Origin of the sequence: Bradyrhizobium neotropicale (assembly GCF_001641695.1) — a bacterium.
In the GTDB taxonomy this organism is placed as follows: Bacteria; Pseudomonadota; Alphaproteobacteria; order Rhizobiales; family Xanthobacteraceae; genus Bradyrhizobium; species Bradyrhizobium neotropicale.
Window position 1 is genome coordinate 1 of record NZ_LSEF01000123.1, and the last position, 57671, is coordinate 57671.

Here is a 57671-nt window from a genome sequence, read left to right on the forward strand (position 1 = left end):
CGAGCTCGAGGACGCGATCGACGTCGAGGACGACCATGAGCTGTCCGTCGAGGCGGTGGACGCCGCCGGCGAGCTTGGCCATGCGGGGATCGAGGTTGACGGGATTTTCCTCTTTGCCGTCCTCGGGCAGGCGCAGCACCTCGCCGATCTGGTCGATCAGCAGGCCATAGGATTCCCCGCGGAGGTCGACGCCGACCGCCATCGGCACCTTGCCGTCCTCGGCCTTGGGCAGGCCGAGCCGGGCGCGCATGTCGACCACGGTGACGATGCGGCCGCGCAGATTGAGCACGCCGGCGATCTCGCGGGAGGCCAGCGGCACGCGGGTGACGCGTTCGGGCATGAACACGTCCTGGACGCGGGAGATCGGCAGGCCGAACAGCTGGCCGCCGATCATCGCGGTGACGTATTCGACCATGGCGCCTTCGGTGGTCTGGGTCTTGGTGCTCATTGACGTATCTCCTTCCCGCCCGCGTTTTGTTTGAGCATGATCTCGTCGGAAAACCGCTTCACACTTTGCCGGATCATGCTCTAGGCCGCCGCCCGGCTCAGCTCGGAGGCGCCGGCGGCGCCCGCGGTCTGTTCCTTCAGCGCCGCGATCAGGCCGGGACGGTCGAACTTGGCAACATAGTCGTGGAAGCCGGCCTGCCGGCCGCGCTCGATCGCCGCCGGCGAGACCAGCGCCGACAGGCCGATGATCGGGATCGCACCGAGATTGTTGTCCGAGCGCAGCGCCTCGGCGAACTCGAACCCGTTCATGTCGGGCATCTCGATGTCGGTCAGCACCACGTCGAAGTTCTGGCCCGCGCGGAGCGTGGCGAGCGCCTCCTGCGCGCCTCCCGCGGTGCGGACCCGGTAGCCGGCCGCCTTGAGGACGGGGGCCAGCATGTTGCGGAAGAAGGCGGAGTCGTCGACCAGGAGCACCGACTGCGCGTGCATCGACGGCTTCATCTCCTTGCGGGTGAACCAGTCGGCGAACGCCATCGGCAGGAAGTGGCCGACGTCGATCACCTCGGTGGCCTGGCCCTTGATCACGGCCGAGCCCAGGATGCCGGCCGAGGAGCCGCCGACCTCGATGTTGAGCCGTTCCTCGACGATGTCGATGATCTCGTCGACGACGAGGCCCATGGAGCGGCCGTCGTCGGCAAACACCAGGATCGGCTGCGCGCCCTGGCTCGCGATGGTGACGCTCTCCATGGCGACCAGCGGCATCAGCTGCTCGCGGTACTGCACCATGTAGCGGCCGTTACTGAACTCGATCTTGTCGGCGGGCAGCTCTTCCAGGCGGGTGACGAGGCCGAGCGGGACCGCCTTGGGCTGGCTGGAGCCGGCGCGGAACACCAGGAGCGAGGTGGTCTGCTCGCCGCTTCCGATGTGATGGCCGGAGGCTTCATCGGCCATGTCATGGGCCGAGGAGCCGGAGGCGCCGAGCGCTTTCGCAATGCCGTTGGGGTCGATGATCATGATGACCGCGCCATCGCCCAGGATCGTGTTGCCCGAGAACATGTCGATGTGGCGCAGCTTGGTCGACATCGGCTTGACCACGATCTCTTCGGTGTGGAACACGCCGTCGACGACGATGCCGAAGGTCTGGCTGCCGACCTGCGTCACCACGATGAAGCCGTTCTCGGGATCGCTGGCGGCGCCGTCGTCGATCTTCAAGAGCTTCTTCAGATGGATCAGCGGCAGCAGCTTGTTGCGCAGGCGCAGCACCGCGGTGTCCTTGATGCGCTCGATGCGGTGCTCGGAGTTGGCGCGGGCCCGCACCAGCTCGACGACCGAGAGCTGGGGAATGGCAAAGCGGTCGCCGGCGGCCTCCACGATCAGCGCCGAGACGATCGCCAAGGTCAGCGGGATCTTGATGGTGACGGACGAGCCTTCGCCGGCGACCGACTTGATGTCGATGGTGCCGCCGATCTGGTCGATATTGGTGCGCACCACGTCCATGCCGACGCCGCGCCCCGACACCGAGGTGATGGCGGCCGCGGTCGAGAAGCCCGGCGCGAAGATGAACTTGTGGATCTGGGCTTCGCTCATCTTCTCGAGCTCGGCCTCGGTGACGAGACCGCTGGAGAGCGCCTTGGCCTTGATCTTCTCGGTGTTGAGGCCTCTTCCGTTGTCGGCGATGCAGATGATGATGTGGCCGCCCTCGTGATAGGCGGACAGGCGAATGGTGCCCTGCTCGCCCTTGCCGCTGGCGAGGCGCTCGGCCGGGGTCTCCAGGCCATGATCGGCGGAGTTGCGCACCATGTGGGTGAGCGGGTCCTTGATCAGGTCGAGCACCTGGCGGTCGAGCTCGGTGTCGGCGCCGTGCATCTCCAGCTCGATCTGCTTGCCGAGTTCGCTCGACAGGTCGCGCACGATGCGGGGCAGCTTCTGCCAGGCGTTGCCGATCGGCTGCATGCGCGTCTTCATGACGCCCTCCTGCAGCTCGGCGGTGACGTTGGAGAGGCGCTGCAACGGCACCTTGAACTCGGTGTCCTCGTTGCGGCGGGAGATCTCCAACAGCTGGTTGCGGGTCAAGACCAGCTCGGAGACCATGGTCATCAGATGCTCCAGCGTATCCACGTTGACGCGGATCGACTGGTTGGCGACGCGGTCGCCCTCGGCGGCGGTCTCGTCGGCCATCGACTTCTTGGGCGCGGCCTTGGCGGCGGGCTTTGCGCTCTCCTTGGCCGTTTCCTTGGCGGCAGGCGCCGGAGCGGCCGGCGCCGGCTCGGCCTTGATCTCGGCCTTGGCCACCGGCGCCGGCACTTCGATCGCGGTCTCGCGGAAGGCGCGCTCGAGCTCGTCGAGCGACACCTCGCCCGGGCGCAAGGGGCGCTCCAGCGTCTGGTCGACCAGCGAGCCCGTGGCCATCTCCTTTGCCGGCGCGGCGGCGGGGGCGTCCGGCGCGAGCGGCGGCGCTTCAGTGACGGGCGCGGCACCTGCGGCCGGCATCGGCTGCGCCGAGCCGGACATCGCCGCCATGCCCTGCTCGACCATCGCTTCCAGCTTGTCGATCAGGTCACGGTCGGTCCCTTCGGGCTCGGCTTCGGTGGCCTCGAGCCCGGCCAGAATCTCCTTGATGCGGTCGATCGAGGACAGGATCACCGTCACCGCCTGCCCCGTCACCGGCATGCCGTCGCGGAATTTGCCCATCAAGGTCTCGCCGGCATGCGCCAGCGCTTCCAGACGCGGCAATCCCAAAAAGCCGCACGTGCCCTTGATGGTGTGGACCAGGCGGAAGATGTTATCCAGGATCTTGGCGTTGTTCGGCTCCTGCTCGAACTTCACCAATTGATTGTCGACGGTGTCCAGGCTCTCGCTGGTCTCCGTCAAAAACTCCCGCAACAGATCATCCATGAAAACAGGCCTTCATACAGGGAGGGCACGCACGACGCGTATGCGCCTTCAGAATGGGGCCAGCTTCACCGCAAAGCGTTTAATATTGGTTGAGTAAGTGCAAAAGAACGGAACCAACAAATAGATAAGGCGCTCCGGACAAGCCGAAGCGCCTCGTAAAGATTCCATTAACCGCCTGCGACGCCGCGTTTACGAAGCGGTAACGATGATGGCTTCGCCCTCCGGCGCGAGCGTCACGGTGAGACCGCAGGCCTGCGCCAGAAGCCGCGTATAATAAGGCTGGATCGCGTGCGCATCCGCAGCCGGGCCACGCTCGCCGCTCAGGAGCTCGGCGATGTTCTGCGGCAGGCGCGCATTGTGGCCGGTGGACGTGACGCGAAAGCTCATGGTCTCGCCCTCGCCGATCGGATCGACCGTCAGCGTGCCGCCGCGCGGGATCGTGTGCTGCGCGATCACGAGCATGTTGAGCAGCAGCTTGACGCGATTCTTCGGCAACAACAGCCGCGGCAGATTCCAGGTGATCGTGCACTTGCCATCCTCGATGTGGCCGCGCGCCATGTTCTGCGCGTCACCGAGGTCGATCTGCGCGCCGGAGGAGCCGGCGGCACCGAAGGCAAGGCGGCAGAACTGCAAGCGGGCCGACGCTGTCTTGGCGCTCTTGCGGATCAGCTCGAGCGCGAAGTCGCGGTCCTCGGGCTTGGGATCGTCGTCGAGCACCTCGAGCCCGTTGACGATGGCGCCGACAGGGCTGATGAGATCATGGCAGACGCGCGAGCACAGCAGTGCTGCGAGTTCGAGCATATCGGGAGCAGTAGCGGTACCGGGTGACGAGGTGCCAGACATTAAAGGGGTCCTGGAGGGTTCCTGGTATTGCACGGCGCGGACGCGGCGAATCACGCATGCGTGACGGGTGGCGGGTTCTAACATTCGCAAGCCCATCGCAGCTAGCTTGCGATAGGTTCGAAGCGGCCGTAATGCCGGGCCGAATCAACCGAACAGAGGGTGTAATTTGCCGATGAATGAGGCACCGCGGTGAAGCGGATCATCGACGCCGAGGCCGCCGCCGGCCTGATGGAGTCCCTGACGGTACTGGTGGTGCAGGCGGGCGAAGCCATCCTCGCAGTCAACCGCGCGGCGATGCGCGTCGACGGCAAGCAGGATGGCTCGCCGGTGACCGAAGCTGATCTCGCCGCCGACCGGATCATCGCGGACGGCCTCGCGGAGCTCGCAGGCGACGTGCCGACGCTGTCGGAAGAGCGAACCCAGCTCGCCTCGCCGCCGTTTCGCGACAGCTTCTTCCTGATCGATCCGCTCGACGGAACCAAGGAGTTCGTCGCCGGCCGCGACGAGTTCACCGTCAATCTCGCCCTCGTCACGCGTGGCGTGCCGCTGCTTGGCATCGTCAGCGCGCCCGCGCTCGGGCTGCTCTGGCGCGGCATCGTCGGGCGTGGCGCCGAGCGCGTGACATTTGACGGCGCTGTCATCGGTGCGGCCGAGCCGATCCATACCCGCAAGCTGCCTGGACAGGGCGAGCCCTGGGTCGCGGCGGTGAGCCGCTCGCATGGGGACAAGAAGAGTGAGGCGTTCATCGACGCCCGGCCCAACGCCGTGAGAAGGACGGTCGGCTCTGCCGTGAAGTTCGGCCGAATCGCAGAGGGCACCGCCGACATCTACCCGCGCTTCGGGCCGACCTCGGAATGGGACGTCGGAGCCGGCTGTGCGGTCGTGACCGCGGCCGGCGGCAGGGTGACGGACGGCAAAGGCCGCGAGCTCCGATTCGGCGAGCGCGGCGACACCGGCTTCATCATCTCGGAGTTCATCGCCTGGGGTGACGCGCAGGCGGTACGGCTCTACTGACTGAGCTGTTCCTGGAGTGCCGGCCAGCGCTTACCCACCTCGTACAGGAAGCGCTCCGGGTCCGCGGCAAAGGCGTTGCGATTGTCTTCCCGGCTGAACAGATAAAGCCGCTGCGCCGAGATGACGAAGAAGCGGGGATTGCCGGCAACGGTCACGCCGCGGGCGATATCGGCCGGATCATAGCCGCCGAACTGCGGCCCGTAGACTTCGGGGTGGGCCAGAAACGAGGCCCGGTTGCCCTCGTTGCGGAAGCGCCAGACCGCGCCCCAGAGGTTCGCTTCAAACTCCGCCGTCCCCTGGACCGGCTGGCCGTCGACGAAATAGGCCACGGGGTCGAAGCCTTCGATCGCCACCCCGCTGAAGCGGTTGACGACAATCCGTTCGGTGGTGGCGGCCTCCGCCGGCCCCCCGGAGCAGACGGTCCCCATGCCCACCAGGAGGCAGACCAGGAGGCCGATCAAGGCAATTCCGGGGCGCAAAGGGCTAGCGTCCTGCCGTTGTGCCGTCATAGTTGCTGCGGATAACATCCGAGTCGAGGGGACATTCGGCGCAAACCTAGAGCCGTGCCTGTTGGCGTCAGGTTAAGGGAAGCGACCGAATTCGGTACCAGGGGTTTTTTATGACTTTCGCATCACGCCTTGCCGCAGTCGCGCTTGCCGCGCTGGTCGGTTGGATCGTGCCGGCCTCCGCCCAGCAGCCGCCGCCGCCCAACCTGCCGCCGCCGCAGCGGACCCCGACGCCCAACACCTATGGGCCGGACGAGCTGGTGGGGGCCGGCCACCGCTTCTTCGGTAACGTCTCGCGCGGGCTCGCCTCTATCATCGAGAAGGCCGTCAGCCAGTGGGGCCTGCCCAACGGCTATATCCTGGGCGAGGAGGGTTCCGGCGCCTTCGTCGCCGGCCTGCGCTATGGCGAAGGCACGCTCTACACCAAAAATGCGGGTGATCTGCGGGTCTACTGGCAGGGTCCGTCGCTCGGTTTCGACTGGGGCGGCGACGGCGCCCGCACCATGACGCTGGTCTACAACCTGCCCGCCACCAATGCGATCTACCAGCGCTTCGGCGGCATCGATGGCTCGGCCTACATCATCGGCGGCTTTGGCATGACGGCGCTCACCGCCAACAATATCGTGCTGGTGCCGATCCGCTCCGGCCTCGGCCTGCGGCTGGGAGCCAATATCGGCTACCTCAAATACACCCCGCGGGCGACCTGGAACCCATTCTAAAGGGTCCCCTCCTCCCGTCCGCTGACAGATCAACGTTAACGACAGGCCGGGGCTGGCTTTTTGCCGGCCGCCCATGGCATTGTCGTTGGTAAATTTTTCCTTGATTTGCGGAGTCCTGCCCCATGGTCGAACCGATCATGTACCTGGCGATCGGTTTCCTGCTCTCGATGCTGTGCGGGCTCGCGGTTGTGCCGCTGGTGCACAACCGGGCGGTTCGGCTGACCACACGCCGGCTCGAGGCCGCAACGCCCCTGTCGATGGCGGAGATCCAGGCGGATAAAGACCAGCTCCGCGCCGAATTCGCCATGTCGGCGCGACGGCTCGAGATGAGCGTCGAGCAGCTCAAGAACAAGACCACGAGCCAGCTCGCCGAGCTTGGCAAGAAGAGCGATGCCATCAACCGCATGAAGATCGAGCTCGGCGAGAAGAACGCCACGATCTTCGCGCTGGAGGCGCGCGAGAAGGCGGTGAAGGAGCAGCTCCGCGCCACCGAAGAGGAATTCAACGCCAAGACCGAGGCCCTGCGCGGCGCCGAGCAGGCGCTGACCGACAAGCAGGGCGAGCTTGCCAAGATCAATTCGGAGCTCTCCGACCGTTCGATGATGGCGGAGAGCCGCCAGGTCGAACTCGTCGCAGTGCGCGCGCAGATCGAGAAATTGAAGAACCGCGTTGGCGATGCCGAGAAGGAGTTCACGGCGACCCAGGCGCGTTTGACACAGGAACGCACGGAATCGGAGACCGCCTCGCGCGAACTTTCCGACGCGCGCGGCCGCGTCGAAAATCTGAGCCAGCGCGTCACCGATCTCGACCGCCAGCTCATCGTGCAGGTCAAAGAGGCCGAGATGCTCTCGGGCCGCGTCGCCGACCTCGAAGGGCGGCTGGCGACCCAGGGCAAGCTTCTGGCCGAGCGCGACTACGAGAATAATCAGCTGCGCCAGGTCAATGAGGCCACCGATCGCACCGTCAAGGAGCTGCGCGTCGAGCTCGCCGCGCTGAGCGGCGGCAAATCATCGGCCGCAGTCGAGGCACTGCGCGCGGAGAAGTCGGCGCTTGAAGAGCAGCTGCGGACGGCGCGCGACGAGCGCGGAAAACTCCAGCGCGACATCAACGCGATCCAGCAGCAGGCGGAGAGCTCCTGGGCGACCGAGCGCATGGAGAATGCGCTACTGCGCGAGCGCATCAACGACATCGCCGCGGAAGTCGCCAAGCTCGCGATGCAGCTCGAAGGTCCGAACTCGCCGATCGAGGCGCTGCTCGCGACTGAGGCGGGCCAGGCCCCGAAGCCCGCCCCGCGTCCGGCCAACGACGCCGCGACGAACGGCGTGGCCGCGGCCACTTTGCCCGAGGGCGGCGGAACGCTCGCCGAGCGCATCCGCGCGCTCCAGGCCCACGCCTCCCGCGCCCGCCAGCAGGGGGCATAAAGCGGGCCGAAAGCGCGGTTTGATTTGCGAATTTCGCGATCTACGGAAGGTTTTCAGGCTCGAGACCACCTGGAAACTTGACACCTTGGGCCCGCACTTCTAAATCGCGGGCTCCACCGAATGTGCCGGCCGGCCGAAAGGTCCGGCCGCCTGCATGATGGTCCCGGGCGCATAGCTCAGCGGGAGAGCGTTCCCTTCACACGGGAGAGGTCCAAGGTTCGATCCCTTGTGCGCCCACCATTCGCCCTTTATTTTCAACGACTTACTGAATTGATTCCCTAGAGGTGTGCCCCAGAAAAGCTGGGGCACAATAGGGGCACTTCGCGGCAAGAGAAAATCGCTCCGCGCCCGCCGAGACCTCAACGCCGCTTATCCGTTACGACGACATCGACCAGGACGAATGGAGTCGGAGAGTTCGCTTCTTTTTCGGCGCGCATAGCGGTTGCCTGGCAGGATCGCCACTTCATTCAATGCCGGCTGCGCTGTGTTCGAAACGCTCGGCCACTACAGCGAGACCCAAAGGTGATCCAGCAGTTGGTGAAGTTACAGGCCTGAAAAGAAACCCAGTTCGCTATGAGGCATTTGCTCGTGCTCGTTGCCGGGCGGCGCGCCGTCGCTCACGGCGTTCGCGACCGTGCCGGCGCTTCTCGACCCGAAATTGCAAGGGCGCCGTTGACGAATGGGACTGGCTGAGCTTGATCTTTGCGCTTGCCTCGTCTGCAGCGGCAGGGCGTGCTTCCATGAGTGCCAATACAGCGCGCCCTTTATCGGTGATCCGCCATCCACCGTTTAGGCGCTCAACTAGACCCTGAGAAAAGATATCTAGATCCGGCACTCGCGAACCTAGGCGTTTGGTACGCTTGGCCCAGTCGCTGCCGCTGGTAGCTAGAATCGCCATGTCGCGCTTGAGATCGGCCATCGCAGCGAAGCCGCCGGGATAGCTCTCCAAAATCTTCAGGACCGTGACCTGAAAATTCACCTCGGCCTCGCGCGACTACCGCCACATGGTCGGAGCGTCGGACAAAGCTGCTCGGCCAGCCCGCTTGAGACCGTCTGGCGACGTCTCGCCTCTGGTGGCGGCTTCCAGAATTTTGGAGGCGACATGGGTCCGGGCGCCGGTCTCATGACGGGCGACGTTCTCACAGACCTCGTCGAGGACCGCGCGCAATAGCGCGGTGGTAGCGGCATCGAACATGGTACACTCCAAAAGGAAAAGCTTATCTTAGGACAATCAGTTCGAAGTCGGATTCAAGAGTGTTAAAGGTCGTCGGAAAATACTGACAACTTTACATTCCAAGCGACGCTTTGCAACGGCTGGGCGCATGCGTGGCAGGAGACTATGTAGCTGCCATTGGGGCGACTAGGTGCGGACCCGCCGCTAGATGCATCCTCACGAACCGCTTCTGCGAGGGTGCTGAAGCCTTCCCAAAGTTATTTACCACTCATCGATAGGCTAATAGGTGTGATGATATCGTCCCAGTCGCGCTCTTCCGTAGCCAGCGCGCAGTGAAATCAATCCATTCGAAGCATACTATGCGCCCGCCAATACATGCCTGAAGATCGAGCTAACAAGATCGCGCTATGCCTGGGCGTCGTTGCTCCTAGCCGTCAGGAGAGCCGCGACGAGCAAGCTGCAGGTCGATCTGTCAGTTGCTCGCGATGCGAGTGAATTGCTATTAGTCGTGCGACGATCCATTCCGTCGGCCCTCTCACCCGAGCGCGGCGCTCTGACAGATCCCGAGGCATAGCTTACTCGCATACTTGAACAGCCACCTGTGCCAAACCCATCCCATGCACCGGGGCTTCAGATTAGAGATCGAGGAATTTCCAGTCCCAAGCGGCGCAGCTCACTCAGACGGTGGTGGGACTGCACAGGGCAATTGGCCTTCTACGTGAAGCGAAGGCTTGGTCGGCATTGCCGTCGCGCTACCAGCGCGTATTCGAGGTGGCGGCCGCAGGGCCTCCTCGGACATGCTGTCGCATTACGACGCCAGCAACATGGCTCCGCTGCGCCGGCTGATCGCAACGGCACCGAGCTCAAGCCATTCTCGCGCGAGATCATGGAGGGCGGTTACCGCGCGGCATTTTCGCTCTCCGCAGAAGACGCGGAAAAGAAGCTGGATTTCCGCAAGATTTACTGCAAATAGCTCAAGTTTCGCGAGGACATCGTGACCTGGTTCAGGGTCGCGGAGGCAAGCTTCGAGTCCAGCCTGTACAATCTCTACAAGACGTGAGCCGGACTGCCAGTCTCGATCGACCAGGTCATCAATCTGGTTTCCAGATAACCGCTATCGCTAAGTTCTACTGGTGCGGTCCGGCTGCCTCCGACAAAAATCTTGCAGGCTGGCACACGATCAGCCGGCCAAGACTCGTCTGCGATGACGAGGGCGGACCAGCCCCGGAGGAACCATGGAGCGGCATTTCTCGGCGCGGATAGCACCCTGCGGGAGCGTGGCATGATTACGCGACGCTCCTTCCTGGCCACTCAGGCCGGCATGCTGGCAACGACAGCGATCGCCACGCGAACGGCAGCAGCCCAGTCGCTTCCCCAAATCTCGCGAGTTGTGGTCGGCTTCCCGGCCGGCGGAGCCGCCGACACGATGGCACGCCTGTTGACCGACAGGATGAGAGAGCAGGCGCCAAAAGTCATCGTCGACAACAAACCTGGCGCCGGCGGTCGCATCGCGCTCGATGCGATCAAGAGCAGCCCTGCCGACGGCTCGGTTGTCATCCTCACGCCGGCATCGATGATCGTGCTTTATCCGCACGTCTACAAGAAGCTCAGCTATGATCCGCTGCGGGACTTCACGCCGATCAGCACGGTGTGCACCGCACCCCTGGTGATCGTCGCCGGTCCGAAGGTCGGGCCGGACGTCAAGTCGATTTCCGATTTCGTCGCCTGGTGCAAAGCCAACCCAAATCAAGCCTCCTTCGGCACTCCCGGCGCAGGCTCGATGCTGCACTTCATCGGCGACATGCTCTGGCGCGCCGCCGGCGTCCAGCCGACTCACGTTCCCTACAGGGGCGGCTCTCCCATGATGCAGGACGTGATTGCCGGACAAATTCCGGCAGCGCTGACCGTCCTCTCCTCCGCATTGCCGCTGGTCGCATCCGGAACGCTGCGTGTGCTGGCCATCACGGGAGCCCAGCGCTCACGCTTCCTGCCCGACGTGCCAACTTTGCACGAACTCGGCTTCAAGGATGTGATCGCCGAGGAATGGTACGGCATTCTCGGTCCGGCCGGGCTGCCTTCGCCGATCGTCGCCAAGCTGAACGACGCCATCCGTGGCGCATTGAAGAACGAGAAGGTGCTCGAAAGTTTCAACACGTTCGGATTCACCGCGACGGGCGAAAGCCCGGAGGAGTTTCTGGCGCTGATCAAGGCAGACACCGAACGGTGGGGCCAGATCGTCAAGGCGTCCAGCTACGTCCCCGAAGATTGAACAAAGGAAATCAAGGGGAACTTTGTGACGACAACGCCGCGAACCCTGTTCGAGAAAATCTGGGGACCTCACACCGCCACCTCACGCAGCGGCAGAGACCTGCTGACGCTAGACCGCGTCTTTCTCCACGACATGACGTCGCTGCCCGCATTCGAGCAATTGCGCCAACGCAACCTGCCCGTGGCGGATACTGCGAGGACCCTCGCGGTCATCGACCACACGGTCGCGACGGCTTCGGGCAGGACCGAAGAGACCTATCCCGTCATGGCCCCGACCGTCCGCTCGTTCCGCCGCGAGGTCACAGATCGAGGCATTCAATTGTTCGGGCTGGGGGATCCGGCCCAGGGAATCGTGCACGTCGTCGCCGCCGAACAAGGCGCCATCCTACCGGGAATGACGGCGGTCTGCGGGGACAGCCACACCTGCACCAACGGCGCACTCGGCGCCATCGCATTCGGTATCGGCAGTACCGAAATCGCACACGCGCTGGCGTATCAGGCACTCTGGCTCCCGCGGCCAAAAGCCCTGCGCGTGACGGTAGACGGTTCGCTCAACCCGCTGGTCAGCGGCAAGGACGTCGCGCTTGCGATCATCTCCCGCTTCTCGACCGACGGCGGGGTCGGCTGCGCCGTCGAATACGCCGGCAGCGCAATTCGCCGCTTGACGGTCGAGGAGCGGATGACGCTCTGCAATCTCTCGATCGAATTCGGGTCGCGTATCGGGCTGGTCGCGCCCGACGATGCAGTCTTCTCCTATCTCGAGGGACGACCGAGAACACCGAAGGGAGCGGCGTTCGAAACCGCGGTGGCGGCCTGGCGCAACCTCGCCAGTGATGAGAACGCCGCCTACGACAAGGAATATTCGCTCGATGCGGGCTCGATCGCGCCGATGGTGACGTGGGGCACCAGTCCGGAGGATGCGATTGCGGTCGACGGATCCATTCCACAATTGAACCAGGCGCGAAATCCAGCGCAGCGCGCGCGCTGGGAGCGCGCACTGTCCTACGTCGACCTGAAGCCCGGCGCACCCATCGCAGGCACACCGATCGACGTCGCCTTCATCGGCTCCTGCACAAACGCGCGGCTGTCCGATCTGCGCGCGGCGGCGCGCGTCGTTCGAGGCGGCAAGGTTGCCAGCACGGTACGCGCGCTGGTGGTCCCGGGCTCGTCCAGCGTGAAGCGCCAGGCCGAGGCTGAGGGGCTCGACAGGATCTTCCGCGAGGCCGGCTTCGAGTGGCACGAGTCCGCCTGTTCCCTCTGTGCCTCGCTCGGCCCCGATATCGTCGGTCGCGGAAAGCGATGCGCCTCGACGTCGAACCGCAACTTCGAGAACCGCCAGGGCCCCGGCTCGATCACCCATCTGATGAGCCCGCCCATGGTCGCCGCCGCCGCGCTAAATGGCGGGATTGCCGATGTCAGGACGCTCGCATGACTGAAAAGCTCACCCGCATCCAGGGCATGGCCGTCCCGCTTCTGTGGGACAATGTCGACACGGATGCGCTCGTCCCCGCCGCCCCGCACAAGCGGATCAGCGGAGGCGGGCTGGAGCGTCTTGGCGAAATCCTCTTCTACGAATTCAGATTCAATGCCGACGGAACCCCCAAACCGGACTTCGTGCTTAGCGATCCCCGATTTGCGCAAGCACCCATTCTGATCGCGGGCGAAAATTTCGGCTGCGGCTCGTCGCGCGAGGTTGCCGTGTGGGCATTGCAGGACTACGGCTTCCGCGCCGTCATCGCCCGAAACTTTGCCGACATCTTCGAGCAGAACTCGTACAAGAACCAGTTTCTGCCAGCGGCCGTCGACACGGCGACCCACGCGCGGCTCGTCGCGCAACTGCGTCGATCGCCGGGCCCGATATCGATCGACCTCGTCGAAAAGTGCATACGAATCGGCGATGAAAGCGTTGGGGTGTTCAGTGCCGATGAAATGGGGCTGGACATGCTTATCAACGGCGTGGACGAATTCGCCCTGACGGCACGCTATGCCGCGGACATCAAGGCGTGCCAGGACCGGCTGGTCGAAGCGTATCCGTGGTTCGCGGTATGAACAAGTGCCCGAAATCTGATTGGCGCGCCGCTACTTTGCCAGGCGGAACTTGCCGCCTTCAACCTTGATCAGAAAGGCCGACCGTTCGTCGTAGCCATTGTGGTCGGCCTTGCTCATGTTCGACAGCCCGTTGTTGAGATAGACGTTCTGCCCGCGCTCAAGCTCATCCCGCAGAGACATGCGAAACTCGGGCGTGCCCGGCTTCGCGGCCTTCAGCGCATTCGGTGCAGCTTTTCCGATCAGCGCGACGACATCCCAGAGGTGAGCGGCGAACATGTTCGGCTTCTGCCCGTTCGCCGCTTCATACGCGGTCACGAACTCCTCCGTTGCGCGACGGAACGGATCTCCAGCCGGAAGATCGGCGGCAATGGTAAAGGCCTCGCCGGCGAATACGGCGCCTTCGACGTTCTCGCCTCCAAGCTTGATGAACTCCTCGCTGGCCACGCCATGCGTTTGAAAGATCTGTCCGGTGTATCCGCGCTCGCGGAGCGCCTGTTGCGGCAGGACCGCTGGCGTTCCCGCAGAGGCAATGAAGACCGCGTCGGGATTCGTCGACATCACCTTCAGCGCCTGGCCGGTGACGCTCGTGTCGGATCGCGCGTAGACCTCATGCGTCGTGATGGTCAGCCCCAGACCTGGCGCGAGGCGGCTCACCTCCTTGTAGTAGCCCTCGCCGTACCCATCCGAAACGCCGACATAACCCAGCGTCTTCACGCCGGATTTCGCGATATGCTTGAGGATGGCGCTTGCCATGAGATCATCATTGGGAACGACCTTGAAGGCCCAGGCGCGCTTCTCGTCCATCGGTTGAACGATGGCTGTGGCGGCCGCGAGCGACAGCAGCGGCGTCTTCGATTCGAGCGCGACGTCCAGCATCGGCATGGTTACCGGCGTCACAGATGAGCCGACCAATACGTCGACCTTGTCCTGGATCACAAGCCGGCGTGCGTTCTGTATCCCCTTGGTCGAATCCGACTCGTCGTCCAGGGTAATGTAGGTCACCTTCTCTCCGCCGATCTCCTTCGGAAGAGCTGCGACCGTCTTGAGCTGCGGCTGCCCGAGTGCAGATCCCGGGCCAGTTGCCGAGATCACAATTCCGATCTTGATCTCCGCGTTCGCCGGGTATCCATAGAGAACGCATGCCACGAGAAGACAAGCTCGCGCGAAACCGATCTTCATCCGCAGTTCCTCCGCCTTGATGCCTTCACCGGTTGCCCCGGGTGAGCGATCCTAGACGGCGTCGGAGGTCCGTGTCTGTCCCTATCCCTAGGGACAAGACATTGGCGCCCGAAGGCCGGGCGCAGGAACCCGCCTCCAAAATCTTCGGTTTGCTTTCCGAAGCGCTATGATCGATCGAACTTGCGCGCGAGGCCGTCCCAGCAATCGGGATAGGCGCCATCGAGCAATTCGAGCTGCGACGCATAGGCGGTCGCGCTCAGGGGATAGCGGGTCTCGAACATGAAGGCCATTGTGCCCGACAGGCGTTCCGGGACGAGATCCTTGCGCGATGCCTTCTCGAAAACTTCGGCATCAGGTCCATGCGCGATCAGGGCGTTGTGGAGGCTCATGCCGCCCGGCACGAAGCCGCCGGGCTTGGCGTCATAGACGCCGTAGATCAGCCCCATGAATTCGCTCATCACGTTCATGTGGTACCACGGTGGACGGAACGAGCTTTCCATTACCACCCATCTCTCGGGGAAGATCACGAAATCGACGTTCGCTGTGCCTGCCATGTCGGAAGCCGAGGTCAGCACGGTGTAGATCGAGGGGTCCGGATGGTCGAACAGCACCGAACCGACCGGCGAGAAGCGGCGCAGATCGTACTTCACGGGCGCGAAGTTGCCGTGCCAGGCGACGACATCGAGCGGCGACTGCGGCAGGTCCGTCACATAGAGCCTGCCGAGCGATTTGACGTAGAGTTCGCAAGGCGTCTCCTTGTCTTCATAGCCGGCGACAGGCGCGAGAAAATCGCGGGGGTTGGCAAGGCAGTTCGCGCCGATCGGTCCGCGCTCGGGCAGTGTGAGATAGCTGCCGTAGTTTTCGCAAACATAGCCGCGTGCAGGTCCGTTGGGCAGATCGACCTTGAACTTCATGCCTTTCGGAATGATCACGATCTCTCCAGGACCTGCGTCGATCACGCCGCATTCCGTGAAGACCCGGATCAAATTGTGCTGTGGCACGAGCAGCAGCTCGCCATCGACATTGTAGAACTAGCGGTCTGCCATCGAGCGGTTGGCCACATAGACATGCGCGGCCATACCAAGTTGCAGATGCGCATCGCCCCCCGTCGCGATCGTCCGAAGGCCGGAAAGGAAATCGCACGGCTCGTCAGGGATGACGATCGGCGGCCATCGGAGCTGCGCGATCGGAAGCCGCGATTCGTCGCGGCAAGGCGCCGTCCGGATCAGTCGGGCATGGACCTCGCGAAAACCTCGGCCGTGCAAGACCGAGGGGCGCACCCGATAGAACCATGTACGCTTGTTGCTGTGGCGAGGCGCGGTGAAGGCGGTGCCGGACAGTTGCTCGGCGTAGAGGCCCAGCGGCGCCTTTTGCGGTGAATTGCGCATCACCGGAAGCGCGCCAGCAACGGCTTCGGTTGCAAACGAATTCTCGAAGCCGGTCATGTAGGCCGGCGAGCCGTCACGGGGCGACAGCACCGCCTCGCTGAAAGCATTGGTATGAACGGTCATGGGCGAACGAGCCTCGCGGCAAATCATGTGGAGCTGACCGCAATCCTGCCACCCCGCTCGATCTGGTCAGTCACATGCGCGGGGGACAACGCGGGGGGCTCGCCGGATTCAGCCGGCGAGCGCGGGAAGGATCCGTCCGGCGCAACGACCGAAGCCGATCGGCACGAAGCCGTCGCGGATGCATCGGCCGGTCATGGTGACTTCGTCGCCGTCTTCCAGGAATGTCCGCTGCTCGCCGCTCGGCAGCTTCAGCGAACGTGCACCAGCTCTCGATATCTCAAGCAGGCTGCCGAGACCACTCTCGTGGTCGTCGGAGACGGTGCCGCTGCCGTAGAGATCGCCCGCCTCGATGCTGCATCCGTTGCTGGTGTGATGAGCGACCATCTGGCCGACCGACCAGTACAATTCGCGCGTCGAGGCTCGTCCGAGACGGACCGCCTCGCTTCCCTGTTGCCGCATCCTTGCGGTTGCCAGCCGGGTCTCCAGCACGATGTCCACGGCGCCGATAGCCTGGTCCTCGCCGTCGGCAAGATAAGGCAGCGGTGCTGGGTCGCCATCCGGGCGCGCCCGCACGGGCACGCGAAACGGACGCGCGCATCCACGGTGACCACCCAGGGCGAGATGGTGGTCGCAAAACTCTTACCAAGGAACGGGCCGAGCGGCTGATACTCCCAGGCCTGAATGTCGCGTGCCGACCAGTCGTTGAGGAGGCAAAAGCCGAACACATGTTGCCAGGCTCGTGCCAGCGGCACCGGCTCGCCCTGCACCGAATGTCCGCCGAGGAAGACGCCAAGCTCCGCCTCGAAGTCGAGGCGCCGGCTCGGACCGAATGACGGCGCATCCTCGCCAGCAGAACGCGTCTGGCCGCGAGGCCTGCGCACCTCGCCTCCCACGCCGATGGTCGAGGTCCGGCCATTATAGCCGATCGGCACGTATTTGTAGTTCGGCAGCAGCGGATTGTCCGGCCGGAAGGTGCGACCGGCATTGGTCGCGTGCTGGATCGAGGCGAAGAAATCGACGAAGCCGCCAGGCTTGGCGGGGAGAAACATCTCGACAGAGGACATCGCATGGAGATGGCGCTCGGCCCGACGATGCTCGCCGTGGCCGGCAGACAAGAGATTCGAAAGGGCAAGGCGCAAGGCGGTCCACGCGCCCGGCGACAGCGACATCAGTGGCTGCAGGGTTGGAGCGGCCAGGAGCGCCCCCAGAGACTGCGCCTCTCCGAGCAACGGCGCGACCGCAGAGACATCGAGAATGTGATCGCCGATCGCGACCCCGCCGCGGGGCGTGCCGTCATCAGCCGCAAGGCGAAAGATGCCGTACGGCAGATTCTGGATGGGAAAATCTGTGGAGGCCTGGTTGGCACTCGGCAGGTTCGGCGTGACGCGTCGTGGCTCGCGTCGAGGGCAATGTTCGGCATACCGGGGATCTCCGCGCGTCAGCAGCCGACCTAGCATGCACGCCGCATCTCTTCTGTCACATGCGCGGGGGACCAACGGCGAACGCGATCATTCCTGCCGGACGTCTAACGGCTCCGCAAGACCAGTGACCCGCCAAAACAAGGCGAAGGTTCGTTGAATATGCGCCCGCATCGCCTTTTCGGCGGCCGGACCATCTCGCTTCTTGATGGCGGCAACGATCAAGGCGTGATCCGCATTGCCGAGCGCCAGCTCCTCGCCCGTGGTCACGCGAGCGATCGGCGCGTTGAAGTAGAATTGCCCCGAATGATAGATCGCATCGGTGAGCCGTGGATTGCCTGAAGCCCGCATGATGGCATCGTGGAAATCGCGGTTGGTCTTCACCCGCATGGCCTCGTCCGAGCTGCGCAAATTCAGCCGCCGTTCGTGGATGGCCACGATCGCGGCGATGTCCGAAGGCGAGCCGCGCAATGCGGCAAGGCTTGCGGCGTAGCCCTCGAGCGCCATGCGCACCTCTGCGTTCTGCCTGATCTCATCCGGCGTGAATTCGCGCACCGCCCAGCCGCGCTTGCGCGGCACGACGAGGCCCGCGTGGGCGAGGCGCTGAAGGCTTTCCCGCACCGGCGTGCGGCTGACCTGCAACCGTTCGGCGATATCCAGCTCGATGAGGGGTTGGTTCGGGCGCAGCTCGCCAGTCACGATCTGGCGACGCAGCACAGCATAGACGTCGCTCGACAGACGGGATGGCAGCGGATCGTCGGGAGGCATGGATGGCTACCGCTTTGCACGCAAGTTTGCATACAAATTTCATTTCGTCTATAGAAAGCTCAAAGTCAACGTGAGGGGGAACACGAGGAGCGTGCATGCGGACACACCGCCTCATTGGACCGCCATCGACGTCAGCGGACATGCCCGGGCTTACCGATCTGATCGAGCATCTCGGCACGCCGGCTTTTCCCGCGACACTGTTCCGTTCGACGTTTGACTGGGCGAAGGCCAGCCACCTCACCGCATTCGCTTTCGAGCCCCGTCAAAAGCCTCGCCTGATCTTCGCTGAAAACACCGGCACGGCACCGATCGCTCGCGGGGTCGCCGATCAGTATTGCCGCGACTACTGGCGGCACGACCTCGCCAATCGCGTCCCGCTGGACACCGGGACAGCCGACCGCAGCGAGAGCTGGATTCTGCATACGCAGGCCTCGGAGATCGTTCACTCCGACTATCGCCGCGCCTGCTACGCCTCCGTATGTCTCGACCATCGCGTCAGCCTGATCGACATGAAGGGCAATCACACATTGCGCATCAACATCTATCGAAGCAAGGGCGACGCCTTTTCCGATGACGATGTTCAGCGTATCGCCGATCGTGCAGGCCTGTTGCTGGCACTGACACGCCGCCACGCCGACTACGGCCTGGCCGACCGGCAAAACTCCTTCACGCGTTATCGGGTCCGCCTTGCCGGCGTCGCCCCCGGGCTGACACGTCGCGAGAGGGAGGTCTGCGCCGCCATCATTCTCGGCCTCACCTCCGAGGGTATTGCCCTGGAGCTGGGTGTAGGGCTGAACACAGTTCTCACCTACAAGAAGCGGGCCTACGCGCGTCTCGGCATTTCCTCGCAGAATGAGCTGATGCGCCTTGTGCTGAATTGACGAGGTTCGTTGCAAGTCTACCTCGCCGCAGGGTGCCGCCGCTGTCCCTCGATCAGGTGACAGACTTCCCTGCGCGACCGGCTCAAAATCGCAATCCGAACGGGGATCCTCAATGAGCGCTATCGATAATTTGGCCGGCCGCCTCGCCGTCGTGACCGGCGGCAGCAACGGCATCGGCGCGGCCACGGTCAAACGCCTTGCGGCCGCGGGAGCAGATGTGATCATCGGCTATCACAGCAGCGAGGTGCGTGCGCAGGAGCTGCTGCGCAGCCTGCCTGCCGGTCGGCACGCAGTCGCGCACCTTGCGCTGGAGGATCCCGCCAGCTTCCAGGCGCTTGCCGCACAGATCGACGGGCGGGGCGGAAAGCTCGATATCCTCGTGAACTCGGCCGGATTCACCCGCGCAATTCCACATCACGATCTCGAGGCTCTGACCGACGACCTGTTCGAGCAGATCCTGATCGCCAACATCCGCGGCCCCTATTCGGCTATCCGCGCGCTGCGTACGCAATTGCGGGCGTCCGGCGACGCCGTGATCGTCAACGTCTCGTCGATTTCCGGCTTTACCGCCTCGGGCAGCAATGTGGCCTATTGCGCCTCGAAGGCCGCGCTCGACAATATCGGCATGTCGCTCGGCCGCGCACTCGGACCGGAAATTCGCGTGATCAGCGTATCGCCCGGGGCCGTCGCCACCGACTTCGTTCCGGGCCGCGACCGGGAGGCGTTGGAAGCCGGCGCGAAGTCGACGCCGCTCCGTCGCGTGGTCGAGGCAGACGACGTCGCAGCGGCGATCCTGGCATGTGCCACGCATCTGAAGGTCAGCACCGGGACCACCATCGTGGTCGATGGCGGCCGCCATCTGTAGGTGCAGCGCAGACGATTGAAGGGACGGGTTCCATGCTTCGCAAGCTTGCGGCAATGACCGGCGCGTGGCTGTTGACAGTCATGATCGCCTCGCCCGCCACTTCTGCCGACCAGTGGCCGCGAAAGCCGATCACGCTGATGCACGGGTTCGGTGCCGGCGGCAACGCGGATACGATCTCGCGCCTCGTCGCGGCGGGGCTTGCCGAAAAGCTCGGAGCTACGGTGACTGTCGACGCGAAGCCCGGCGCCGGTGGAAACCTTGCATCTGAGTTGGTGTCCAGAGCGGCGCCGGACGGACACACGCTGATCCTTCTGACCGGCGGCCATGCCGTCTCGGGCGCGCTTTACAAGGGCCTCAGATTCGACCCGGTGCAGGCCTTCAGCTTTGTCTCGCTCATCGGCACGTTCCCCTTCGTCGTCGCGACACGCGCGGACAGTCCCATCACGGATCTGTCCAGCCTGATCGCGGCGGCCAAGGCCGCGCCCGGGAAGCTGACCTTCAGCTCGGTCGGATTTGGATCGACCCAACATCTGGTCGGCGAGCTTCTATCGCTGTCCGCCGGCATCAAGCTGACGCATGTGCCGTATCGCGGCGGCATGCAACCGCTGACCGATCTGCTCGGCGGCAACATCGACCTGATCGTCGACACCATCACCGTGACGCGTCAGGGCATCAACGGCGGCACGTTGCGCGGTCTCGGCGTCACGAGTGCTGAACCGTGGCCCGCCCTGCCGACCGTTCCCTCGATCGGCACCCGCATTCCCGGCTTCGAGGTGATCTCCTGGATCGGCATCGCCGCGCCAGCCGGCACGCCAGCGCCCGTGATCGCGCGGCTGAATGAAACATTGCGCGCGCTGGTCGAAGACGCGGCGTTCCAGCAAAAGCTCGACGATCTCGGCGTGCGCGCCAAGGCGAGCTCGCCGGCCGAAATGCGCGACTTCGTAGCCGGCGAGATCACGCGATGGAATGGCGTGATCGATCGCGCCGGCCTATCGAGGATCGATTAACGACGCGCGGTCAGACCTGACTGCCGAACAGAATTCGAATCGAACTCTACGAGATAAAATGATCGCTGCTTCGTGCCGGCAACAGGCTTCGCGCTACCGACTCATCTCGCAAGCAAGGATGCCCAACTACGCTTGGCCTTCTGATTCCTAGATGGATGCTATCGCCAAGTTCTGCTGGTGGCGAACGCTTCCGCATGCTCTTTCCTGAAACTGCGCATCGCGACTGCTCGACGCGATCGCATTGGCGAGATATTTTCTCCTCCCATACTGCCCGCCCCTCGGGGCGGGCTTCTTTTTGGTTGCGATGGATCGGAACACGGCGGGAAGGCGTTTGCCGTCCGGACGGCAGGCTGTCAGATCAGGCCCATGGTCAGGTCACTGAATAGCTCTTCGACGCGAAACGACCGCGACACCAGATTCTGCTGCACCGCGTAGTCGATCAGCATTTGCAAGGCGGGACGCATGGCCTCCATGCCAAAAGGCGTCGAATCCCGAGACAGGCTAAGATCGTTCGATTGCTTCAACAAACGGACCACTTCCTGCACCGAACCGGGGTCATCGTCGTGCATCGCCCGGGTGACCACGACCGAATGATTGATCGGGGTGACACCATATTTTCGAAACCAGGCCTCGCCCGCAGCGCGCGGATCCGGAAACAGAGGTTTCAGCCGCGGATCGGCCGACGTCTCACCAAGGACGACGTCCACCTCTCCATCGAGCAACATCTGTAAGATGGTTCGTCCCGCAGGCGCGCGCGTGCCATCCTCACGGCATTCGGCGACATGAGGGTCCTCGAATGTAACCCATTCGATGCGATCGAGGTCAACGCCGTAGTCGTTGGCGAGTATGCCGCGCAGCCAAACGCCGGTCGTCGTCGTCAGCGACCGCACCGCGACGCGCTTGCCGGCCAGATCCGACGGCCAGAGCCGGCCCCGCTCCGCGTTGTAGAGCGCGCGCGCATGCGGCAGCCGTCCGGTCGTCGTCACCGGCAAGAGCACCAGCGGCTTGCCGAAATCACGGGCGACCAGATAGCTGACGATTGCGAGTTCGGACACGTCGAACGCCCGGTCCCGGATCATCGGCTTGAAGCCATCGACCACCGAGGGATAGTCGGCGAAATCGAACCTCACACGGTCGGAGGTTAGCGCGCCGCTCCTGAGCGCAGCGGTCCCCGGATAGTCGCCCAGCAGGGTTCGCAACCGTCTTGGTCCGGCCATCGTCTCGGGCATCAGCTCTGACATCGTGGCATCGACCTATGCGGACACCGTCTCCAGCTTGAGCCCGTTCGTGCGCGGGCCGAAGATGCCGATCGTCGCAACGACGATCGCCATCGATCCAGCGATCAGCGCAAAGACGCCCGTCACACCGAAATCGCGAAGGCAGAATGCGATCAGGAAGCCCGAAAACATCGCGCTGATGCGGCTGATCGAATAAACGGCCCCGATCGCCCGGCTGCGCATGCGGGTCGGAAAGAGCTCCGCCTGGTAGGCGCGATAGGAGAATGTCAGGCAATTGCTCGCCAGCGCCATGGCGACTCCCAGGGCGACGATAAGCGCGGCATCCTCCTGCCGCGAGAAGATCAATCCAATGATTGCCATCGACGTCGCCGAGCCTACCACGATCCACTTTCGCTCGATCCGTTCGGCAAATGTCATCGAAAGCAAGGGGCCGATGGGATTGGCGATCGCGATCACGAACGAATAGAGCAGGCTATGCGTGACGTTGATGCCCTTGGCGATCAGGAGCGTCGGGACCCAGCTCGCGAAGCCATAATAGCCGATCGACTGAAAGAAATTGAACACCAGCATCATGATGGTGCGCCCGCGGTATCGCGATCGCCACAACTCGGCAAAACTCACCTCCGCTTCCTGCACCACGGGGGGTTGAGGCTCGGGTTCGGGCAATAGCGACCCGGTCCGCGCAACGATCTCACGCTCGAGCCGTGAAACGATGGCATCGGCTTCGGCGATGCGGCCCCTCTGCGCCAGCCAGCGCGGACTTTCCGGCAAGCCCAGCCGAATGAACCAGACGGCCACGGCGCCAGCACAGCCGATCCAGACCACCCAGCGCCAGCCATCGATACCGAGCGGCGCCGTCGGCACGAAGTACCAGGCGACCAGCGCGACGGTGGGAACGGCGGAGAACTGTATTGCTTGCAGGAAGGCAAACGATCGTCCGCGCGAATTGGCCGGGACAAGTTCGGTCGTGTAGGAGTCGATCGTCACGATCTCCGCACCCGCGCCGATGCCCGTCAGGAACCGGAAGAAGATGATCCACTCCGCGGTGTGCTGACAAGCGAGCAGGACGGCCGCCGCGGTGTACCAGAGCAACGCGCCCGTAAAGACAGCGCGTCGACCGAAGCGGTCGGCCAACTGACCGAATACCAGCGTCCCAACGAACAAGCCGGCGAACATCGCGGCGACGAAGGCACCCAGTCCAGTGAAGCCGAAGAAGTTCACGGTCGAGGTCGTGAAAATTCCGCTCCTGAGGCCCGGCCCGATATAGGCGGTGAAGAAGACGTCGTAGATCTCGAACCAGGCGCCGAGGGCGACCATCAAGACCAGTCTCCAGATTGGCCAACCCATCGGCAGGCGATCCAACCGTGCATTGATCAAGGCGGCGGCCGCAGCATCGACGGCAGCTCCGACGCTTGCTCCGCTGCCGCTTGTCTGTTCCACGTCGATTTGCTTTGCTGGCCCGTGCATGCGCTGCCTTCCCGTCAACATCTTTGTTTCTGGCCGGCGCAGGAGAAGCGCCAGCGCTTGATCGGCGTCACTTCCGCTCCGCGTCTGCGTAGACGCGGCGACCGGGGACATGCCATGACGCCTTCAGGATTGCGCCTGTGTCGGATTGCGTGATGTAGACCGTCTTCCGATCCGGGCCGCCAAATTTGGCGTTCGTCGTCGTCTTGCCTTTCGGAGACACGATACGCGCGATCGGCTCGCCGTCCGGGTTGATCACGAAGACCGAGCCGAGCGAGGCGTGCGGCACGAACAGATTGGCCTGCTCGTCGATGAAGATGCTGTCAGGCCCGCTTACGCCGTAGAAGGACGCAAAGCGCCCGACCTTTCCGGTCGTTCCGTCGGGAAACAGCGGGACCCGCCATACCGAGTTATCGCGCGTCATGGCGACAAACAGCACGGTTTCGTTCGGATGCAGGACCAGGCCATTCGGGCTGATTCCGGTCGACAACAACAGATCGAGCTGCCCGTTGGTTCGTAGCCGGTAAACCCGCCCGGTAGGATCCTGCAATCCGGTTTGCCCCTGGTCGGTGAAGTAGATGTCGCCGTTCAGCGCGAAGGTCAGGTCGTTTAGTCCCTTGAAGTGCTCGCTGTCGCGGCGGCCGAGAAACGGCTCGATCTTGCTGGTGGCGGGATCGAAGGTGAGCAGACCCTGCTTGTAGTCGGTGATGAAGAACTTCCCGTTCGGGTGCAGCGCCATGCCGCCGGGTTCTCCATCCCATTCCGCGAGCTGCGTCCATTCGCGGTCGGCCGAAATCCTGAAGAGGCGCCGAACGGAACGTCGACGACGTAGAGGTTGCCCTGGTGATCGAGCGTGAGTCCTTCGATGAAGCTGTCGACCGGCGGCTGGCCGACCTTGTTCACGGTCGACCATTCAGACTTCACGCCGGTACGCCGGAATTTGCCCGGCATTTCCGTGTAGATCTCGGCCTTGATCAGCTGTGGCGACGGATAGAAATTCAACCCGGGTTGACCAGCAGCCTCCTCCGCGAATGCCTCGGAAGAGAAGCACTTGCCGGCCACGCCATGCAGCACGGCGCATGCCAGCGCCTGTCCGAACATTTTTCGTCGCGATAGCAACGTCACCTCCCCTTTGTGTTTCTTGTCTGCATTCCCGCTATGGACTGGCTGCAAGCACCTGATCGGCGAGCAACCTTTCGATTTCGGCACGATCAAACCCGGCAGCAGCCAGGATCTCGCTTGTATGCTCGCCAAGACGCGGCGGCTGACGGGTCAGCCCTGGCCGCTCGCGTTCCGCGCCGAATTCGACGGGCATGGCGGGCAGGCCCGTCATCTCGGTCGCGCCTTCGGGAGTGCGAATCGCAACGTCGATCAGTCCGCCATGACTGCGCAGATGAGGATCATCGAACAGATCTGTCGGCTTGCCGACAGGTGCCCAGGAAACGGATGCGCGCTCGCACCGCGCGGCGATTGCCGCCTTCGAAAGCGATGCAAGCGCCTGCTGCACCGCGGGAATGAGCCAGCTTCGATGGCTCGCCCGCATCACATTGGTCGCGAGATCGGGATTCTCTCCGAGGTCGAGAAGCCCGAACTCTTCGGTGAACCGCGTCCATTGCTTGTCGCTGGTGACGCCGATGAAGATCTGATCGTCGCTCGTGTTGAACACGTCGTAGATCGCCCAGGCGTGACGCCGCTCCGGCATGGGCTTTGGCGGATGCCCGCTGGCGACCGCGCCCGCCATATGCGTGACCATGAAAAAAGCCGCGCTCTCGAACAGCGCGCTGCTTATCCGCTGACCTCGCCCTGTCACGTCGCGCTCGCGAATTGCAGCCAGCGCGGCCGTGACCCCGAAGATGGCGCCTGTGATATCGTTGACGGAAGCGCCCGCGCGCAATGGCCGGCCCGCGGGGCCCGTCATATAGGCAAGCCCAGCCTGAAACTGCACGACCTCGTCGAGCGCCGGCCGATGCTCGTAGGGGCCCGCGAGAAACCCCTTGAGCGCCAGATAGATCAGACGCGGGTTGACCGCTTCGAGATCGACGTAGCCGCACCCGAGCCGCTCCATCGTGCCGGGCGCGTAGTTCTCGATGAGGATATCGGTGTCCTTCACCAGCCGGTGGACGGTCGCACGGCCCTCGGGATGCTTCAGGTTGATCGCGATGCTGCGCTTGTTGCGATTGAAACCGGCAAAGAAGCCCGCGCCGAATCCCGGCAGGCGGCGGGTATGGTCGCCATCCGGAGCCGGCTCGACCTTGATCACGTCGGCTCCGAGATCCGCAAGGATCAAGCCCGCGCAGGGCCCCATGATGGTATGGCTGAACTCCAGGACCTTCAGCCCCGTAAGAGGTTTAGTGGACAACTGACGCTTTCCTTCGCAATGAATTGAGACTTCCGGCGTGAAGGAGCTCGCTCGGCAGTTGGTGGCCGACGATCTCTTCCGCCATCCGTCCGACTTCGATCAACGCATCGAGGTCGACGCCCGTGCGAATCCCCATCTCCTCGCAGAGCAGCACCAGCTCCTCCGTGCAGATGTTGCCCGCGGCGCCCTTGTGGCCTGCGAAGGGACAGCCGCCCAGTCCGCCGACGGTGGAGTCGAACCGCGTCACTCCCATCCGCAGACCGGCCATTGCATTGGCGACCGCGAGCCCGCGGGTGTCATGCAGGTGCAGCGTGATCCGCTGGTGCGGCCACTTGCTGCGTACCTCGCCGAGCAGCCGTTCGACCCGCTGCGGCGTCGCCCAGCCCATCGTGTCCGACAGCGAGATGCTTTCGATCGAGACGCCGCATTCGTCGGCGATGTCGAAGCCGTCCTGAAGCGTGCTGATGACCTGCGCAGGCGCGATATCACCCTGAAAATTGCAGCCGAACGCCGCCATGACTCCGATCCGCCGAACCGGAACGTTTTTCGACAGGTGAAGGCGGGTCTGCTTGCGCATCGCTTCAACGTTTTCGGCGTGACTGCGATGCAAATTCTTTCGGGTGAATGCATCGGATGCCGACAGCGAGATCGAGCCCGACAGCGTCAACTTGTCTGAATGCGCGAGCGCTCTGTCGAGCCCCTTGTCGTTGAACCAGAGCCCCACATAGTGAACGCCGGGCGCAGACCGGAAGCCCGCGACCACGTCATCTGCGTCTGCCCATCCCGGCACGAGGCGCGGGTTGACGAAGGAACAGACCTGGATGTGCCGAAGTCCGGTTTGCGCCAAAGCCTCGATGAGGCGGATCTTGTCCGCCGAGCCAATTGGCCCCGGCTCGATCTGGAATCCCTCCCGCGGTCCTTCCTCCTGGATCTCCACTTCGTTGGGCAGATCTCCCATTCGTTCCTCCCGCCCCGGCGGAATGCGCACCGGGTTCTCGATCCTGCTTTCTCGGCGCAGGATGGCGGGCGCCCTGCTATTTCGTCCAATATTTATTTGACGCTAGTAGCCATATGTTTTTTAAATACCAGAATGGACATCCGACAGCTTCGTTACTTCATCGCGGTGGCCGAAGAGCTCAACTTCAGCAAGGCCGCGCGCCGTCTCAACCTCAGCCAGCCTCCCCTCAGCCTTCAGATCAAGGCCCTCGAGCATGAGGTGGGCGCGCCGCTGTTCCTGCGCCAGCGCCGCGGCGTCGAGCTGACCCAGGCCGGACAGATCCTGCTTGGGCACGCGCGCGGCGCTCTTGCAGAACTGGATCGCGCGATGGGAACGGCGCAGCGCGCAGCGCGTGGAGAGGCGGGGCTGCTGCGCATCGGCTATACGGGATCGGCGCCGATCCATGCATCGTTCTCGAACATCCTGCGCCGCTTCTCGCAAACCTATCCCGAGATACGCCTCGAGCTGCTTCACGCCTCGACCAGCGAACAGGCCGAGATGCTGACGGAGCGACGGCTCGACCTCGGCTTCCTGCGACCGTCTCCCGTGTTTCCCCTGCCGAAGAACCTGACCATTCGCCGCCTCTGGCCCGACCCGCTCGAGCTGTTCGCACCGAAGGATCACCTCCTGCTGCGCAAGCGCGGGGCCATCGCCGTGCGAACCTTGGCGTCCCAGCCCTTCATCTTTTTTGCAAATGCTAGCCGACGCGGATTGAACGGCCATGTCGTTCACCTCTGCGGCGAGGCAGGATTTGCACCGAAGGTGGTTCAGGAAGCCGAAGACGGCGGCGCCATTCTCGGCCTTGTGGCCGCAGGCTTCGGGATTGCCGTGCTGCCGAATTGCTACGGTCAGATCGCCGTCCGCGATGTCGTCCAGCGCCCGCTGACCTCGACCGAGGCAAAGAGCCATCTCTGCCTTGCCTACAATCCGGATCGCACGTCCGATCAGCTCATGCGATTTGTCGAAGTCGGGTCCGGCGCGGCAATGGCCGCCTGACGCCTTCTAAATATCAGATAGATTGTATCTGGAGGTTAGGCTTGATCCACTGAACGCCATGCGTTTCGCTATTGGATGCCCCGACGCGGCGATATCCGCTATCTCGGGCTTCAAGGCAATCGTGGAAGCGACAGTGACGACAAGCAGCAGATTTCTCGCGATTTTCGTGACCCTCGGCTCTCTGCTATTGCCGCTTCCCGGCGCGCACGCTGAAGACATTCCATTCTCAAAGCAGGCATTCAGCGTGCTGCCCTCACATCAAGGGCACTTCGCCGACATCGTCACCGTCGCGGGCCGCAGTCGCACCATTTTTTTGTGGGGCGTCGGCGCGGAAGACGAGGACAGCACCACGCAATATGCGCCTCAAGTCCGTTTTCGTGGAGAATTTTCAAAGCAGTGCGACTATGCCTTCGACAAGATCGGCCGGATGCTCGCAACCCGGAGCGCGGGACTGGCCGACATCGTCATGCTCCGCGTTTATCTGACCGACGCGCGCAACGTCGGCGACCTCTCCAAATGCATCGATCAGCGTTTCGTCGACCTGCCTCGGCCGACACTCACGATTGCGAACATCTCCCAACTCGCCCACGCCGGGATGATGATCGAGATCGAGGCAACGGCAGCGATCGCCAACGCGGACAGCGACAACACGTTCTCGATCTTCCGCAACAAGGAGACGCTCGGCAAATGGAACGTGGGTGCCACCGAGGTTCTCGAAGTCTCCGGCCGCGACAGTACCACCTATGTGTCCGGACTGCATGCCGCCCAGGGAGCGGCGAGCCAGGGACTGCCGGTCGCGATGTTCCCGCAGGACTTCGTCAGCCAGTGCGCGTATGTGCAGAAGAAGATGAAGACCGAGATGCTCGCCCTCGGAGGCACCAACGACAATGTCGTTCGTTCGACGACATTCGTAACGGGAGACGTCCGACAGCCTGACTCTGCCAAGTGCCGTGCGCAACTTCCCAAAGAGGACAAAGTCCGCGTCCCCGGCACGCTTCTCAACGTGCCGCAGCTCAGTGCACTCGGTGAGACCTTCACCTACGACATCATCGCGATGATGACCGACCCCGGCGACGGTCGGAGCTTCGCCAGGAAGAACCGTGCCGACGAGACCAATCCAGGTGTCGCCGCCACCGTGACCGTCTCGGGCCCGCGTCGCACTCTCTTTCTCTCCGGCCTCGGGGCCCCGGCCGAGGATGGCGCCGTTCAGTTTCTTGGAGACTTCCAGGGGCAATGTCGCGCGTCCATGCGCAAGGTCGAAACGCTTCTGTCGACGCAGAACGCCAAGCTCGCGGACGTCGCCAAGATGCTCGTCTTCGTCACCGACAGCCGCTATTTCGCCGACTACGGGCGGTGCATGGCGGACGTGTTCGGAACCGGGATTCAGCCGGCCCAGACATTCGTGAACGTGGCACGGCTGCCGACGTCGGACATGTTGTTCCAGGTCGACGTGACCGCCGTTACGGCTCAATAGATAGCTCCTCGACGTGCCACGATACTCATCTGGCGTTGGAGCAATCCTGCTGCCAGCACAGATCATCGACTCGCAAACACCGACGATGGCACACGTGTCGGCCGGACCTAGCTGCGTACGGGCTTTGCCTTCCCCGAACGATCATTCTCGACGCTTCTGCCGGACCGCCTCTTCGGCTTGTCGAGCACCTCCGCTGGCCATCGGCCGCTTTTCGCGTCCTGAAGGACGACTTCCCTCAAGATCTTTCTCACTTCCGTAAAGGCTCTGGTCTGAGGATGGTCCGCGAGGGAGATCAGGCAAAGTTCGCGCATGAGGGTGGGTTCAACGATGCGACGCGCATGAATTCCGCTCGCTAACAGATCGTTTCCCACCGTTGACCTTGCCAGAATGGCGCATCCCAGCCCGGCTTCGAGTGCCGTGCGCATGATATTCAACGAATCGATCTCGAGCTTCGGGCTCGGCCTGATCTGATTGCGAAGAATCTGCGTCTGGATGATCGCACGCGAAGTCGGCGGTGTGAGTCCGAGCACTGCGCCTTGAGGTATGTCGGCAAAGGCGATCGGCGAATTCGAACGACCGATGATCTCAGCACGACCGATGAGGAAGAGCTCTTCCTTCAACAGGGCTTCCCGTTCCAATCGCGCGTCGTTCGACGGATTGAATACAAGAGCGAAGTCGAGCGCTCCAGAGAGTACCTGTTCGGTCAAATGCGGGCTCAATCCTTCGCTGATCGTCAGATGAACATTCGGACAGCCCACTCCCACCCCTTGCATGATAGGCAAAGCGCTGACTGCACCAGCGGTGTGGCTAACGCCGATCGAAACCGGTCCGGCGGCGACCTCCGTGAACGTCTTGACGTCGATTTCAGCCTTGGCCATCGCGGACAGGATCGCACCGGCATGCTCGTAAAGCCTTCGCCCGGCCGTGGTCAGCGCGATTCCCCGCGGTCGCCGGTCAAGCAGAGTTACGCCCAGCTCGGCCTCGATCTCGGACACATGATGGCTAAGCGCCGACTGTGCGATGTTGAGCGATTCAGCGGCACGGGCAAACGCGCCAGAGTCCGCGATCGCAACGAAGTAACGCAACTGCCTGAGACTAAGCGTCATGCGGACCCTGCGCTCCCCAATCTGCCGTGGCCTGCGCCGCCGGGCTTCGGATCAACATCTAAAATTCAGATAGTCTCTATATGGAAGATATAATTGTTAGACGTTGGCAAGTCCATCACTCTGCCTCCAAACGATCGCTGGCGTCGACGAAGCAGACGGTCATCCGCCTGACTGCCTGGCTGTGCTCGCACGCAGGGCCTTCGATCGCGGGAGGATCGTATGATTGGGATTACCGGCGCGTCGGGCTATCTCGGCGGCAGGATACTGCGTTCGGTCGCAGCACAGCGTCCGGCCGGACAACCGCTCATCGCGATGACACGCCGGTTGGCGAACGCGGCCGAGCTGAAGCGTTTCGCCGACGACGTCAGACAGGCTGACTTTGCCGCCCCCGAAACGCTCGACCTCGCCTTTCGCGGCATCGATACGCTGCTGATCGTATCGGTCGAAGGTCGCGACGAGGAGCGCATTCGCCTTCACCGCAACGCGCTCCAGGCAGCACTCGCCCGCGGCGTCCGGCGGATCCTCTACACGAGCTTTTTCGACGTCGATCCCAACTCACCCTCGAGCGTCGCGCGCGTTCATCGCATGATGGAAGCCGACCTCATGTCATCCGACGTCGATTGGGTGATGTTGCGCGACGGTCCCTATGCCGACAATTTCGCCAAAAGGGTCGCCGAGGCGGCGCGGCAGGACGGAATCTTCCGCATGGCCGCCGGTGAGGCTCGCCTCCCGCTGATTGGTCGTGCCGACCTTGCGGAAGCCGCGGCGGCGGCGGTTCTGTCTGATCGCAGTCAAGTGGCCTGGCGATTGTCCGGGGCGGAGCTCCTCGGCTGCGCCGAGCTCTGTGCCGCCTTCTCCGAAACATTCGGCTTGTCTGTCAGATACGAGGCGATCTCGGACGATGAGCAGGCCACCGACCTGCAACGCCAGGGCTTGCGGACGGACTTGATTGAGCGGCGCATTGCATACGGACGGGCCATCCGTGAGGGCTACATGACGTCCCTGACGGACGATTTTCAAGACCTCGTGGGCCGCCAACCAATGCGGATTCGCGACCTTCTTCCCACGCTCGACCTCGGCGCGGTGCGACAGGGCGTTCCGACGAATGAGGTGAAGGCATCATGACAGGAACGCAGCAGCCGACATCGAATCCCGTCTACGCCAAGGTCGCGTGGCGGATTCTGCCGATCCTCTTCGCCGTCCAGTTGATCGGCATCGTCGACCGCTTCAATGTCGGATTTGCCCAGCTCCAGATGTCGAAGGAGCTCGGACTGTCGAACGCCGCGTATGGATTCGGCGCAGGCCTGTTCTTCATCGGCTATTTCGTGTTCGAAATACCGAGCAATATGATCCTCGCCCGCGTCGGTGCCAGAGCATGGTTCACGCGCATTCTCGTGACCTGGGGCGCAGCGACGCTCGCGATGGCGTTCGTGAAGAACGAGACGTGGTTCTATGTCCTTCGCTTCCTGGTCGGTGCAGCCGAAGCCGGGTTCGCGCCTGGAACGCAGCTCTATTTTTCACGGTGGTTTCCCAACGAGTATCGTGGACGCGTGAACGGTTGGTTCCTGATGTCCATCCCGCTTGCGGGAATGCTCAATGGGCCGATCTCGGGAAACATCCTCGGTCATCTCTCGGGCTTTGCGGGCCTATCGGGTTGGCAGTGGCTCTTCCTCACCGAAGGCGTGCTGACGATCCTTCTCGCTCCCTTGCTGTTTGCGATCCTGCCGAACGAACCGAGGGATGCCGCATGGCTCGGCAAGGATGAACGCCTCGTCGTCGAAGAGGGCGTGGAGACATCGAGACGGCTCGCGCATACGCATGCGATCGGAGACATGCTGAGGAGCCCTCGCACGCTTCTGATGGCTGCAGTCTACTTTCTGCTTCTGCTCGGCAATTACGGCATTGCGTTCTGGATGCCGCAGATCATCAAGGGCTCCGGAATTTCCGACCCCGTTGCGATCGGCTGGTTCGCGGCAATCCCGTCGCTCTGCGCGTTCGTGGCGATGCCCATGTTCAGTCGCCTGTCCGACGCCGGCGGCCGCAAATGGTTTCTGGTCGGTGGCGGGCTTACCTCGGTCATCGGTTTGGCGGTGACCTCTCTGAACAGCACCAACACGACACTCGCCATCATCGGCCTCGCCCTCACAGCAAGCGGTGTGCTCGGCTGCATTCCGGTATTCTGGGCCTATGCGGCCCGGGTCTATTTCGGTCCGGCCGCGGTCGTCGGTTTCGCGCTGATCAACTCTGTGGGCAACCTCGCCGGCTTCGTCGCTCCCACCTACATCGGCATCGTTGCGGACGCGACCGGATCGCCGGTGAACGGGGTTCACGCCATCGCCATCGGTCAGGTCGTTGCCACCCTTCTCGTCGCAGTCCTCTTCGACAAGGCCGAGCCGCAGCCCAGTCTTGAGCCACAAAGACTGTGAACCTCCTGCCACGTCGCCGCGAACATCATCCGAGAGAGCGAAACAATGCATCGTGAGACCACCGGCACCCTGATCGCTCAGTCCCTGATCAATCACGGGGTCGATACCATCTTCGGTATCCCGGGTGCGCACATGTATGACTTCAACGACGCGCTCTACGAGCAGCGGCACTGGCTGCGCTTCATCCACACCCGTCACGAACAGGGCGCAGGCTATATGGCCTACGGCTACGCCAAGTCGACTGGAAAGCCCGGCGTCTACACCGTCGTGCCCGGCCCCGGCGTCCTGAACTCCGGCGCCGCATTGTGCACCGCCTATGGCGCGAACGCGCCGGTCCTTTGCGTCACCGGCAACATCATGTCCGAGCTGATCGGCCGCGGACGGGGGCAACTTCACGAACTGCCCGATCAGCTCGCGACTCTGCGCGGACTGACCAAAGCGGCTGCACGCATCAATCATCCGAGTGAGACGGGCGATGTGATGTCCGCCCTGTTCACGCAGATGCTGAGTGGACGGCAAGGCCCGGTGGCGGTCGAAGCGCCCTGGGACGTGTTTGGCAAAGCAGGCAGTTGCGCCAACGCCGGTCAAATCGGACGCGCGCTGCAGGCGCCCCAGCCTGATCCGGATGAGATCAAGAAAGCTGCCGCCATAATCGCCGCGGCGAAGACTCCGCTCATCATGGTCGGGGGCGGTTCCGTCAATGCCGGCCGAGAGGTGCGAGAACTTGCAGAACGGCTGCAGGCTCCGGTCACGGCCCATCGCTCCGGCAAGGGTATTGTGCCGGACGACGATCCGTTCTCGCTCGATTTCGTGGCCGCTCGCGACTACTGGAAAACCGCGGACGTGTTGATCGGCATCGGCAGCCGGCTCGAACTCCAGTACATGCGCTGGCGCTGGATGCCCAAGGGCATCAAGGTCATCCGCATCGACATCGATCCGACCGAGATGGTGAGGTTGAAGCCGGACGTCGGCATCGTCGCCAGCGCGATCGACGGAACGCGGGCGCTTATCGACGCGCTGAAGACGACCGCCCCGCCGTCGCGGCGCGATGAGCTGCTTCAGCTCAAGGCCGCGGCTCGCACCGCCATCGCCGACGTGCAGCCCCAAATGGCCTATCTCGATGCAATCCGCGCGAGCCTGCCGCGAGATGGCTTTTTCGTCGAGGAGGTCAGCCAGATGGGTTTCACGGGCCGATTTGGCTTTCCCGTATATGCCCCACGGCAATACGTGACGTGCGGCTATCAGGACAATCTTGGGTTCGGCTACAACACTGCGCTCGGCGTGAAAGTCGCGAATCCGGACAAGCCCGTCGTGTCCGTTTCCGGCGACGGAGGCTTTCTGTTCGGCCTCCAAGAGCTGGCCACAGCCGTGCATCACCGCATCAACGTCGTGGCGATCGTCTTCAACAACTCCGCATACGGCAACGTCCTTCGCGATCAACGGCAGGCCTATCAGGGGCGCTATATCGGATCGGACCTGACCAATCCCGACTTCGTTCGCCTCGCCGAATCCTTCGGCCTGAAGGGCTACCGCGCGTCCTCGCCTGCTGCATTGAAGAAGACCCTGGACGAAGCGCTCGCCCTGGATGCGCCGAGCCTGATCGAGGTCCCCGTGGAGAAGGGATCCGAAGCTAGTCCCTGGCCTTTCATCCACCCGCCCGCTTCCTGAGACAGCGATACCGATCACGAGGACATACCCATGACCGCACATGTTCGTTCTTCTTCCGAGCTACCCGTAAGCGAGGCGACCCGGACTTTCCTCGCTGCCGAACACAAGATGACGATCGGCGGCCGCGACGTTGCCGCTGCCAGCGGCGCGACGATCCCGGTATACGACCCTGCCGCGGGCGGCACCATTGCCGCCGTGCCCGCGGGCGGCAAGGCCGAGGTCGATGCAGCCGTTCAAGAAGCGCGAAAGGCCCTGAGCGGCCCCTGGTCGAAGCTGCGGCCCACCGATCGCGAACGACTGTTGCTGAAGCTCGCCGATGCGCTCGAGGCAGACGGCACCCTTCTTGCCGAGCTCGAGACCGCCAACAACGGCCAGTCAATCGGGATCGCAAGAGCCATCGAGGTCGGCGCGTCCGCCGAACATCTACGCTACATGGCAGGATGGGCCACCAAAATTTATGGACAGACCCTCGACGTATCGATCGCGGTTCCCCCCGGGACGCGCTACCGCGCCATGACCCGCAAGGAGCCGGTCGGCGTGGTCGGCGCCATCGTCCCCTGGAATTTCCCGCTGTCGATGGCGATCTGGAAGATCGCCCCCGCGCTCGCGGCCGGTTGCACCATCGTGCTGAAGCCCGCGGAGGAGACTCCGCTCACCGCGCTTCGGCTCGGCCAGATCATCCGCGAGGTCGGCTTTCCGGAAGGCGTGGTCAACGTCGTGACCGGGTACGGTCACGAAGCCGGCGCGGCGCTCGCATCGCATCCCGGCATCGACAAGGTCGCCTTTACCGGGTCGACCGAAGTCGGCAAGATCATCGGACGTGCTGCGGTCGACAACATGACCCGCTTCTCGCTCGAACTCGGCGGCAAGTCGCCGATGGTGATGTTCGATGACATGAATCCGGACCTGATCGGCACGGCCGCAGCGATCGGCGTCTATTTCAATCAGGGGCAGGTTTGCACCTGCGGCTCCCGCGTGCTGGTGCAGAAGAGCATCTACGACAAGGTGGCGGAGGCTTTCGTCGGCGTCGCCAACACTCTCAAGATCGGCTCCGGCTTCGATCTCGCCAACCAGATCAATCCTCTCGTATCGAAAAAGCAGCAATCGCGCGTTCTTGGCTTGATCGAGAAGGGCGTTTCGGAGGGTGCCCGCGTGGCGGCGGGCGGCGCAGCCACGGACGGCAATGGCTTCTTCGTCAAGCCGACCGTGATCCTCGGCGCCCAGCCCGACAATATTCTCGTACGCGAAGAGATCTTCGGACCTGTCGCTGCGCTGATGCCGTTCGACGACATGGACGACGCGATCCGCCAGGCGAACGACACCGTCTATGGGCTCTCGGCGTCGGTCTGGTCGCGGGATATCAACCGTTGCTTCTCCTTCGCCGACGCGGTCAAGGCAGGCACGGTCTGGGTCAACATGCACAACGTCGTCGACCCCAACATGCCCTTTGGCGGCTTCAAGCAATCAGGCATCGGTCGCGAACACGGCGCAACCGCCGTCGACAACTATCTGGAGACGAAATCGATCTGCGTTGCGTTCTAGCTGCGCGACAACCGGCCGAGTGGATCAACAGCGAGGACGGCATGCCTGACAAGTCTGCGAACAGTCTCGACGCCAATCAGGAACGAGCATCCGGTTACCTGGCGCGTTTCCAGGACAATACCGTTCCGCACCTCATTGCGGGCCAGCGGACGTTGTCGGTCTCGGGCGCCACGTTTGACACCATCGATCCCGTCACCAACGAAAAGCAATGCGCGGTCGCATCGGGCGATGCGGCCGATGTCGACAAAGCCTGTGATGCGGCTGCAAAAGCGTTCAGGACATGGCGTAGCGTCTCCGGCGCAAAGCGGCGCGAGATTCTCCACGCCATCGCGGACGCCATCGAAGCGCGATCCGACGAGATTGCGCTGGTGGAGAGTTCGGATACCGGTCAGCCTATCCGTTACATGGCAAAGGCCGCGCTACGCGGTGCGGAAAACTTTCGCTTCTATGCCGACCGTGCGCCGGGCGCAGCAGACGGTCTCTCGCTTCCCGATACTGATCACATCAACTACACGATGCGGCAGCCCATCGGTCCGGTCGGAGTCATCACGCCCTGGAATACGCCGTTCATGCTATCGACCTGGAAGATCGCGCCAGCGCTCGCAGCGGGCTGCACGGTCGTCCATAAACCAGCGGAGTGGAGCCCCCTTTCCGCGGTGATCCTCACCGAGATCATGGATCAGGTCATTCAGGCTCACGATGGGCCCGCAGGGGTCGTCAATCTCGTGCATGGCATGGGCGAGAGCGCCGGCAAGAGCCTGACCGAACATCCCGAGATCAAGGCTGTGGCGTTCGTCGGAGAGACCACGACCGGCTCGCATATCATGCGGCAAGGAGCCGCTACGCTGAAGCGCGTTCATTTCGAACTCGGCGGGAAGAATCCGGTCATTGTCTTCGACGATGCAGACCAGGACCGCGCACTCGATGCGGTTCTCTTCATGATCTACTCGCTCAACGGCGAGCGTTGCACGTCGTCCTCACGCGCGCTGGTGCAGGAGGGCATCTACAGGGAATTCGCGGCCATGGCGGCAAAGCGCGTTGCAAACCTGAAGGTTGGACATCCGCTCGACCCTGCGACCGAGATCGGCCCCCTCATACACCCGCGTCACACCGAAAAGGTCCTGAGCTATCCGGCTTTCGCTCGCGACGCGGGGGCAACGGTCGCCGTCGGCGGCGAGCGCGCACTCGGCGGCCAGGGTAATTATGTCCAACCGACCCTCTTCACCGGGGCCAGGAACGACATGCGGATTGCACAGGAGGAAATCTTCGGTCCGGTGCTGACGATGATCCCCTTCAAGGACGAAGCCGATGCCGTGCGGATCTCGAACGATGTGCGTTATGGCCTGACCGGCTACATCTGGACCCGCGACGTCGGTCGTGCACACCGCATCGCGCGAGACATCGACGCCGGCATGATCTGGGTGAACTCCGAGAATGTCCGCCATCTGCCGACGCCGTTCGGCGGCGTCAAGCAATCGGGCATCGGCCGCGATGGCGGCGACTATTCCTTCGACTTCTACATGGAAACCAAGAACATCGCGATCGCTTATGACGGTCACAAGATCCCGCGCATCGGGCTCTGACCCAGAACTTCGGAGCAAAGACATGTCGATTCCCGCCAGTGTTCTGTATCCACCGTTCAACATTGTCCGGCTGAGCCACATCGTGCTGACCGTCACGGATATCAAGGTCTCCCGCGCCTTCTATGCCGATGTGCTGGGCCTGCAAGTGACCGCGGAGGATGACAAGAGAGTCTATCTGCGCGCGCTCGAAGAGCGAGGACACCATTGCATCGTCCTCGAGCAGGGTGACCATGGCGTTGCCAATGAACTCGGTTTCAAGGTCTTCGACGAGGAGCATCTCGATCGGGCGGCAAAGCATTTCGAGACGCAAGGCCTGCCGGTGCAGTGGGTGGATGCCCCGCATCAGGGACGTACCTTCCGTACCCGCGATCCGCTGGGTATCCCGCTCGAGTTCTACGCCCGGATGGACCGGCTTCCGCCGATCCACCAGAAGTACGCGCTCTACAAGGGCGTCAAGCCGCTTCGCATCGATCACTTCAACTGCTTCTCGCCGGACGTGCGGGCCTCCGTCGCGTTCTGCAATTCGCTCGGCTTCAGGGTCACAGAATACACCGATACCGAAGACGGGTCGGAACTCTGGGCCGCCTGGATGCATCGCAAGGGCGGCGTGCACGATATCGCCTTCACAAACGGCCTCGGTCCCCGCCTTCACCACGTCGCCTTCTGGGTGCCGACGCCGCTCAACATCATCGACCTGCTCGATTTGATGTCGACAACGGGCTACGTCGGCAACATCGAACGAGGCCCGGGCCGCCACGGCATCTCCAATGCCTTCTTTCTTTACATCCGCGACCCGGACGGACATCGCATCGAAATCTATTGCTCCGATTACCAGACCGTGGACCCCGACCTTGAGCCGATCCGCTGGGATCTGAAGGACCCGCAACGTCAGACCTTGTGGGGCGCACCGGCGCCGCGATCCTGGTTCGAAGAAGGCTCGAACTTCAGAGGTACCGAATTGCGCGTCTCCAAGCTGAAATCGACCCCGATCGTCGCACCGTAGCTTTGAGCCAGTCAGGGGGCAGCACGATGAGCCAACCGAAGCTTTGCACGTTTTTCGCCGAGGGCAAGGTGCGCTACGGTCTTGTCCGTCCTGGCGGCGTCGTCGATCTCAGCGCTCGCCTTGATGCCCGCTGGCGCGGTCTGAAGGAGGCGATCGCAGACACGGTCCTGAACCAATTCGTGGAAGCGGGCGGGCGTCTACCCATTGATTTCTCGGATGGCGAATTCCGCTTCCTTCCCCCGATCCAGGCCCCGGAAAAGATCATTTGTGTCGGCGTCAACTATCCGGATCGAAACGAGGAGTACAGGGACGGCCAGGCGGCTCCCGGCAACCCTTCGCTGTTCGTCCGCTTCCTGCGCTCCTTCGTCGGGCATGACGTCCCGCTGACCCGCCCAAACGCTTCGCATCAGTTCGACTACGAAGGCGAAATCGTCTTCGTCATCGGCAAGCCGGGACGCCACATCCCCGAATCCGACGCGCTGGGACACATTTCCGCGCTTTCGATCGCCAATGAGGGAACGATCCGGGATTGGGTTCGGCATGCCAAATTCAACGTGACCCAAGGCAAGACTTTCGACGGCACCGGGTCCATTGGACCCTGGATCGTCCCGTACACTTCGGAGGATCAACTTGCCGACGTCAGGCTCACCACGCGCGTCAACGGTGAAGTCCGCCAGGACGATCGCACCAGCCGGATGATCTTCAGCTTCCGGAAACTGATCAGCTACATCTCGACCTTTACGACCCTGGTTCCTGGCGACGTCATATTGTCTGGCACCCCGACCGGCGCGGGTGCGCGATTCGACCCGCCGCGTTGGCTCGTGCCGGGCGACATTGTCGAGGTCGAGGCCGAGGGAATCGGTACGCTCCGGAACGGCATTGTCGATGAACTCAATCAGCCGTAGATCGTGTCTATGGCACGATCCATCCGTTTTCACCGATTTGGATCGGCTGATGCTCGCCCCCTCACGCCGTCCTCAGATCCCCGACAAACCGATCCACGTCGCTGCGAAGATCGCTTGAGAGTCTTGCCAGCATCTCAGCCGCATCCAGGACTTCACCGGCAGCCAATCCCGTGTCGGCCGCCGCTTCCGATACGCTTGCGATATGACGCGAAACCTCCGTCGTACCCTCGGACGCCTGCTGGACGTTGCGCGCAATCTCCCGGTGGCGGCCCCCTGCTCCTCGACCGCCGCGGCGATGGCTGCGGCGATCTGGCTTACCCGCTGAATCGTCTCGCTGATCGACTGGATCGCTCGGACCGCTGAACCGGTCGCATCCTGAATCGACGAGACCTGGCCGGTTATTTCGTTCGTCGCATCCGCGGTTTGGCTGGCGAGATTCTTCACTTCGAGCGCGACCACGGCAAACCCTTTTCCGGTTTCACCTGCCTTCGCTGCCTCGATCGTCGCATTGAGTGCCAACAGGTTGGTTTGCTTGGCGATCCCACTGATCAGCTCCACCACATCCCCGATTCTTTGTGCCGCGTCGGAGAGCGCCTTAACCTCACGATTGGTCAGCTCGGCCTGCTCAGCTGCCGCACTGGCTGTTGCCGACGACTCCGTCACCTGCCTGTTGATCTCGCTGATCGACGCCGAAAGCTGCTCCGTTGCAGCCGCAACCGTCTGCACGTTGGCCGATGCCTCCTGGGACACGTTGGCGACTGCAACCGCCCTCGAACGTCCCTCCTCCGCAGTCGCCGACATCGATCGCGCCGTAGAATTCAGCTCATTCGAAGCCGAGGCAAGCGTGTGCAGCGATTCGGTAACGGTGCTCTCGAATTTCTCGATCAATCTTTCCACCGCAATCTGCCGACGCTCCTTTCCTTGCTGCTCCGCTTCCCTCTCCCGGGCAAGCCGGTCTCCTTCGATCATGCTGTCTCTGAACACGGTGACAGCGCGCGTCATCTCGCCAACCTCGTCGCCTCGATCCAGGCCGCGAGCTGGACGCCGTAATCTCGTTTTGCGAGACCACGCATCGCCAGGGCAAGATTGCGAAGCGGACCGGTAACCCGGAACTGAACCAGAGCGAAGCCGAACGCTGCGACGGCGACCGCCAACAGCATCATTCCCGCATCGGCGACGAGCCCCCACCTCGCCAAACTCATCTGTCGCTCGGCACGGGAAACCATTTCAGCCAATGCGACCGTGGTCACGTCGGAGCGCAGATCCTGGAGCGCCGATTCCAGCTTGGCTAGATCGGCATACTTCACCTTGATCGGTTGCCCATTGTTCAGGGAATTGATGTAGTCCTTGTGCTGCTCAGCCATCGCAATCGCGTCAGGCCGTTTCCATCTTGCGATTGAATCGACGATCGCCGGCGGCGCGTCGGATCGGGATGCAGCTTCCAGCACATCGTTCCAGGCACGATCGGCTCGACCGACGTCTTCCGCTGCGCCGACGATCTCGGTAACCGTCCACGGCTTTTCGGACGATGCCGCCGCCCCCATACGAATGATGACCTGCCCCGCCGCGTCGCGAGCCGCCCAGGCCGATCGCTTCATGCCGAGCAGATAATCGAGAACGGGATCGATGAGCCTGATACTTCCCTCGATCTCGTCGGTCAATTGGATAAGAGTATCGAGATAGGCCTGCGTCATTTGCGGGAATTGCTGCGCGAACGCCATCTCGCGCGAAGACTTTGGTTGGTGGATCGCAACGTCAGCTTTAGAGCGAAGCGTCGCCAGCGTTGCATGCGCAGCAAGCACCGCGCTCATCCGGGCGGTCAATCCGGGTTCTGAACTCCCGGCGAAGAGATCCTGCACTCTTTGATAGGCCGCTTCCGAGACCTCCCGATTGCTTGCGGCCCGCTTGTCCGCGGAAGCATCGGCCGTCCCTTCGGCGGCCAGCGCGGCCAGAATCGTCCCTCGCTCGCGGCGAAAACTCGAGACTGTCGCAAGCAGCTCCTCACTGACCGCCACCAGGCGCCCAACCCGCTGGGCGGAGTTGTTTCGGTCTAGGGCACCGCGAACCTCCATGGCGAGCTTGCCAATCAAAATGATCCCCAAAACGCTGATGACCAGACCAAGTATCGAGCGGTTTCGCGAGCATGTTGCCCCTGATTGCGAGAGTGACCGACCCACGCCAACGTGCACGAGGTTCTGGTTAGCGACGTGTTTCAGACCCAGGTATGAGCGAGCGAGAGCCCCACGCGCCGTTGGCTCCGGCGAGACCACCCGACCGATGCGATGCGGGTGTGGCTCTTCTAGGCGGCACCGCGCGTATCCGCCTGATCCGACGTTACCGGCGCAAGGACGCCTGAGGCGCGCAGAGTTACAATCTCGTCGTCTGAGTAGCCCGCTGCATGCAAGACCTCGTCAGTGTGCTCGCCGACGCGCGGCGGCTGGCGCTCGAGGCCCAATCTCGCGCGCTGGTCGCCAAACTCCACCGGAAGCGACGGAATCCCGACCTTGGGACCGCCGCCAAAGCCTGAAATCGCGGTTGCAAGCAATCCGCCATAGGCCAGCAGATGGGGATCGGTGGAGAGTTCGTCCGGCCTTCCGACTCGCGAATAGGCAACTCGTGCGGCCTCGCATTTCTCAAGAATTTCGGCGAGCGAAAGCTTCGCCAATCGCTGCTCGAGCTCGGGCAACATCCAGTCACGCGCATCGCAGCGTTTGGCGTTGCTCGAGAGCCGCTCGTCATCCCGCCATTCACCGAGAGCGAACTGATCGCAGAAGCGCTGCCAATGCCCGTCCGAGGTGCAGCCGATGAAGACCTGTCCTCCGTCGCTCGACGTGAAGACGTCATAGACGCCCCAGGCGTTCTTCCGCGCCGGCATCGGCGGCATCGGCCCACCGATCACCGCGCTTCCGACGATCACGGCGCCGAGCATGAAGGTCGCGCTCTCGAAAAGCGAACTCGAGACTTTTTGGCCCTCACCCGTGCGGTCCCGCTCGTGAAGCGCCGACAGCGCCGCCACGACGCCGAACACGCCACCGAGAATGTCGATGACCGGAGCCCCCGCCCGGAGCGGTCGTCCCGGCGGGCCGGTCATGTACGCCAGCCCCGACTGCATCTGCACGACTTCGTCAAGCGCACCACGGTTCTCGTAAGGGCCTTTCAGGAAGCCCTTCATCGAAAGATAGACGAGACGCGGATTGATCCTCCGCAGATCCTCCCATCCGCATTTCAGCCGTTCGATGGTGCCAGGCCCGAAATTCTCGAGGACGATATCGGCGTCCTTGACGAGGCGGTGCACGATGGCCTGTCCTTCGGCACGCTTCAGGTCGACCGCGATCGAGCGCTTGTTGCGATTGTATGTCGCGAAAAACCCCGCCGCGAATCCCGGGAGCCTCCTCGTCGGATCACCGTCCACGGATTCGATCTTGACGACATCTGCACCCAGATCGGCAAACAGGACGCCCGCGCACGGCCCCATGATGGTGTGGCCGAAATCCAGCACCTTGAGGCCAGCCAGCGGTTTCGGCGAGTCCGTCGTCATGCGGCGTTCCTTCTGAATGTGGCAAGAGTACCTGAACGGAGGGCCGCGCTCGGCAGGCTGTGTCCGACAATCCGCTCCGCCAACCGGGCGACCTCGATGAGGGCTTCCAGATCGAGCCCCGTCGAGATTCCCATCTCCTCGCAAAGCAGCGCGAGTTCTTCGGTGGCGATATTCCCGGGCGCTCCGGGCTGGCCGGCGAACGGACACCCGCCCAGGCCGCCCACGGCGGCATCGAAGCTGGTCACTCCGAGACGCAGCCCCTCATAGGCGCAGGCAATTCCCTGCCCGCGCGTGTCGTGAAGGTGCAGCGCGATCTTCAGTTCCGGCCAGCGGTCGCGAACCGCCCCGATCGCCGAGGCAACACGCCTGGGCGTCGCCCAACCCATCGAATCCGCGAGCGTAACGTCGTTGACCTCAATGCCGGCGTCGCGCGCGATTGCAAGCGCATCGGCGACCGTCTCGACGACCTTCGCCGTGGAGATATCGCCGGCGAAGTTGCATCCGAATGCCGCCATCACGATGATCTTGCCGATCGGCAGACCGGCATCGCGATGGACCTGCACATATCTGGTCATGGCCTCGATCTGGCCGGCGCGGTCGCGGTTGAGGTTCCTGATTGCAAAGGGCTCGGATGCGCTCAGCGAAATGAACCCCGCGAGGGTCAGCTTGTCCTTGAAGGCAAGCGCCCGACGTAGTCCGGCCTCGTTGAACCACACGGCCGAATATTCGATGCCTTCGCGCGACACGAAGCCGGCGAAGACCTCCTCCGCATCCGCCCAGCCGGGCACATGCTTGGCATTGACGAAGGATCCCACCTGGATGTGGGCGAGGCCACATCCAGAGAGTGCATCGACGAGGGCGATCTTGTCAGCCGTCCTGATCGGCCCCTTCTCGATCTGAAACCCTTCGCGCGGCCCTTCTTCACTGATGATGACGCGCTTTGGCAGATCCATAGGCCGTTGTCTCCCGAGCGTATTTGTTGATGATCAAACGTGGATGCCCCGCGTTCCCCTGACAATTACAATTTGGAGATTGGCTCGTTCTAGGAATCAGATGCCGGCTGCGTGGACCGCAACCGGAAGCCGCGCCCGTCCATCCGCCCAAGCATCTGGTTTTTAGAAGGCGCATATCGGATAGTTCTATTGGTGCTGCCGGAGCCTCTTCGGCATCCTGCCTCCCCAACAAGCAAGATGCCAATCTTGCGATCTCGGCCTCAAAGCAGGCCTCGAACGGGAGGACGGGACATGGTCGTGATGACCACCATGGCGGCTGACGCCGAGGTGCACGTGGACTCCGGCAGGGGGACCATCGAAGACATCGCCGGCCGCATGGAGCGGCTTCCGATGTGCCGCCATCTCTGGCGTCTGGTCGTCCTGATTTCGCTAGGCGGCTTCTTTGAGCTCTATGATCTCTTCTTCACGGGCTACATCGCTCCTGGACTGACGAGGAGCGGCCTGCTTGCAACGACGACGGCCAACTTCTTCGGCTTTCAGGGGATAGGCGCGTTCGTCGCCGTGACGTTCATTGGCCTGTTCATCGGCACGTTCTTTCTCGGCTTCATCCCGGACAAGCTCGGCCGGCGCTTCGTGTTCACCTGGGCACTGGTCATCTATACCGCAGCGACCGTGATCATGGCCTTTCAGACCACCACGGAAGGCCTGCTGCTCTGGCGCCTGCTCGCCGGAATCGGGCTGGGCGTCGAGGCGATCACCATCGATGCCTATATCACCGAACTCGTTTCGCGCCGCATGCGCGGACGGGCTTTTGCGCTCAACCAGACGATCATGTTCCTCGCGCAGCCGGCGGTCGCGCTGATGGCGTGGTGGCTGGTGCCGCAATCGCCGCTTGGCTTCGACGGTTGGCGCTGGGTCATCTGCATCGCGGCGTTCGGCGCGGTGATCGTCTGGTTCATCCGTCGCGCCGTTCCGGAAAGCCCCTTCTGGTTGTCGCAGAGGGGCCGGATCGCAGAGGCGGACGAGGTCCTTTCCGCGATCGAGGCCCGGGTCGAAAAGCAAATCGGCAGCAAACTGGCAGCGGCGAAACCGATGTTCATTCCCCGGTCCTCGACGACAGCGGCCCTGCCCGACCTCTGGCGCACTCCGTATCTTCCAATCGTCGTGACGCTTATCATATTCAACATCTGCCAAGCGTTCGGGTATTACGGTTTTTCGAGCTGGGCACCCACGCTCCTGATCGAGAAGGGCATTACGATCACCAAGAGCCTCGAATACTCCTTCGTCATCGCGTTTGCCGCGCCGCTCGCCCCGCTCATTGCGATGAGCTACGCGGACAAGGTGGAACGCAAATGGATCATCGTGACCACCGCTTTCATCATCGCATGCGCCGGGTACGGCTTTGCCGAATTCGTACAGCCTGCGGCCATCATCGCTTGCGGTCTTGCGATCACGTTTGCGAACACGACGCTGTCGTTTGCGTACCATGCCTATCAAACGGAAGTCTTTCCGGCGCGCATCCGCGCACAGGCCGCAGGCATCGTCTATTCCGCAAGTCGGGTCGGCGCGATGTTCTCGGGCTTCATCGTCGCTTTCGTGCTGCGCAATTCCGGCGTCTCAGGCGTCTTTGCGACAATCACGACGGCGATGGTAATCGTCATGCTGGTGATCGGCATTTTCGGGCCCAGGACCCGCGATCGGGTCGCCGCCTGACCAGGCCGGGAACCGCGAGCCGGCATCGCGTCGATAGAACGACGCGCGGTGCCAGCCGTTGAATGAGCCCGCCGCAAGCCCGAAGTTATCTTGTTCTGACCACCCGACCTTTAGCCCATTCGTTCCGCCGCATACGATCCCGGCGAGGCCGGAAAGACGACCGTCTTATCGTCGTTGACGAGCACACGGCGATGGATGTGCGCGTGGACGGCGCGGGCGAGAACCTGGCTTTCGACGTCCCTTCCCAGGCTAACGTAGTCTTCTGGGCTTTGCGCATGCGTGACTCGAATCGTGTCTTGCTCGATGATCGGTCCCTCATCCAGGTCGGCCGTCACGTAGTGGGACGTCGCCCCGATGATCTTCACGCCCCTCTCAAAGGCCTGCTTGTATGGGTTCGCGCCCTTGAAAGAAGGCAGGAACGAGTGGTGGATGTTGATTATCCGACCGGACATCTTCTTGCACATCTCATCGGACAGAATCTGCATGTAGCGCGCCAAGATGATGAGTTCGGCCCCGGCCTCCTCGACGATGCGCATCTGCTGAGCTTCGGCGTCTGGCTTGTTTTCCTTTGTCACACGGACGTAGTGGAAGGGAATGTCGTGGTTTACAACGAGCTTTTGGTAATCGAGATGATTCGAAATCACCGCGACGATGTCTATCGGGAGCGCGCTGATTCGCCAGCGGTACAGAAGGTCGTTCAGGCAATGGCCGAAGCGCGACACCATGATAACGACCTTCATCCGTTTCGACGCGTCGTGAATGGCCCACTTCATGTCGAACTGCTCGGCGACCGTCGGAAAGCCCTCGCGCAAAGTCGATAGCTTCGCGCCTTCCTGTGAGAGGAAGCTCACCCGCATGAAGAAGCGGTCCGTCTGCGCGTCGTCGAATTGCGAGCTGTCCGTTATGTTGCAACCGTTCTGCGCAAGAAACGTCGAGATCGCGGCAACGATCCCGCGCCTTGCCGGGCATGTAACGGTGAGGAGAAAACTGGCCATGAAGAGAACTCGAAGGGTTGCGGCTGTCGCCGGATGGTGAAGCGCTTGCGGCACTCAGGCCGTCAAGCCGACGGGTTCGGGGAGGTTTCTGGCTCGATGCGCCGCGGTCAGGGTGTTGACGAGCAGACACGCGATGGTCATGGGGCCGACGCCGCCCGGAACAGGCGTGATCGCGCCGGCGACGGAAGTCGCCTCGCCGAAGTCGACGTCGCCGACGAGACGGAACTTTCCGTCGCGTTCGACGCGATTGATGCCGACGTCGATTACGGAAGCTCCGGGCTTTATCCAATCGCCGCGGATCATTTCGGGCCGGCCGACTGCGGCGACGAGGATGTCGGCTCGCCGACATACCGACGGGAGGTCGCGCGTTCGGCTGTGCGCAACGGTGACCGTGCAATTCGCTGCGATTAGAAGCTGCGCCAGCGGCTTCCCGACGATGTTCGACCGTCCCACGATCACGGCCTCGAGGCCCGAAAGGTCGCCGTGGACCTCCTTGAGCATCATCATGCAGCCGAGGGGCGTACACGGCACCAAAGCCCGCTGTCCGGTCCCCAGAAGTCCAACGTTCGAGATGTGGAAGCCGTCGACGTCCTTGTGCGGTGCGATCGCGTTGATGACACGATCCGAATTCATGTGAGGCGGGAGGGGCAACTGAACCAGTATGCCATCAACGGCCGCGTCAAGATTGAGCTTCGCGATCAGCGCCAGCAATTCGTCCTCGGACGCATCGGCGGACAGGCGATGCTCGAACGAGTTCATTCCGACTTCGCGGGTCTGGCTGCTCTTGTTGCGTACATAGACTCGAGAAGCGGGATCTTCGCCCACGAGCACGACGGCCAGGCCGCAGACGACGCCGTGATCATCGCGAAGCCTCGCAGCGATCTCGGCCGCCCGGCGGCGGATCTGGGCCGCGGCGGCTTTTCCATCGATAATTCCACGTCTCATTACGCTGCTCCGATTATCTTGAACGAATGTCTGCCGCGATAATGCATATGGTTCACCCTTTCGCCTCACATCGATGAGGCCGTTCTCCAAGCGCTCTGGCCGTGCTTCCAACGCGCTTTGGCCCTCGCGGGCGCCAATGACGACAGCCGCTTCAATGCGCTGTCGATCTGGAAACCTCTTTACGGGCCGGGCTATTCCGCGCTGCTGTCTCGTATCGGCCCTGCACTCCGATGATCACTTTGAGACGGCCTTTCCGAGCCCGATGGCCCGCTCCACGATGAGCACGATGCCGAGCGTGCCGAGCACCAGGAGCGCCGAAACGGCGGCGACGAGCGGATCGGTCCAGCTCTCCACGTAATGGTAGAGCGAGACGGGGAGCAGTTTGAGCTGCGTCCCCGCGATGAACAGCGAAATCACGACTTCATCGAACGAAACGATGAAGGCTAGCGCTGCGGACGCGACGAGTGCAGGCGTCATGAGCGGCAGAGTGATCTGACGAAAGACCTGCCACGGCGCCGCGCCGAGCGTTCCAGCGGCATCTTCGACGAATGAGGGCATGGTACCGAGGCCCGTCATCAGCACTCTCAAGGCATAAGGCAGCGTAATGACCAGATGCGCAATGACGACCCCGGGCCAACTGCTCACCAGGCCGTATCCGGCGAATATGACGAGGATGGCGAGGCCCAGGACGATGCTTGGAAGCAGGAGCGGCGCGGTGAACAGGGAAATCAAGGCGTCTTGCCCCCGAAAACTCCATCGCGTCAACGCCACAGCCGCAGGCATCGCGACTACGAGCGTTATGACGGTCACGCAAGCCGCGATCAGCAGGCTGTTCCGAAAAGCCGTCACCATCTCTTCGTTGTGAAGAAGAGCGACGTACCACCTGGCACTCCAGGCCGATGGTGGCCAGGCGACATAGGCGTCGGCGGAGAATGATATGGGGAATACGAGGATGACCGGCGCAAGCAGAAACATCAGTATCAAAATGATGCTCAGTGCGTGAACACCTCTCGCGATCTTTGGCAGCACGACCGAGCCCCCTACTCTACGATCTTGGAAAGTTGGCCGTAGAACAGCAGGGCTGTTCCGAACACGATCAGAATCAGGACGGACAAGCACGCGGCAACCGGCCAGTTCAACGTGACGATGGCTTGGTCGTAGATCTCGGTCGCCAGCAGCGCGACCCGCCCGCCTCCCAGCATCTTGGGCGTAATGAAGCTGCTCACCGCGAGCACGAAGCATAGAAGGCACCCGAGCAGAATTCCCGGCATGCTGAGCGGGAGAACGATCCGGCGGAATACGGTAAAAGGGCCGGCTCCAAGCGTCTCCGCGGCCTGCTCCAGCGTCGCATCCAGCTTTCCGAACCCGGAGAGGAGCGACAGTATCATGTAGGGCATGAGGATTTCGGTCATGCCGATGATGACGCCCAGCTGATTGTTGATCAATCGCGGCGGCGTCAGGTTGAACGAACGCAACATAGCCGGCAGGAAGCCCTGGTCGCCGAGGATCACCATCCAACCGTAGGTACGTACCACGGCCGAGATCAACAGCGGCGAGATGCAGAGCACGATGAGAAGCGCCTTGGCCCTTGTCGCACGGCTGACGAACAATGCGAGAGGATAGGAAAGCACCAGCGCGACGAGCGTGATCAGCGCCCCGATCCAGACCGTTCGCCACAACATCGACCAGTAGTATGCGTCCGAGATCAGTGAACTCCAGGTCGAGAGATTAAAACCCTCGATCATCGCTCCCGTAGCCGCCGCACTGCGGAACGACATGGCTGCGAGATTCGCCACGGGCGCGACGAAGACCAGGATGTTCACGAGAACGATCGGGAGCAGGAGGGCGGACAGCAGCGATCTCCCTCCGCGCTTTGCGTCGTTCGCTTCGAGCGCGGAAACGGTCATCCGGTCGCCTCCGAGGAGAAGGAGAGCGTGTCGCGCGTTTTCCATCGCAGCGCGACGGAATCGCCGGGCTGAAAGGGATCCGTCGCTGAGCTCGTGGCCTTTTCGACCTGCAACAGACCGCCTGCCGTCGCGACCGCATATTGGAGCGTATCCCCGACGTAGGTGATGTGCCGGATGGTTCCGGCGACCATGTTCTCTTCCGGCGATCCCGCGCCTGGCTCGCCGGCCGCTGCCAGATCGATGCGATGAGGGCGGATCATGATGAGGACGCGCCCTGTACCACCGTTCGCGTTTGCTCGGATGAGAGAATCGCCCACTGCGATGGCGCCATCGTTACGCCATTGTCCTTCCAGTCGGTTGATGCGCCCGACGAACTCCGCCACCATCGGCGTGGCCGGCCTCTCATAGATATCGAGGGGAGTTCCGATCTGCTCCAGCTTGCCGCGGTTCATCACGACGATCCGGTCGCAGATTGCCATGGCTTCCGTCTGATCGTGCGTGACGAAGACGGTGGTCATCCGCAAGCGCTGCTGTATCTCCCGGATCTCGTTGCGCATGTTGTCACGCAACTTCGCATCGAGATTCGAGAGAGGCTCGTCCAGCAGCAGAATATCGGGTTCCACCACCAGCGCGCGGGCGAGCGCGACCCGCTGTTGCTGGCCGCCCGAAAGTTCGCGCGGCTTGCGATCCGCTACGCCGTCCAGGCGAACCATCGCGAGCGCCGATGCAACCCGCGTTGCGATATCAGGCTTTCTCACCTTGCGCATTTGCAAGCCGAACGCGACGTTCTCCGCGATGGTCATATGCGGGAACAGCGCGTACGACTGGAACATCACCCCCATGTTGCGTCGGTAGGTCGGCAGGTGGGTGACGTCCTGACCGCCGACCCTGATCGTACCTGACGTCGCCTGGACGAGGCCGCTGATCATCCGAAGGGTCGTGGTCTTGCCGCAACCCGACGGTCCCAAAAGGCCGAGCAACTCGCCCTGCCCAAGCGAGAAAGACAAATCGGCCACCGACGGCGCGAAGCTGCCGTACCGCTTCTCCAAGGCTTCAACCTCTAGATACAATGTCTTTCCGTCGCCTGCGCGACGCCCCTGCGGTGGATGCCGATTTTGGAACGAGATGCCTAGCTGCGGCTGATCACGTTCCTGCGCCATTGCTCGGTGATCTTGTCCCTGAACTTGGCGACCTCGATCCAATCCACGTCGATCATTCGAGCCATCCGCTCCGGCGTGGTAGCGGTCCGTTTCCGCGCGTCCTCGGAAATCGACGCGTTCTTGTTCGTTGGAACGTAGGAGAGTTCTTCAGTGAACCTCGATTGCGCTTCCCCGCTCAACGCGTATGACATGAACTGGAGGGCCGCCTCGGGCTGCTTGGATCCGTTGACGAGATTGATGGTGTTGATCTGGGAGATCGAACCTTCCTCGGGCATCACCGCCGCCATGCGATCCGGATTCTGCTTCGAAATGGTCTGCGCGCGCGCATTGTATCCGACACCGAGATCGACGACGCCGTTCGCCACTGCTGCATAGGGATTGGGCTTTGGATCCCAGGTCTGCACGAGCGGAGCCATCTCGGCCAGCAATTGAATCCCCTTGTCGATCGACTGGCGATAGTCACCACCTCCGGCCAGCTTGTTGGCAATCAGCGTCAGTCCAACCCCCACCAGGTTCGGAGGAGCATCGATTGCGATGCGACCCGCATGCTTCTTGTCCCAAAGCTCCTTCCATGATGTCGGCGGCGATGGAAACTTGCCGGGGGCATACATCAGGACGAGCGCGTCGAACGTCACGGCGGGACCAGGCACTCCCTGGATCAGGGCCGCGGGAACCAACTCCTTCATCACCGGAAGCTGTTCCGCGGTCACGGGCTTGTAGATGTTTTCGTCTCCGCCGGCCTTGGCGACCACCACGTCCATGATGCAGACGTCGATTTGAGGCGCCGCCTTCTGCGCTCGGAGCATCCCGAGGTTTTGGGCAGACGTCGGCATTCCCATGTAGTCCACGCGGATGCCGGGATTTGCCTTCATGAAGGGCTCGATGACGGTTCGCTTGTAGATATCTTCGAAGATATCGCTATAGGCGGCGACCGTGATCTTCCTTTCCTGAGCACTTGCCTTGCTGAGCCACGGCGCGGCTACACCCAGGGCGCCAAGAGCCAGAACCTTGCGTCGCGTCAAATTCGGCATGGAATTCTCCTGTCTCACGTTGAACAATGTATGGTCACGCCCGTCTTCGGGGTCTTGTATCTCGCGCTGCCCAGACACCTCCGGACAGGTCTCCTGCTCGCGCTCAAGACGCTTTGGGATAGTATCGTTTCACGAATTCCTCAGAGAATTTGCCGGAAGCGAGGTCTTCCTGGACCGCTGCAGCGCCCCGCTCGGCCGGCGGACCGTAGCCGCCGGCTCCTGCAGTCTCGAGCACTGCAACAGCATCGGGCTCCAGGCGCACGCAGCAGGCCTTGGCGGCAAGTTCCGTGACCTGGCCGGCATCCGAGCGAATGTAAAACCGTCCTGTAGCGCCATCTTCACCACCGAACAGTCCCCAGGGCTTGTGAACGAAGCGTTCGCCGACACCGTTGAACTCGCAGACGTGACCGATCGGCCGAATGGTGCGCCGGATGCCCAGGCCGCCGCGGAAGCGGCCGGCACCACCGGTGTTCTCGATCAACGAGTATTCCTCGACGCGGAGCGGGTATTCGAGCTCGATGGCCTCCACGGGCAGGTTGGAGGTGTTGGTGATGTTGACCTGGACGCCGTCCTTGCCGTCGAAGGTCGCGCGCGCGCCCATGCCGCCGCCGAGCGTCTCCAGATAGACGTAGAGCTGGGCGGTTCGAGGATCTATTCCGGCAAACACGGCGCTGGTATTTGCACCGTTCGTGCCCGCGACCACGCGGTCCGGCACTTGCTCGGCCAGGGCGCCGAATACGCAGTCAACGACCCGTTGACAGGAGTTGGCACGCAAGGCAACCGCGGCCGGAGCGATGCAGTTCACGAACGAAGCGAGAGGCGCCTTGATTTCGATTGCATCGAAAATGCCCTGATTGTTCGGCACGTTGGGGTCGAGCAGGGCTTTGAGCGCGTAGCACACCGCCGACTGGGTCGCGTTGAAGACCATGTTGAAATTGCCGGGGACCTGCGGATCGCTGCCTTCGAAGTCGAAGAGAATGCGATCGCCGGTCTTCTCGATCTTCACCGCAATCTTGATATCGTCGGTGCCCGCGCCGTCATCATCCATGTAGTCAGTGAAGGCGTAGACACCGTCGGGAAGCGACGCAATGGCCTTCCTCATCCGCTTTTCGGTGCGTGCGATCACCTCGGAGAAGATCGCCGAAATCCGGTCGCCACCATGCTCGCGCAACATGTCCTCGAGCCTGGCGACTCCGAGCTTGCAGGCTGCAATCTGGGCGTTGAGGTCGCCCCGGCGCTCCTCCTCCAGACGCATATTGAGCAGCAGGAGGGTCAGCAGATCCTGATCGAGCACGCCCCTGGAATAGAGCCGCATGATCGGAATCCGCAGTCCTTCCTTGTAGATCTCGTTGAGGCCTCCCGACATCGAACCGACCGCCGCGCCGCCGACATCGGCGTGGTGGATGATGTTGGCGACGAACCCGATGAGGCGTGCACCTTCGAAGACGGGCATCGCCATGTTGATGTCCGGAAGATGCGTACCGCCCGCGACGTGCGGATCGTTGGCGATGAAGACGTCGCCGGGGTGGATATCACTGCCATATCGGTCCAGGATGAACTTCGTCAGGCCGCGCATCGATGCAAGATGGATCGGCAGCGCCATTTCCGCCTGCACGACCAGCCTTCCCTGCGCATCGGCAATGGCTGTGGAATGGTCATGGCGCTCCTTCACGTTGGTAGAGAACGCGCTTCGCATGATGCTGATGAAGCATTCGTCAGCAATCGACTTCAGGCCATTCCAGGAGATTTCGAGCGAAATCGGGTCAATCACGATCTCAGACATTGTCGATCTCCATGATCATGTTGAGGGCGGCATCGACCGTGATTTGGGCCCACGGCGGGATCACCGTGGTCGAGTCGAGCTGCGTGATGATGGCCGGGCCCTTGATGGCGGTTCCAACGGGAAGGCCGGAGCGGTCGAACATCAGCGTCGGAACGGGCCCGGCTTCGTCGAACCAGACGTCCTTGGTATCGGACGGCGCGAGCTTTCTGACGGGATTTTCCGTCGCCGACTGGCTCTGCGGCAGCTTGGCGATCGTCCGAAGCCGGATGTTCACGATCTCGATCGGCGCTTGCTGGTCGTAGTGGCCGTAGGCCCTTAAGTATGCCGCAAAGAATGCCGCGCGCAGCTCCTCGGCAGCCGGCAAGGCCGGCGCACCCGAGCCGCTTGCGACCTCAACGGCAAGCTCGTAGTTCTGGCCGACATAACGCATGTCCAGCGACAGGACGAGACGGTTCTCGAGAGCGCCCTCGCCTTCCTGGGCGAGCCAACCCTCTCCCTGCTTGACAAGGTCCGCGACGACATTTGCGGCGGTTCCCATGTCCCCGCCGACACGAACTCGGCAGCTCGCTACGAAGTCTTCCTGCAGATCCGACATGATCAGACCTTCGGCGCACAGAATTCCCGGAGCGTGCGGAACGATGATGCGCTTGATGCCGATCGAGCGCGCGACGTCGGCGGCGTGCAGCCCGCCCGCGCCGCCGAACGGCATGAGGACGAATTTGCGCGGATCGTATCCTCGTTCGATCGTCACCGCCCGAATGGCACGGACCATATTGGATGTGACGATCCCCACGATGCCGAGCGCCGCCTTTTCCACGCTGAGCCCGAGCTCGGACGCGGTCGGTGCCACGGCCTTGACTGCGAGGTCGCGATCGATGGTCATGCCTCCGCCGGTGAGCGTTACAGGCAATCGGCCGAGAATGACGTTGGCGTCGGAGACGGTCGGCAGCGTGCCGCCGCGGCGATAGCAGGCCGGTCCCGGCACGGCCCCGGCGCTTTCGGGGCCGACCTTCAGGAGCCCGTCACTGCCCAGCCGAGCGATGGATCCGCCGCCCGCGCCAACCGTGTGAATGTCCACCATCGGCAGCCGTATCCTGAATCCCGAAATGTCCCGGGTGCTCGCGATGGCGGTCTTGCCGGCCTGGATCAGGCAGACGTCCGTGCTGGTCCCTCCGATATCCAGGGTGATGATATCGGGAATATCGGACATCGCGCCGGCACCGGCTGCACCGACCGCTCCCGCGGCAGGCCCTGAGAGTGCGGTGCGAACCGGAAATTGCGCGGCCCTGTCGACTGACATCAATCCGCCGCTGGACTGGAAAATGCCGAACTCTGCGTTGGGCGCGACCGTCCCCACCTCGAGCTTCAGGCGGTTCATGTAGCGTCCCACCTCGGGCTGGAGGAACGCATTGATCAGCGTGGTCGAGAACCTTTCGAACTCGCGAAACTCCGGCTGCACCTCGCTGGAAACCGAGACGAACACGTTCGGAAACGCCTCGCGCAACGCGGCCGCGATCCGCTTCTCGTGCGAGGGGTTGAGGAACGAAAAGATCAGGCAAACCGCGACGCCCTCGATCTCCGGCTGCTTCCTCAATTGCGCCACCAGAGCATCGATCGAGGTATCGGCTAGTTCGCGGACGACCTCGCCGGTCGGGCCGATGCGCTCGTCGATCTCGAAACGAAGCGCACGGGAAGCGAGCGGCCGAGGCGCGTCTAACTGCAGATCATAGATGTGCGGCCGAACCTGACGGCCGATCTCGACGAGATCGCGAAACCCCTTGGTTGTGACCAGCGCCACCCTCGCGCCCTTCCGCTGCAGCAGCGCGTTGGTCGCGACGGTGGTCCCGTGCGCGAAACGCGTGATGGCGCCTGGATCGATCTCGTATTTCTCGGTCAGCTCGCGCAAACCATGCAGAACAGCTCGCGAGGGATCGTCCGGTGTCGACGGCCTTTTGTGAATCAGGACGCGGCCTGTCGTCAGATCTCTGGCCGAGAAATCGGTAAAGGTACCGCCGACGTCGACGCCAACGACCCAATTTTGACGAGAGCTGTTCTGCTGAAGCATTGTCGGCCTGCCTATCCGCCCCACATTGACTTGAATGCTTGAATCGTCGCGGCGTCTGCCCAAAGGCGATCCTCGAAACGCGCAATGATCGATGACGATTTCATCAAGGCTGCATGAACCGGGGTCCTGTTTGGCGTGCCTGTCGAGGAAATTGCCATCGTCTCTCTCAGCTGCTGACGATTCCGCTGGAAGCCAGAATGCGCCGCACCGACCCCGCGGCTGATTTGGGAGTGTAGGCCCCCGTCACGCCGCCAAGGGAGTGCGATGCAACCGAGAAGTCCCAGGCGAAACCTTGCCCCGAAACTAGAATGCGATGACGCATCTCGTCAGTCCCGGGCTTCGCCACGACAATACTCTTGGTCCGGTCGAAGCCGATGCCCGCGATTGCGATAGCGGCATGCACGTTCACGTTTCTCGGAAATTTCCGGCAGGCTTCCCGAGCACTGCCCTCGAAGACGACGCCGGAGACGCTGTTCTCAAGGCCCAGCCCCGCAGCGCTTTTTGTCGTGGTGATCGTGACGTCTTCGATGACGTCACGCCCATCGACGAACCCATCAAGTCCCAGGATTGCGCCGTGAGGCAGAAAGAACTGTGTGCCGTTCACGCGGCAACTTTCTTCGACAGCGCGTTCTGCTTCGGGCCGGGCAAGGGCGGAGCAGCTGAACCCGCAAAGATCGGCAGACGCCAGGACACGCGGCGCGACAGCCGCCAGCACGTCAGCGTGAGCCGCTTCGACCACGAGGTCGACCGGCTGCGCCATTGCCTCGTCGAGGTCGGACATCAACAATGCCGGATCCAGGCCATCGAGATCGCGCTCGGAAGCGGCTTTTGCGCCGGACACCAGGACGTACGCAACTTCAGCCACTTGGGAACGAGCAACTTCGCTATAGACGGATCTTCCGATCAGGCCCGCGCCGATGATGCCAATCTTGCGATACTTCATCACGAGTAACCTGTCGTTAGGAGTGGACCGCCCGCCCGGGCGCCCATGTATGGCGATGTGATCACGCACTCCGCGCAACACGTCGAACGCGATATCGCTCGATCAACGCAGCGACTCGTTCCACCGCAGCGACGGCCGCTTCGTGATCCTGCGAGTAGTTGAACCGGATGCTCCCGAAACTGTGCGGACCGAACTCCGCTCCCGGCGTCACGGTGACGCCGGCCTGCAGCCGCAAGGCGCGGACGAAATCGATCGCGCTAATTGTCAGCTCTGGAAGTCTTGGAAACAAATAGCTGCCAGCCTCGGGCTTTCGCAGCGCAAGTCCGTCAACCCGACCAAGGATGGCGATCAGATCATCGCGGATTGCCTGATGCCGCTGAATGCGATCGCGCATCCAGTCTTCCGGCTCGGCAAGCCAGACGTTCAGAACGGCCTGGCTGTAACCTGCCGCGCGCAGCGAAACGATGGCTTGCAGCTTGGCCATGCGCTCGACGATCGACGCCGATCCGAAAGCCACGCCAAGCCGAAAGCCGCTGAGCGACTCGGTCTTCGACGGCCCCATGATCGTGATCAGATTCTCGCGGGCTACCGATTTGGCCCGGAGATGGCTGTACGCCTGCCCCGCGTAAAGCAGGCGCGAGTACAGCTGGTCGACAATGACCGTCGCGCCGAACTTGCCGGCCAATCGGGCGATCGCGCCAATCTCCTCATCCGAGTAGACGACGCCCGTCGGATTATTGGGATTGGAGAAGACGAGAACCCGAGCCCCATCCCGGAATGCCGCTTCGAGCTGATCGAGGTTCAGACCCGCCCGGCCGGCCGACCCGAGATAATCCATCTCGACGGGGACGAGGACGCCGTCAAAGAAGCGGACCAGTTTCCGATTGGCAAAATAGTCCGGCTCGACCACGG

Annotated in this window: 49 protein-coding genes, 1 tRNA gene and 2 pseudogenes (1 of these 52 running past the window's edge); 21 read left to right on the forward strand and 31 right to left on the reverse strand. The window is 62.8% G+C overall.

Annotated elements, in window-relative coordinates:
* The 3 genes from AXW67_RS38950 to chpT form a co-directional block, all read right to left on the reverse strand.
* A partial coding sequence (locus AXW67_RS38950; RefSeq protein ID WP_063678486.1) for a chemotaxis protein CheW occupies positions 1 to 448 on the reverse strand: 448 nt, incomplete at its 3' end.
* 80 nt (positions 449 to 528) lie between these two features.
* Positions 529 to 3342, reverse strand: a complete 2814-nt coding sequence (locus AXW67_RS38955; RefSeq protein WP_063678485.1) for a hybrid sensor histidine kinase/response regulator — start codon at positions 3340 to 3342, stop codon at positions 529 to 531.
* Between the two features lie 189 nt (positions 3343 to 3531).
* Positions 3532 to 4185 carry a histidine phosphotransferase ChpT gene (gene chpT / locus AXW67_RS38960; protein ID WP_027555747.1) on the reverse strand — a complete coding sequence of 218 codons (654 nt, stop codon included), beginning with the start codon at positions 4183 to 4185 and terminating at the stop codon, positions 3532 to 3534.
* 189 nt (positions 4186 to 4374) lie between these two features.
* Between chpT and AXW67_RS38965 the strand changes: the two genes are divergently transcribed.
* Positions 4375 to 5199 (forward strand): 3'(2'),5'-bisphosphate nucleotidase CysQ family protein, encoded by an 825-nt coding sequence (locus tag AXW67_RS38965; protein WP_063682166.1) that lies wholly within the window; start codon positions 4375 to 4377, stop codon positions 5197 to 5199.
* Here the strand turns inward: AXW67_RS38965 and AXW67_RS38970 are convergent.
* The gene (locus AXW67_RS38970; RefSeq protein ID WP_063682167.1) at positions 5193 to 5678 is read right to left on the reverse strand and encodes a YHS domain-containing (seleno)protein; all 486 of its coding nucleotides are present in this window, start codon (positions 5676 to 5678) and stop codon (positions 5193 to 5195) included. The genes AXW67_RS38965 and AXW67_RS38970 overlap by 7 nt on opposite strands.
* A gap of 140 nt (positions 5679 to 5818) precedes the next feature.
* On the opposite strand from AXW67_RS38970, the gene AXW67_RS38975 reads away from it, so the two are divergent.
* The 3 genes from AXW67_RS38975 to AXW67_RS38985 all read left to right on the forward strand — a co-directional run bounded on the left by AXW67_RS38975 (position 5819) and on the right by AXW67_RS38985 (position 8085).
* Positions 5819 to 6424, forward strand: a complete 606-nt coding sequence (locus AXW67_RS38975; RefSeq protein ID WP_027555750.1) for a DUF1134 domain-containing protein — start codon at positions 5819 to 5821, stop codon at positions 6422 to 6424.
* 122 nt (positions 6425 to 6546) lie between these two features.
* Positions 6547 to 7845, forward strand: coding sequence for a coiled-coil domain-containing protein (locus AXW67_RS38980; RefSeq protein ID WP_063682168.1), 1299 nt, complete (start codon positions 6547 to 6549; stop codon positions 7843 to 7845).
* A 165-nt stretch (positions 7846 to 8010) separates the two neighbouring features.
* Positions 8011 to 8085, forward strand: a tRNA-Val gene (locus AXW67_RS38985).
* Between the two features lie 331 nt (positions 8086 to 8416).
* Here AXW67_RS38985 and AXW67_RS41385 read toward each other — a convergent pair.
* Together AXW67_RS41385 and AXW67_RS38990 are read right to left on the reverse strand one after the other, a co-directional pair.
* Positions 8417 to 8824 carry a hypothetical protein gene (locus AXW67_RS41385; RefSeq protein WP_082905733.1) on the reverse strand — a complete coding sequence of 136 codons (408 nt, stop codon included), beginning with the start codon at positions 8822 to 8824 and terminating at the stop codon, positions 8417 to 8419.
* Positions 8825 to 8839: 15 nt separating this feature from the next.
* Positions 8840 to 9040 carry a hypothetical protein gene (locus tag AXW67_RS38990; RefSeq protein ID WP_063682169.1) on the reverse strand — a complete coding sequence of 67 codons (201 nt, stop codon included), beginning with the start codon at positions 9038 to 9040 and terminating at the stop codon, positions 8840 to 8842.
* A 685-nt stretch (positions 9041 to 9725) separates the two neighbouring features.
* On the opposite strand from AXW67_RS38990, the gene AXW67_RS42550 reads away from it, so the two are divergent.
* From AXW67_RS42550 to leuD, 4 genes are all read left to right on the forward strand, one after another.
* On the forward strand, positions 9726 to 9992 hold the full coding sequence (locus AXW67_RS42550; protein WP_136623796.1) for a hypothetical protein: 267 nt from the start codon (positions 9726 to 9728) through the stop codon (positions 9990 to 9992).
* Between the two features lie 309 nt (positions 9993 to 10301).
* Positions 10302 to 11288 (forward strand): Bug family tripartite tricarboxylate transporter substrate binding protein, encoded by a 987-nt coding sequence (locus AXW67_RS38995; RefSeq protein ID WP_063682170.1) that lies wholly within the window; start codon positions 10302 to 10304, stop codon positions 11286 to 11288.
* 24 nt (positions 11289 to 11312) lie between these two features.
* Positions 11313 to 12719, forward strand: coding sequence for a 3-isopropylmalate dehydratase large subunit (gene leuC / locus AXW67_RS39000; RefSeq protein WP_063682171.1), 1407 nt, complete (start codon positions 11313 to 11315; stop codon positions 12717 to 12719).
* Positions 12716 to 13336, forward strand: coding sequence for a 3-isopropylmalate dehydratase small subunit (gene leuD / locus AXW67_RS39005; protein ID WP_063682172.1), 621 nt, complete (start codon positions 12716 to 12718; stop codon positions 13334 to 13336). The genes leuC and leuD overlap by 4 nt, the downstream gene beginning before the upstream one ends.
* Before the next feature lie 30 nt (positions 13337 to 13366).
* Here the strand turns inward: leuD and AXW67_RS39010 are convergent, their stop codons facing one another.
* The 5 genes and pseudogenes from AXW67_RS39010 to AXW67_RS39025 form a co-directional block, all read right to left on the reverse strand.
* A complete protein-coding gene (locus AXW67_RS39010; protein WP_063682173.1) occupies positions 13367 to 14515 on the reverse strand; it encodes an ABC transporter substrate-binding protein in 1149 nt (382 codons plus the stop codon).
* Positions 14516 to 14679: 164 nt separating this feature from the next.
* Positions 14680 to 16026: pseudogene (hmgA, locus tag AXW67_RS39015) on the reverse strand (homogentisate 1,2-dioxygenase).
* Between the two features lie 108 nt (positions 16027 to 16134).
* On the reverse strand, positions 16135 to 16599 hold the full coding sequence (locus tag AXW67_RS44830) for a fumarylacetoacetate hydrolase family protein (RefSeq protein ID WP_283806486.1): 465 nt from the start codon (positions 16597 to 16599) through the stop codon (positions 16135 to 16137).
* Positions 16600 to 16679: 80 nt separating this feature from the next.
* Positions 16680 to 17483 (reverse strand): annotated as a pseudogene (locus AXW67_RS44835) (fumarylacetoacetate hydrolase family protein); the annotation flags it as partial.
* Positions 17484 to 17534: 51 nt separating this feature from the next.
* Entirely contained in the window at positions 17535 to 18212 is a 678-nt protein-coding gene (locus tag AXW67_RS39025; protein ID WP_063682174.1) for a GntR family transcriptional regulator, read from the reverse strand.
* Positions 18213 to 18307: 95 nt separating this feature from the next.
* Between AXW67_RS39025 and AXW67_RS39030 the strand changes: the two genes are divergently transcribed.
* From AXW67_RS39030 to AXW67_RS39040, 3 genes are all read left to right on the forward strand, one after another.
* The gene (locus AXW67_RS39030) at positions 18308 to 19093 is read left to right on the forward strand and encodes a helix-turn-helix transcriptional regulator (protein ID WP_082908217.1); all 786 of its coding nucleotides are present in this window, start codon (positions 18308 to 18310) and stop codon (positions 19091 to 19093) included.
* A gap of 112 nt (positions 19094 to 19205) precedes the next feature.
* Entirely contained in the window at positions 19206 to 19958 is a 753-nt protein-coding gene (locus tag AXW67_RS39035) for an SDR family NAD(P)-dependent oxidoreductase (RefSeq protein WP_063682176.1), read from the forward strand.
* 32 nt (positions 19959 to 19990) lie between these two features.
* A complete protein-coding gene (locus AXW67_RS39040; protein ID WP_063682177.1) occupies positions 19991 to 20965 on the forward strand; it encodes a Bug family tripartite tricarboxylate transporter substrate binding protein in 975 nt (324 codons plus the stop codon).
* Between the two features lie 353 nt (positions 20966 to 21318).
* On the opposite strand, the gene AXW67_RS39045 is transcribed toward AXW67_RS39040, so the two are convergent.
* The 5 genes from AXW67_RS39045 to AXW67_RS39065 form a co-directional block, all read right to left on the reverse strand.
* Positions 21319 to 22206 (reverse strand): substrate-binding domain-containing protein, encoded by an 888-nt coding sequence (locus AXW67_RS39045; RefSeq protein WP_245315872.1) that lies wholly within the window; start codon positions 22204 to 22206, stop codon positions 21319 to 21321.
* A gap of 12 nt (positions 22207 to 22218) precedes the next feature.
* Positions 22219 to 23520, reverse strand: a complete 1302-nt coding sequence (locus AXW67_RS39050) for an MFS transporter (protein ID WP_245315883.1) — start codon at positions 23518 to 23520, stop codon at positions 22219 to 22221.
* 217 nt (positions 23521 to 23737) lie between these two features.
* Positions 23738 to 24463, reverse strand: coding sequence for an SMP-30/gluconolactonase/LRE family protein (locus AXW67_RS39055; RefSeq protein ID WP_347336779.1), 726 nt, complete (start codon positions 24461 to 24463; stop codon positions 23738 to 23740).
* A 360-nt stretch (positions 24464 to 24823) separates the two neighbouring features.
* Positions 24824 to 26026: a CaiB/BaiF CoA transferase family protein gene (locus AXW67_RS39060; protein ID WP_063682179.1), complete on the reverse strand. Its 1203-nt coding sequence runs from the start codon at positions 26024 to 26026 to the stop codon at positions 24824 to 24826.
* Positions 26016 to 26984, reverse strand: coding sequence for a hydroxymethylglutaryl-CoA lyase (locus AXW67_RS39065; protein WP_063682180.1), 969 nt, complete (start codon positions 26982 to 26984; stop codon positions 26016 to 26018). Before AXW67_RS39065 ends, AXW67_RS39060 begins: the two co-directional genes overlap by 11 nt.
* A gap of 132 nt (positions 26985 to 27116) precedes the next feature.
* Between AXW67_RS39065 and AXW67_RS39070 the strand changes: the two genes are divergently transcribed.
* A complete protein-coding gene (locus tag AXW67_RS39070; protein WP_063682181.1) occupies positions 27117 to 28019 on the forward strand; it encodes a LysR family transcriptional regulator in 903 nt (300 codons plus the stop codon).
* Between the two features lie 133 nt (positions 28020 to 28152).
* On the forward strand, positions 28153 to 29493 hold the full coding sequence (locus AXW67_RS39075; protein WP_201723771.1) for a RidA family protein: 1341 nt from the start codon (positions 28153 to 28155) through the stop codon (positions 29491 to 29493).
* 107 nt (positions 29494 to 29600) lie between these two features.
* On the opposite strand, the gene AXW67_RS39080 is transcribed toward AXW67_RS39075, so the two are convergent.
* Positions 29601 to 30599: a LysR family transcriptional regulator gene (locus tag AXW67_RS39080; RefSeq protein WP_063682183.1), complete on the reverse strand. Its 999-nt coding sequence runs from the start codon at positions 30597 to 30599 to the stop codon at positions 29601 to 29603.
* A 219-nt stretch (positions 30600 to 30818) separates the two neighbouring features.
* Here AXW67_RS39080 and AXW67_RS39085 point away from each other — a divergent pair, with 219 nt between their 5' ends.
* From AXW67_RS39085 to AXW67_RS39115, 7 genes are read left to right on the forward strand one after another with little or no spacing between them, the layout of a single operon-like run.
* Positions 30819 to 31724 carry an NAD(P)H-binding protein gene (locus AXW67_RS39085; RefSeq protein ID WP_063682184.1) on the forward strand — a complete coding sequence of 302 codons (906 nt, stop codon included), beginning with the start codon at positions 30819 to 30821 and terminating at the stop codon, positions 31722 to 31724.
* Positions 31721 to 33025: an MFS transporter gene (locus AXW67_RS39090; protein WP_063682185.1), complete on the forward strand. Its 1305-nt coding sequence runs from the start codon at positions 31721 to 31723 to the stop codon at positions 33023 to 33025. The genes AXW67_RS39085 and AXW67_RS39090 overlap by 4 nt, the downstream gene beginning before the upstream one ends.
* Before the next feature lie 45 nt (positions 33026 to 33070).
* A complete protein-coding gene (locus AXW67_RS39095; protein WP_063682186.1) occupies positions 33071 to 34693 on the forward strand; it encodes a thiamine pyrophosphate-dependent enzyme in 1623 nt (540 codons plus the stop codon).
* Between the two features lie 30 nt (positions 34694 to 34723).
* Entirely contained in the window at positions 34724 to 36235 is a 1512-nt protein-coding gene (locus AXW67_RS39100; RefSeq protein WP_063682187.1) for an aldehyde dehydrogenase family protein, read from the forward strand.
* A 41-nt stretch (positions 36236 to 36276) separates the two neighbouring features.
* A complete protein-coding gene (gene hpaE, locus AXW67_RS39105; RefSeq protein ID WP_082908219.1) occupies positions 36277 to 37818 on the forward strand; it encodes a 5-carboxymethyl-2-hydroxymuconate semialdehyde dehydrogenase in 1542 nt (513 codons plus the stop codon).
* A 22-nt stretch (positions 37819 to 37840) separates the two neighbouring features.
* Positions 37841 to 38821, forward strand: coding sequence for a 3,4-dihydroxyphenylacetate 2,3-dioxygenase (gene hpaD, locus AXW67_RS39110; RefSeq protein WP_063682188.1), 981 nt, complete (start codon positions 37841 to 37843; stop codon positions 38819 to 38821).
* 26 nt (positions 38822 to 38847) lie between these two features.
* A complete protein-coding gene (locus tag AXW67_RS39115; protein ID WP_063682189.1) occupies positions 38848 to 39726 on the forward strand; it encodes a fumarylacetoacetate hydrolase family protein in 879 nt (292 codons plus the stop codon).
* A gap of 72 nt (positions 39727 to 39798) precedes the next feature.
* On the opposite strand, the gene AXW67_RS44665 is transcribed toward AXW67_RS39115, so the two are convergent.
* From AXW67_RS44665 to AXW67_RS39130, 4 genes are all read right to left on the reverse strand, one after another.
* Entirely contained in the window at positions 39799 to 40728 is a 930-nt protein-coding gene (locus AXW67_RS44665; protein WP_245315874.1) for a methyl-accepting chemotaxis protein, read from the reverse strand.
* Positions 40725 to 41816 carry a hypothetical protein gene (locus tag AXW67_RS44670; protein WP_245315876.1) on the reverse strand — a complete coding sequence of 364 codons (1092 nt, stop codon included), beginning with the start codon at positions 41814 to 41816 and terminating at the stop codon, positions 40725 to 40727. The genes AXW67_RS44665 and AXW67_RS44670 overlap by 4 nt, the downstream gene beginning before the upstream one ends.
* A 209-nt stretch (positions 41817 to 42025) precedes the next feature.
* Entirely contained in the window at positions 42026 to 43264 is a 1239-nt protein-coding gene (locus AXW67_RS39125) for a CaiB/BaiF CoA transferase family protein (RefSeq protein WP_063682190.1), read from the reverse strand.
* Positions 43261 to 44217, reverse strand: coding sequence for a hydroxymethylglutaryl-CoA lyase (locus tag AXW67_RS39130; protein WP_063682191.1), 957 nt, complete (start codon positions 44215 to 44217; stop codon positions 43261 to 43263). Before AXW67_RS39130 ends, AXW67_RS39125 begins: the two co-directional genes overlap by 4 nt.
* A 291-nt stretch (positions 44218 to 44508) precedes the next feature.
* Here AXW67_RS39130 and AXW67_RS39135 point away from each other — a divergent pair, with 291 nt between their 5' ends.
* Positions 44509 to 45930 (forward strand): MFS transporter, encoded by a 1422-nt coding sequence (locus tag AXW67_RS39135; protein ID WP_245315878.1) that lies wholly within the window; start codon positions 44509 to 44511, stop codon positions 45928 to 45930.
* Between the two features lie 110 nt (positions 45931 to 46040).
* On the opposite strand, the gene purU is transcribed toward AXW67_RS39135, so the two are convergent.
* The 10 genes from purU to AXW67_RS39185 all read right to left on the reverse strand — a co-directional run.
* Positions 46041 to 46925: a formyltetrahydrofolate deformylase gene (gene purU, locus AXW67_RS39140; RefSeq protein ID WP_063682192.1), complete on the reverse strand. Its 885-nt coding sequence runs from the start codon at positions 46923 to 46925 to the stop codon at positions 46041 to 46043.
* 54 nt (positions 46926 to 46979) lie between these two features.
* Positions 46980 to 47870 carry a bifunctional methylenetetrahydrofolate dehydrogenase/methenyltetrahydrofolate cyclohydrolase FolD gene (gene folD / locus AXW67_RS39145; RefSeq protein WP_063682193.1) on the reverse strand — a complete coding sequence of 297 codons (891 nt, stop codon included), beginning with the start codon at positions 47868 to 47870 and terminating at the stop codon, positions 46980 to 46982.
* A gap of 234 nt (positions 47871 to 48104) precedes the next feature.
* Positions 48105 to 48899, reverse strand: a complete 795-nt coding sequence (locus AXW67_RS39150; RefSeq protein WP_245315880.1) for an ABC transporter permease — start codon at positions 48897 to 48899, stop codon at positions 48105 to 48107.
* 11 nt (positions 48900 to 48910) lie between these two features.
* Positions 48911 to 49777: an ABC transporter permease gene (locus AXW67_RS39155; RefSeq protein WP_063682195.1), complete on the reverse strand. Its 867-nt coding sequence runs from the start codon at positions 49775 to 49777 to the stop codon at positions 48911 to 48913.
* Entirely contained in the window at positions 49774 to 50937 is a 1164-nt protein-coding gene (locus tag AXW67_RS39160) for an ABC transporter ATP-binding protein (protein ID WP_082908220.1), read from the reverse strand. The genes AXW67_RS39155 and AXW67_RS39160 overlap by 4 nt, the downstream gene beginning before the upstream one ends.
* Positions 50907 to 51968, reverse strand: coding sequence for an extracellular solute-binding protein (locus tag AXW67_RS39165; protein WP_063682196.1), 1062 nt, complete (start codon positions 51966 to 51968; stop codon positions 50907 to 50909). The genes AXW67_RS39160 and AXW67_RS39165 overlap by 31 nt, the downstream gene beginning before the upstream one ends.
* Before the next feature lie 103 nt (positions 51969 to 52071).
* Positions 52072 to 53751 carry a hydantoinase B/oxoprolinase family protein gene (locus AXW67_RS39170; RefSeq protein WP_063682197.1) on the reverse strand — a complete coding sequence of 560 codons (1680 nt, stop codon included), beginning with the start codon at positions 53749 to 53751 and terminating at the stop codon, positions 52072 to 52074.
* Positions 53744 to 55816 (reverse strand): hydantoinase/oxoprolinase family protein, encoded by a 2073-nt coding sequence (locus tag AXW67_RS39175; protein ID WP_063682198.1) that lies wholly within the window; start codon positions 55814 to 55816, stop codon positions 53744 to 53746. The genes AXW67_RS39170 and AXW67_RS39175 overlap by 8 nt, the downstream gene beginning before the upstream one ends.
* A 166-nt stretch (positions 55817 to 55982) precedes the next feature.
* Positions 55983 to 56759 carry an aspartate dehydrogenase domain-containing protein gene (locus AXW67_RS39180; RefSeq protein WP_063682212.1) on the reverse strand — a complete coding sequence of 259 codons (777 nt, stop codon included), beginning with the start codon at positions 56757 to 56759 and terminating at the stop codon, positions 55983 to 55985.
* A gap of 61 nt (positions 56760 to 56820) precedes the next feature.
* On the reverse strand, positions 56821 to 57671 hold the 3' portion of the coding sequence (locus tag AXW67_RS39185) for a pyridoxal phosphate-dependent aminotransferase (RefSeq protein WP_063682213.1). It continues 388 nt past the right edge of the window; the window shows 851 of its 1239 coding nt (coding positions 389–1239); its start codon lies beyond the right edge, outside the window — the gene reads right to left on this strand; its stop codon occupies positions 56821 to 56823.

Coding starts and splice junctions, on each gene's coding strand:
- AXW67_RS39010 (WP_063682173.1), bottom strand. CDS start 14,515: ATGAAGATCGGTTTCGCGCGAGCTTGTCTTCTCGTGGCATGCGTTCTC.
- folD (WP_063682193.1), bottom strand. CDS start 47,870: ATGAGACGTGGAATTATCGATGGAAAAGCCGCCGCGGCCCAGATCCGC.
- AXW67_RS38990 (WP_063682169.1), bottom strand. CDS start 9,040: ATGTTCGATGCCGCTACCACCGCGCTATTGCGCGCGGTCCTCGACGAG.
- AXW67_RS39025 (WP_063682174.1), bottom strand. CDS start 18,212: ATGCCTCCCGACGATCCGCTGCCATCCCGTCTGTCGAGCGACGTCTAT.
- AXW67_RS39175 (WP_063682198.1), bottom strand. CDS start 55,816: ATGCTTCAGCAGAACAGCTCTCGTCAAAATTGGGTCGTTGGCGTCGAC.
- AXW67_RS39125 (WP_063682190.1), bottom strand. CDS start 43,264: ATGACGACGGACTCGCCGAAACCGCTGGCTGGCCTCAAGGTGCTGGAT.
- AXW67_RS44665 (WP_245315874.1), bottom strand. CDS start 40,728: ATGACGCGCGCTGTCACCGTGTTCAGAGACAGCATGATCGAAGGAGAC.
- AXW67_RS38995 (WP_063682170.1), top strand. CDS start 10,302: ATGATTACGCGACGCTCCTTCCTGGCCACTCAGGCCGGCATGCTGGCA.
- chpT (WP_027555747.1), bottom strand. CDS start 4,185: ATGTCTGGCACCTCGTCACCCGGTACCGCTACTGCTCCCGATATGCTC.
- AXW67_RS39160 (WP_082908220.1), bottom strand. CDS start 50,937: ATGGCGCAGGAACGTGATCAGCCGCAGCTAGGCATCTCGTTCCAAAAT.
- AXW67_RS39180 (WP_063682212.1), bottom strand. CDS start 56,759: ATGAAGTATCGCAAGATTGGCATCATCGGCGCGGGCCTGATCGGAAGA.
- AXW67_RS39030 (WP_082908217.1), top strand. CDS start 18,308: ATGCGGACACACCGCCTCATTGGACCGCCATCGACGTCAGCGGACATG.
- AXW67_RS38955 (WP_063678485.1), bottom strand. CDS start 3,342: ATGGATGATCTGTTGCGGGAGTTTTTGACGGAGACCAGCGAGAGCCTG.
- AXW67_RS39090 (WP_063682185.1), top strand. CDS start 31,721: ATGACAGGAACGCAGCAGCCGACATCGAATCCCGTCTACGCCAAGGTC.
- AXW67_RS39130 (WP_063682191.1), bottom strand. CDS start 44,217: ATGGATCTGCCAAAGCGCGTCATCATCAGTGAAGAAGGGCCGCGCGAA.
- AXW67_RS39115 (WP_063682189.1), top strand. CDS start 38,848: ATGAGCCAACCGAAGCTTTGCACGTTTTTCGCCGAGGGCAAGGTGCGC.
- AXW67_RS39050 (WP_245315883.1), bottom strand. CDS start 23,520: ATGGTCGCCCTCGGCGCCTGGTTCGAGATCTACGACGTCTTCTTCACC.
- AXW67_RS38980 (WP_063682168.1), top strand. CDS start 6,547: ATGGTCGAACCGATCATGTACCTGGCGATCGGTTTCCTGCTCTCGATG.
- AXW67_RS39045 (WP_245315872.1), bottom strand. CDS start 22,206: ATGTCAGAGCTGATGCCCGAGACGATGGCCGGACCAAGACGGTTGCGA.
- AXW67_RS39080 (WP_063682183.1), bottom strand. CDS start 30,599: ATGACGCTTAGTCTCAGGCAGTTGCGTTACTTCGTTGCGATCGCGGAC.
- leuD (WP_063682172.1), top strand. CDS start 12,716: ATGACTGAAAAGCTCACCCGCATCCAGGGCATGGCCGTCCCGCTTCTG.
- AXW67_RS39165 (WP_063682196.1), bottom strand. CDS start 51,968: ATGCCGAATTTGACGCGACGCAAGGTTCTGGCTCTTGGCGCCCTGGGT.
- AXW67_RS39085 (WP_063682184.1), top strand. CDS start 30,819: ATGATTGGGATTACCGGCGCGTCGGGCTATCTCGGCGGCAGGATACTG.
- AXW67_RS39155 (WP_063682195.1), bottom strand. CDS start 49,777: ATGACCGTTTCCGCGCTCGAAGCGAACGACGCAAAGCGCGGAGGGAGA.
- AXW67_RS39070 (WP_063682181.1), top strand. CDS start 27,117: ATGGACATCCGACAGCTTCGTTACTTCATCGCGGTGGCCGAAGAGCTC.
- hpaE (WP_082908219.1), top strand. CDS start 36,277: ATGCCTGACAAGTCTGCGAACAGTCTCGACGCCAATCAGGAACGAGCA.
- AXW67_RS39065 (WP_063682180.1), bottom strand. CDS start 26,984: ATGGGAGATCTGCCCAACGAAGTGGAGATCCAGGAGGAAGGACCGCGG.
- AXW67_RS38975 (WP_027555750.1), top strand. CDS start 5,819: ATGACTTTCGCATCACGCCTTGCCGCAGTCGCGCTTGCCGCGCTGGTC.
- hpaD (WP_063682188.1), top strand. CDS start 37,841: ATGTCGATTCCCGCCAGTGTTCTGTATCCACCGTTCAACATTGTCCGG.
- AXW67_RS39035 (WP_063682176.1), top strand. CDS start 19,206: ATGAGCGCTATCGATAATTTGGCCGGCCGCCTCGCCGTCGTGACCGGC.
- AXW67_RS39095 (WP_063682186.1), top strand. CDS start 33,071: ATGCATCGTGAGACCACCGGCACCCTGATCGCTCAGTCCCTGATCAAT.
- AXW67_RS39170 (WP_063682197.1), bottom strand. CDS start 53,751: ATGTCTGAGATCGTGATTGACCCGATTTCGCTCGAAATCTCCTGGAAT.
- AXW67_RS39100 (WP_063682187.1), top strand. CDS start 34,724: ATGACCGCACATGTTCGTTCTTCTTCCGAGCTACCCGTAAGCGAGGCG.
- purU (WP_063682192.1), bottom strand. CDS start 46,925: ATGGCCAGTTTTCTCCTCACCGTTACATGCCCGGCAAGGCGCGGGATC.
- AXW67_RS39135 (WP_245315878.1), top strand. CDS start 44,509: ATGGTCGTGATGACCACCATGGCGGCTGACGCCGAGGTGCACGTGGAC.
- AXW67_RS39040 (WP_063682177.1), top strand. CDS start 19,991: ATGCTTCGCAAGCTTGCGGCAATGACCGGCGCGTGGCTGTTGACAGTC.